Source organism: Micromonospora sp. C97 (assembly GCF_018070385.1).
Taxonomy (GTDB): domain Bacteria; phylum Actinomycetota; class Actinomycetes; order Mycobacteriales; family Micromonosporaceae; genus Micromonospora; species Micromonospora parva.
Window position 1 is genome coordinate 228,972 of record NZ_JAGPXU010000003.1, and the last position, 57,002, is coordinate 285,973.

The window sequence follows — 57,002 nt, forward strand, 5'->3', positions numbered from 1 at the left end:
CCGACTCCGGTGGCGGCCGCTGGGGGATCATCGACGGTCTACCCAAGTCGATCACCTCGCAGGGCCCGGTCAGCATCAAGAACGGTTGGACCCCGATCTACGGCGACGGCAACTGGCACGTCAACTGCCTCGCCGTCACCAGCAAGTGGAGCCTGGCGGTGATGCTGCGCTACCCGATCAGGACCGGCCTGGACTACGGCGCGAAGGTCTGCGCCAGCGTGGCCACCCAACTGGTCACCCCGCAGCCGGGTGCCGCGCTCAAGGTGCCGCAGCAGCCGGTCGGGAAGCTCTGATGGCCGGCACCCGTCGGGGAGACCGGCGTGGCGACGGCGACGCCTCCCCGATGCGGCTGATCGCCATCGCGGTCATCCTCATCGGCCTGGTGCTGGTGTCGCTGCGGTTGCTGCCCGGGTCGCCGTTCGAGTCGTCCGCCGCCGCCAAGTGGGGCGACGCCGGCACCAGCGACCGGCCCACCGGCTCCGGCACCGACCGCAGTGCCCGCCAGCCGTCCGCGCCGTCACCGAGCCCCAGCCCGTCGCTGGAGCCGCTGCCCTTCGCGGCCAAGAATCTCGACCTCGACATCGAGGGCTGGTACGCCTGGAGCGTCCTGGACCGCCGAACCGGAAAAATCATCGGTTCGAAGAACATGGACGAGACCAGCACGACCGCCTCCATGATCAAGGCGTGGATCGTCGCTGACTACCTGCGCCGCGCGGCCGACGCCGGCCAGACCCCGAGCGACGCGAAGCTCGCCGACGCGACCCGGATCATCCGGGACAGCGACAACACCCGGGCCGAGCAGTTCTACAACCTGGTCGGCCGAGACGCCTCGATCAAGCGCCTGATCTCCATGTGCGAGCTGACCGACAGCAGCGTCGCCCCCGACAAGGGCTGGAGCCGGACGGCGCTCTCACCCCGGGACACCGCCCGGATGGGCAACTGCATCGCCACCGGCACCGCCGCCGGGCCGAAGTGGACCAAGTGGCTTCTCAACGAGATGAAGCTGGTTCGTGGCGGCGGCGACTTCGGTATCCGCAAGGCCTTCCCGGCCGCCGAGCAGAAGAAGATCGCCATCAAGAACGGGTGGATCGACCGGACCAGGGAGCAGGAGATGCACATCAACTGCCTGGCCATCGGCGACACCTGGACGATGGGCGTGATGGTCAAGTACCCGATCAACATGGGCTACGACTACGGCATGAAGAACTGCGAGAAGATCACCGAGGCGCTGCTCCGCACCGGCACCTGAGCCGTCCACGCTGACGCCGGCCCGGGCCGCTGCCGACCCGGGCCATTGGTGCGCCGTCGGCAGGGGTCAGCCGGCGAAGAACTCCGGACCGCCCTCCGGCAGCGCCGGGGCCTCCCCGATCGCGGCGGCCCGTCGGGCCCACTCGCGCAGCCCGGCGACCTGCCGGTCGCCGAGGGAGAAGTCGAGGGTCCGGAAGTACGTGGCGAGCGTCTGCGCGTCGAACGTCTCCCAGCGCGCCGCCGCCTCGGCCACCTGGTCCAGCTCCGCCAGGCAGAGGTCCCGGGAGCGCAGGAAAGCCTCGTGCACCTCCTTGACCAGGCCCGGGTGGGCGGCGGCGAAGTCACGGCGGACCGCCCAGACGGCGAAGACCATCGGCAGCCCGGTCCAGTCCCGCCACGCCTGCCCGAGGTCGGTGACAGTGAGGCCCTTCTGCGGCGCCTCGTAGTACGCCCGCAGCGCCACGTCCCCGATCAGCACGGCCGCGTCGGCCTCCAGCAGCATCTGGGTCAGGTCCGGCGGGCACCGGAAGTACTCGGGCCGCACGTTGTACTGCTCGGCGAGCAGCAGTTGCGCCGTCATCACCCCGGTCCGCGAGGTCGAGCCGAGCGCCACCCGGGCGCCGTCCAACTGGTCGAGGGGTCGGGTGGAGACCATGTTGACCGACAGCACCGGACCGTCGCTGCCGACCGCCAGGTCCGGGAGGAGCAGCAGCTCGTCGGCGTGCTTCAGGTACTCCAGCAGCGTGATCGGGCCGATGTCGAGGTCGCCGGCGACCAGCGCCGCACTCAACCGGTCCGGCGAGTCCTTGTGCAGGTCCACGTCGAGCAGGGCACCGGAGCGCATCAGACCCCAGTAGATCGGCAGGCAGTTCAGGAACTGGATGTGCCCGACTCGCGGGCGTGCGATGCGCTCAGCCATGGCCCGACCGTATCCCCGGCGGCGGGCGCCGGCTCGGCGGGCCGGCCCGAAGTGGCCAACCCCGCACTTGACCGGGCAGCTCGGCCGCCTTCCGGGGCGTTGGCCGCTTGTCGACCGCCTGCCGGCGCGTCGGCCGCTCGTCGACCGTCTGCCGGGGCGTCGGCCAGCGACGACCGTCGTACCGCCCGGGTCACGACCGGCACGAAGCCCAGCACCACCAACAACCCGAGCACCCCGGCGCCGGCGATCAGCGGTCGGGGCGGAACGACGGCGAGCAACGCCCCGCCGATCAGGAAGCCCGCCATCGAGCCACCCTGCACCGCCGCGCCGTAGCTGGCGTACGCCCGGGCGCGCATCGCCTCCGGCACCCGCCGAGCGGTGAGCAGGTTGGCGAAGACGTTGTCGCCACCGTTGGCCGCGCCTCCCACCAGCCAGAGCGGCACCAACACACCCGCCGCCGGCACCGTCGCCGCGAGCAACACCATCAAACTGCACACGGCCAGGGTGGCCAGCACCCCGCGTACCAACGCGCCGTCGTCGTCGAGCCGCCGAGCGAGTCGTACGGCGAGCCAGGTCCCCGGCAGCATGCCGGCCATCCATGCGGCGCTGACCAGGCCGTACGTGGTCGCCGAGCCCTCCAGGGTCTCCCGGATGAAGAAGACCTCGATCACGTTGATGCCGCCGATCGCCGCGATCACCACGGCGGTGCTCACCACCATCACGAGCATCAGCGGGTCGCGGCGCAGCCGCCAGCCGATCTCCGTACCCCCCGGGGTTGTCACGCCGCCCGAGGCGGCCTGGCTGCCCCCGGCGGCGGCCTCGCTGCTCGCGGCGGCGGCGGTCTGGCTGGCGGCGGTCTGGCTGGCGGCGGACCGCCGGCCGCCGCGTCGGGTCCGCAGCAGCAGGCCCGCGACCACCAACGCCAGGTAGGTCGCGGCATCGAGAAGCAGCGGTACGCGGGTGCCGAACTGTCCCACCAGTAGACCGGCCAGCACCGGGCCGCCGAGCGCACCAAGCGAGACGGCGGTCTGACTGATCGCGCTGGCGCGCGGCAGGTCGGCCGGGCGGACCATCGCCGGCAGCAGCGCCGCGAGGCAGGGTTGGGTCACCGCGAGCCCGCAGGCCAGCAGTGCGACGAGCCCGACCACCAGTGCCGGTTGCTCGACGACGGCGAGGAGCGCGCAGACGCCGGCCTGCCCCAAACCGACTGTCACCAGCAGGGTGCGGCTGTCCATCCGGTCGGCGAGTCGGCCCGCGAGCGGGGCGAGCACCACCAGGGGCAGGGTGGCGGCGAGCAGCAGGCCCGACACGGCCAGTCCACCGGCACCGGCACCCTGCAGGGCCAGTGCCAGCGCGGTCGCCGCGAGGAAGTCGCCGCAGATGGTGGTGCCCCGGGCGGCGGCGGCGAGCCAGACGTCCGCCCAGCGCGACTCGTCAGTTGTGAAGGACATACTTCGAAAATAATCCTTCACAACTGATTCATGCAACCCCGCCTATGCCAACGGCACCGTCCGGTACTGCACGGCGACAGTGCGCGCCCCCGGCGGCGGCTCACCCTGCCGCCGTCGCGGGTGGTACGGCCGGAGCAGCGCCAGCACCGCCTCGTTCAACTCGGCCAACTCCTCAGCGGTGAGCAGCACCAGCGTGTCGGTGAACAGCGCCGTGTCGTACCACTCGGCGGGCTCGTCCCCGGCGCGCCGCAACCAGTCCCGGGTCCGCTCCATGGCCCGGACCGCATGCGCCTCCACCAGCGCCTGCTCGGCCGCCCGCGCCTCGGGCCCGGCATCACGGCCCGCCTCGACCAGCACACTCCCACTCGGCACGCGCCACAACCGCTCACGCGCGTCCCCCCGACTCGGCGCCTGCTCGACCAGCCCGAACTTCGCCAGCGCCCGCAGGTGGTAACTGGTGGCGCTCGGCGACAGCCCGACGATCTCGGCACACTCGGTGGCGGTCCCGCCGGCCTCGCGGCTGTTCAGGTACTCCATGATCGCGATCCGCGCCGGATGGGCCATCGCCCGCATCACCTGCGGGTCGCTGATCGTCATCCGGCGCGAATCGGAGCGGGCCTCGGTCATAGGCCCATGATCCCGGCAGACCTCCCAACCTGCCATCACCACCACGTCCCGCTCGGGTCACATGGCGTCTGTCCTTTGCTAGTGAGCAGGCGGATTCGACGGCACGCGCGGCGTGGATCGCTTGGTTCCCCTCATTGATCGACACCGACCCGGAAGTGATCGGCCGCCGAGGTGGTGCGACGGCCACCACATCCGACACTGGGCCGACGGTGGGGTGACGGCGCTGGGCAATGCGGTGCTGCTCTGCGGCTACCACCACCGGCTCATCCACCGCGGCGATTGGACGGTCCGTATCGCGGCGGACGGTCGCCCTGACTTCCTCCCGCCCAGTTGGCTCGACCCGCTGCACACTCCACGTCGCAACCACTACCACCTGCGCTGCTGACGCTGCCGAGCACGCCCACGCCGCCCATGACCGCGACCAGGAAACGCGAACCGCGGCAAGCGGCCCGTGACCCACGACCCGCGACCCGCGGCCGGTGACCCACGGCCAGCGGCCAGCGGCCCGAGACCCACGGCCCGAGACCCACGGCCCGAGACCCACGGCCCGAGACCCACGGTCAGCGGCCAGCGGCCACGACGATCCGCTAGTCCCCGCCGCCCAAGCCGCGTCTCCTGTTGATCGACTCGGTTTCCTGAAAGTCGGGGCGTCGCACCGGCTTGGACACCGCGACTTCATGAAAACCGAGTCGATCACGGCACCCACGGCGGTCGCGGTGTGCGAGAGCACGGCGCGCAGCGCGAGGCGCGAGTACAGCGCGAGGCGCGAGTACAGCGCGAGGCGCGAGTACAGCGCGAGGCGCGAGTACAGCCCGTAGCGCGAGGCGCGAGTACAGCCCGCAGCGCGAGGCGCGACGCGGGACAGGGCGGGGGCGCACGGCGCGGGACCTGATGATCAGTCGGCATCCGACCTCGGCATCACGTCCATCTCGATGCGGTGCTACCCGTCAACGCGTCACTTCGGCGACGTCCGGCGCTGCAACACGCCGTCTCGGATGGGTGGTCGCGTCGGTAATTCGCTGGCTGCGGCGGGCTGGGGAGCGTAGGGTTGCAGGCCGCTTGACGGCCGAGGTGAGCTGCACCGGAACGGGCGTCGTCGCGCCGGGCGGCCGGCCATCCGCCCCCGGACACGCGAGCGCGCAGCAGATGTGAACGATGGGACGTCAGCATGCCCGCACTTGACCTCGACACCCAGCCTGACACCGACCTCGACGCGGACCTGGCCGCCGAACGCGCACACCTGTCCACCTCGCGGGCGGCGTTGGCTCGGATGCGGGCGAGGGCCGAGTCTCTCTTCGCCACCGGTGACCAGGTGGCCGGCGACGCCTACGCGGCCGAGACCCTCGGTCGCACCCTCGCTCGCCGGGTCGCCGAGCTGGCCGACGACCCGACCACACCACTCTTCTTCGGCCGCCTCGACTTCGCCGAGGCCCCAACCGACGCGACCCCAACCAGCGGGACTCCGACCAGCGCGGCAACGACCAGCCCGGCAACGACCAGCCCGGCGCCAACCAGCGCTGCCCCAACCAGCACGGCCCCAACCAGCACGACCCCAACCAGCGCGGCCACCCACGACCGGCCCACGGACAGCACTGCCACCGGCAGCCCGACCACGAGCGACCCGACCGCACCCGACACCAGCGGTGATCATGAGGGGCGGCGCTATCACGTGGGGCGGCGGCATGTCACCGACGAGCGCGGCGAGCCGCTGGTGCTGGACTGGCGGGCACCGGTCTCCCGCTCGTTCTACCGGGCCAGTGTGCGCGATCCACAGGGGGTGGCGGTCCGGCGACGGTTCGGGTTCAGCAACGGCGTCCTGACCAGCTTCGAGGATGAGCGGCTGGATCGGGGCGAAGAGCTTGGTACGACCAGTCGGATCCTCACCGCCGAGATCGAGCGTCCGCGCGTCGGGCCGATGCGGGACATCGTGGCCACGATCCAGCCGGAGCAGGACGAGCTGGTGCGGGCCGACCTCGCCGACTCGATCTGTGTGCAGGGCGCGCCGGGCACCGGAAAGACGGCGGTGGGTCTGCACCGGGCCGCGTACCTGCTCTATCTGCACCGGGAGCGGTTGCGGCGGGCGGGTGTGTTGATCGTCGGGCCGAACCGGGCGTTCCTGTCGTACATCGCGGCGGTGCTGCCGGCGCTCGGTGAGGTCGAGGTCGAGCAGGCCACGGTGGAGGAGTTGATCTCCCGGGTGCCGGTCCGGGCGGTCGAGGCGCCGGCGGTGGCCGCGCTCAAACACGACGTACGGATGGCCGACGTGCTGCGGCGCGCGGTGCAGGCGCAGATCGGCACCCCGACCGAGTCGATCACCGTGTCGGACGGTTCGTTCCGCTGGCGGATCGGGCTGGAGCCGTTGCACCGGATCGTCGAGGAGACCCGCCGGGAGGGGCTGCCGTACGGCACTGGTCGGGAACGCGTTCAGGCACGGGTGGTGAGCCTGCTGCAACGGCAGGCCGAGGCGCGGCGGGCGGAGTCGCCCAGCGATGCCTGGCTGCGCCGGATGAGCCGCTGCCGGCCGGTGCTCGACTTCCTGGACGCGGTCTGGCCGGCGCTCACCCCGGAAGGGCTGGTGCACGGCCTGTTCGCCGACCCGGCGCGGCTCGCCGCCGCGGCGGACGGGCTGCTCAGCGACGCCGAGCAGGCGCAGCTCGTCTGGGCCAAGCCGGCCCGCACCCCGAAGGCGACCCGTTGGACCGCCGCCGACGCGGTGTTGATCGACGAGGCGACCGGGCTGCTGGAACGGCTCTCCGGGTTCGGGCACGTGGTGGTGGATGAGGCGCAGGACCTCTCCCCGATGCAGTGCCGGGCCATCGCTCGGCGCAGCGAGCACGGCTCGGTCACGCTCCTGGGTGACCTCGCTCAGGGCACCGCGCCGTGGGCGGCGACGGACTGGCGGGAGTCCCTTGCCCATCTGGGCAAGCCGGACGCGGTGGTGGTGCCGTTGACCGTCGGCTTCCGGGTGCCCGCGGCGGTGGTCGCGTTCGCGAACCTGCTGCTCCCGGCGCTCGCTGTGGACGTACCGCCGGCCGAGTCGCTGCGCCGCGACGGCGGCCTGGACGTGCGTACGGTGACCGACCTGACGTCGGCGACGGTGGCCGAGGTGCGGGCGGCGCTCACGCACGACGGCTCGGTCGGTGTGATCGCCGCGGACGACGCTGTCGACGGCCTGCGCGCGGCGCTGGCCGAGGCGGGTGTCGAGACCGCGACCGCCGACGATGTGGCGGCCGCGGAGCGGGTCACGGTGGTGCCGGCGACACTGGTCAAGGGCCTTGAGTACGACCATGTGGTGGTGGTCGAGCCGGCGGCGATCGTCGCGGCCGAGCCACGCGGGCTGCACCGGTTGTACGTGGTGCTCACCCGGGCGGTGTCCCGGCTGGCGGTGCTGCACGTTGCGCCGCTGCCCGCCCCGCTCGTCGGCGGGTCAGCCGGCTGACAGGACCGCCGCGATCTCCCGCAGCGGGCGGCCGGATTCGGCCATCGGCACGTGGAACGACAGCCACGACCCGTCGGCGAAGTCGAGCCGCAGCCGCTTCCAGTTCAACCGGTACCTGCCGAACCGGGCGGTGACGGAGGTGCGCGGCACCGACCCGAGCAGTTCGATGTCGGCCTGCGCCCGTTCGTCCGCCGACGAGCGGGAGAGCAGGCCGACGGATGCTGTCGCACCGAGCAGCAGCCGTTGGTCGGTGACCCCCAGCACGAGGTGACGGATGCCGAAGCCCTTCGTCGCCACGGTCACTGCATGGTGCAGCTCGGATGCCCGGGAGTCGGGTTGGCCTCGACCTCCGACACCGAAGAAGAGCCAGTCGACGGCGCTGTCCGCCCGACCGAAGGTGATGTTCGGTGAGAGCACGGTGAGCAGGACACCCAGAAAACTCGGCCGACCAGCGGCGGGTGGCGCCGACGGCAGTGCCGGCGGAGCCGGGGTCAGCCCACCGCCCGCTCGGACCTTGGCCACCGCGCGCACCCGCTCGTCGGCCGGTAGCAGTCGGCTGAACCCCTCGGCGTACCGCGCCTGACTTTCGTCGTCAGTCACCAGGGCCCCCTCGTGCTCGACGATGTCCGCCGCAGTGTCCGGCTCAACGCTCGGGCTTGCCACGGACCCTCCCCTGTGGCCTGTGCGACGGATCAGCCTGTCGCCGCGACTCCTCACCATAGGCACTGCTCGCCGCGACCGAAGTCCCCATCTGTCGTGATGGGGACATCCGGCCTCGACTTTGTGCCGTAAAGTAGTTTGCGTGGACCGAGACGATGATTCACCACCCACCGACGCCGCAGCGGCGCTGCGGCTGATCCAGGACCAACGGTCGGCGACGGCACGCCGGCTCGATCCCGATGCCCGCCTGCTCTACTGGCCGTGGGGTGTCGCCTGGCTGGTTGGCTTCGGGCTGTTCTTCCTGCGGTTCACCCCCGGCGACCGTGCGCTTGTCGACCTGCCGAGCTGGCTGCCGCTGACCGTCCTCTTCGTGCTGCTCGCGGCCGCCGGAACGATCCAGGCGGTGGTCAGCGTGCGGGCCTACGGCCAGGTGAGCGGCGACTCCGCCCGGCGTGGGAAGTGGTACGGCTACGCGTGGGCCCTCGGATCGGTGAGCATCTACGCGGGGCTCGGCCGGATCTCCGAGCACCTGCCACACGACCTGGCGGCACTGCTCTGGTCGGCGACCGCCGTCGGGCTGACCGGCGCGCTGCACATGGCCGGCGGGGCGGTCTGGCTGGACCAGGACCTGTTCCGGCTGGGCGTCTGGATCAGCGTGATCAACCTGGTCGGGGCGTTCGCCGGGCCGGGCTGGCACCCGCTCATCGTTGCGGTGGCCGGCGGCGGCGGAATGCTGGTGGCCGGCGCGATCGCCCGGCGGCGACAGCAACAGCGACAGCAGCCGTGACCGAGCTGGATCCGGTCATCCACGCGCAGGCCCGACTGCGGGTGGTCGCCAGCCTCTCGACTCTCAACGTCGGCGACAAGATCGCTTTCCCCCGCCTGCAGGAGCTGCTCGCGATGACCGCCGGCAACCTCTCGGTGCACCTGCGCAAGCTCGAGGAGGCCGGCTACGTGGAGATCAGCAAGACCCACCGTGGACGCACCCCGGCGACCCTGGTCGGGCTCAGCCGACGCGGCCGGCTGGCGTTCGAGGAGTACACCGAAACCATCCGCGCCCTGCTCGACCCCACCTCGTCGAAGGAGCAGCCATGACCCTCGCCCGCGCCGAACAGGCCAGCCGCCGGTACGGCGACGTCCTCGCCCTCGATCGCGTCGACCTGGAAGTCCGGGCCGGTGAGCTGGTCGGCCTGCTCGGGCCGAACGGCGCCGGCAAGAGCACCCTGATCAACCTGCTGGTGGGCCTGCGCCGCCCCAGCTCGGGACGGGTCGAACTGAACGGCCGCGACCCCCGCGACCCGGCCAGCCGACGGCAGATCGGAGTCACCCCGCAGGAGACCGGCCTGCCCGGCACGCTGCGCGTCGGCGAGGTCGTCGACTTCGTCTCCGCGCACTACCCCGACCCGGTGCCCCGCGGTGAACTGCTCGACCAGTTCGGTTTGGGCGACCTCGCCCGACGACAGACCGGTGGGCTCTCCGGTGGGCAGCGCCGCCGGTTGGCGGTGGCGTTGGCGTTCGTCGGCCGGCCGCGGTTGGTGCTGCTCGACGAACCGACCACCGGCCTGGACGTGGCCGCCCGGCACACCCTGTGGGACGCGATCCGGGCCTTCCACGCCGACGGTGGCACCGTGCTGTTGAGCAGCCACTACCTGGAGGAGGTGGAGGCGCTCGCGCACCGGGTGGTGGTCATCGGGCAGGGCCGGGTGCTCGCCGACGACACGGTGGACGCGGTGCGCGGCATCGTGGGCGTACGCCGGGTCAGCCTGGTCGCCGACGACCTGCCCGACCTGCCCGGGGTGGTTCGCACCGAACGGGTCGACGGTCGGCTGCACCTGCTCACCACCGACGCCGACGAGCTGGTCCGAGCGCTGGTCACGGCCCGGGTTCCGTTCACCGACCTGGAGGTACGGCCGACGTCACTGGAGGAGGCGTTCCTCGCCATCACCACCGGCGACACGCCCAGCGGGGACGCGCCGACCAGCACCGGCCGACCCATCACCGCCGCTGCCGGCGGCCGACCCACCACCGTCTGAGGAGGCGACAGTGCAGCTCGCCCTGGTCCACGCCCGCTACCAACTTCTGGAGATCATCCGGATTCCGGTGGCCGTTTTCGGCAGCGCCTTCTTCCCGGCCGCCGCCATGATCTTCTTCGTGGTGCCCTTCGCCGGTGACGACCCGGTCGGTGCCACCTACGCCACCGCGTCGATGGTCACCTTCTCGGTGATGAGCGCCAACATCTTCCAGTACGGCGTCGGTGTCGCCGAGGACCGCGACCAGCCCTGGAATCCGTACACCCGGACCCTGCCGACCGGGCCGGCACCGCGGTTCGCCGGCCGGGTGCTGGCCGGCCTGGCGCTCACCTACCTCTCGCTGATCCCGGTCGTGGTGATCGGCGCGACGCTGACCGCGGCCCAGGCCACCCCGGCGGCGTTCCTGCTGGCTCTCGGCACCGTGGCGGTGATCTCGGTGCCGTTCACGCTGATGGGGCTCGCCATCGGCTACTCGCTGCCCAGCAAGGCGGCGATCGTGGTGGCGCAGCTGATCTTCCTGCCGCTGGCGTTCGGCGGCGGCCTGCTCTCCGCGCCGGGCGAGGCGCCCGGGTTCATCGAGACGATCGCGCCCTACCTGCCCACCCGGGGCGCTGCCGAGTTGATGTGGGCGGCGGTCGGCGACTACGACGTGGAGCCGCTGGCGCTGATCATGCTCGGAGTCTGGGTGGTGCTGCTCGCCGCGCTCGCCGGCTGGGCGTACCGACGGGACGAGGGTCGCCGGTTCAGCTAAAGATTCGTCCGTTTCCTCCCCGGGGCGCGGCGGGACGGTGCCAGGATTCCGACAGGGGGCCGCCGTGGCCGCCCCGGCCGAGAGGGGTCTTGACGTGAGCACCGTCCCGCCGGGTACGCCCTGCTGGGCCGACCTGGCCACCCCGGACCTGACCGACGCCCGGCGGTTCTATCCGGAGCTGTTCGGTTGGACCGGCCAGGTCACCCCGGAGCCTGAGGCGGGCGGCTACACGGTCTTCCTGCTCAACGGCAGGCCGGTGGCCGGCGTGGGCCCGCCCGCGATCCCGGACCAGGTTCCGATCTGGTCGACGTACCTCGCCACCGACGACGCGGAGCTGGTCGCCGGCCGGGTCGAACGGGCCGGCGGGCAGGTCGTCGTCCCACCGTTCGAGGTCTTCGACAGGGGCTGGATGGCGGTCTTCGCCGACCCGGCCGGTGCCACGTTCAGCGTCTGGCAGCCGCTGACCATGGCCGGTGCCGAGGTGTTCAACGTGCCGGGCGCGATGAGCTGGAACGAGCTGGTCACCCCCGACCCCGAGGGCGCGAAGGTCTTCTACGAGCTGGTGTTCGGTTGGCAGCCGGACGACCAGGCGGTGGGCGACATGACGTACACCGGGTGGCGGCTGGGGACGCAGATCGTCGCCGGGATGATGCCGCCACTGGCCGAGGACTTCCCGGCCGACCTGCCCGCGTACTGGACGGTGTACTTCGCGGTGGCCGACGCGGACGCCGCCGCGGCCCGCGCCGCCGAGCTGGGCGGAACGATCCTGGTCCCGCCCCGGGACATCCCGGCGGGCCGGTTCGCCGCCCTGCGCGACCCCCAGGGGGCCCTCTTCTCCGTCATCGACCTGGGCCCCTGACCCCGCGCGGAACTGTTCGCCAGCGCGCCGACGACGGCGCCTCCCGCCAAGATCGTGCTCGAACCTGGATGTCGTGGTGTTCTGACGCTCGGATACCACTCTTTCCAGGTTCGAGCACGATCTTGCGGTGCAATTCGGCACCGAGGGCCGCAGCCGGGCGGCTACCGGCGGGTGGGACGGACGGGCACCACCAGGGGGCCGTGCGCACCGGGCACCACCCGGACGCTGGCCCGGTAGTGGGCGGCGAGCAGCTCCTCGGTCAGCACCTCGGACGGGGTCCCGGCGGCCACCACCCGACCGCCGGCGAGCATCACCATCCGGTCGGCGTACTCACCGGCCAGGGAGAGGTCGTGCATCGTGGCCAGGACGGTCAGGCCATGCTCGCGGCGCAGCTGGTCGACGACTTCGAGCACGTCCTGCTGGTGCCCGATGTCGAGCGCGCTGGTCGGTTCGTCGAGCAGCAGCAGCGTCGCGCCCTGGGCGAGCGCCCGGGCGAGGAACACCCGCTGCCGTTCGCCGCCGGAGAGGGTGGCCAGTTCGCGATGGTGGAAGCCGGTGAGGTCCAACTGCCCCAGCACCTCGTGCACGGCGTCGACGTCGGCGGTCGACTCCCGGCCCAGAGTCGGGATGTACGGGGTGCGGCCGAGCAGCACGTAGTCCAGCACCGACATGCCCGACGGCACCACCGGGGACTGGGCCACCGTGGCCACCACCCGGGCCCGGTCCCGACGGCGCAGCGCGGCACTCGGCGTACCGAAGAGGGTGATCGCTCCCGGCGCGGAGAGCAGGCCGCCGACGGCGCGCAACAGTGTCGACTTGCCGGCGCCGTTCGGGCCGATCACGGTGACCCACTCGCCGGCGGTGACGGTGAGGTCGACGCCGGTCAGGATCGGCGTGCCACCGAGGTCGACGTGCAGCCCGCGCACCGCGACGGCCGGCGCGCCGGCGGTGGGCTCGCGGCTCACGTGAGCACCCGCCGGGCGGTCCGCAGCACGAGGACGAAGAACGGGCCGCCCAGCAGGGCGGTCACCACACCGATCGGCACCTCGGACGGAGCGGCGGCGGTCCGGGCCACCACGTCGGTCAGCGCCAGGAACGCGCCGCCGAACAGCAGTGACATCGGCAGGATCACCCGGTAGCTGGAGCCGGCGAGCAGTCGGACGGTGTGCGGCACGATGATGCCGACGAAGCCGATCAGCCCGGTCGCGGAGACCGCCGCCGCGGTGCCTAGCGAGGCGGCGGCGATCAACAGGTAGCGGGTGCGTTGCGGGTGCAGGCCGAGACTGCGCGCCTCGTCGTCGCCGACCGCGAGGACGTCCAGCTCGCGGCGGTGCAGCAGCACCACCACTGTGGTCAGCGCGGCGTACGGCAGCACTAGGAGCACGTCGTGCCAGCCGGCGGTGGCCAGCCGGCCGAGCAGCCAGGAGTAGACCGGCTGGATGCTGTCCGCGTTTCGTTGCAGCAGGTACGTCTGCCCGGCGGAGAGGAACGCGGAGACCGCCACCCCGGCCAGGATCAGCATCGCCGGTGACCCGCGTCGCCCGCCGGCCGCACCGAGCACGTAGGTCATCGTGACGGCGAGCAGGGAACCGGCGAACGCGGCCAACGGAATGGTCATCGGCAGCCCGGAGAGCGTGCCCTGCCGGCCGCCGCCGCCGAGCGCGATCGCCGCGGTGACCGCCAGGCCCGCGCCGGCGGCCACCCCGAGCAGGTACGGGTCGGCCAGCGGGTTGCGGAACACGCCCTGGTAGCAACCACCGGCGAGGGCGAGCAGACCGCCGACGAGCAGACCCAGCACCACTCGGGGCAGGCGCAGCTCGGTGACGATCGCGATCTCCCGCTCGGTCAGCCCGCTGTCGAGGTGCACCCCGGGAACGAGGTTGAGCAGCTCGGCGGCGACGCTGCCCGGGGGCAGGCTCACCGGGCCGAGCGACACCCCGGCGACGAGCGCGACGAGCACCGCGAACAACCCCGCGACCAGCCAACGCTTGCGCAGCCCGGCCGGCCGGGCGACGGGCAGCGGCCCGGAGGGCCGGGCCACCGCGAGCGGCCCGGCCGGCCGGGGCGCGGGCAGTGGCCCGGTCACCGACTGACGACTGTCACGCGGGCACCTTGGCGACCGCGTCGACGATCACCCGGAGCAGGTCCACGACCCGCGGGCCCCAGCGCGAGGCGATGTCGTCGTCCAGGGCCACGACCTGGTTGTTCTTGACCGCGGTGAGGCCGGCCCAGCCGCTGCGCGCCTTGACCGTGTCGGCGTTCTGCTGGCAGCACTTGGCGTCGGCCAGGAAGACGAAGTCCGGGTCGGCCTTGACGACGAACTCCTGGGACAGCTGGGGGTAGCCGAAGTTCTTGCCGTCCGCGTCGGCCGGGTCGGCGATGTTGGTCAGGCCGACCTGGCTGTAGAGCGAGCCGATGAAGGTCTTGCTGGTGGCGCTGTACAGCTCCGGGCCCAGCTCGTGGAAGTAGGTGAGCTTCTCGGCGCGCTGCGGCAGGTCCTTGACCAGCTTGGTGATGTCGTCCTTCATCCGGGTGACCACGTCGGTGGCCTGGTCGGCGTGCCCGGTCAGCGTGCCCAGCTCGGTGATCTGCCGGTACGAGTCGTCGAGCGTGGTCGCGGCCGGGGTCTGGTACACCGGGATCTTGAGCTTGCCGAGCTGGTCGACGATCTTGTTGCGGTCGTCGGAGAGCACCACCAGGTCGGGGTTCTTACCGGCGATCGCCTCGGCGTTCGGCTGGAACGCGGAGAGGTCGGTCTTGGGCGCGTCGGCCGGGTAGTTCGACTGGTCGTCGACGGCGGTCACCTGCGGGCCGGCACCGATCGCGAAGAGCATCTCGGTGGCGGTGGGCGACAGCACGACGATCTTCTCGGGCCGCTTGTCGAGGGTGAGCGCCCCGACCGTCACCGGGTAGGCGGCGGCCGCGGTGCCGGTGCTCGGTGTGTCGTCGGCCTTCTCGGCGCAGGCGCCGAGGGTGAGCGCGGCGACCGCGAGGGTCGCCGCGAAGAGCCGAGGGGTACGTCTGTTCATGGGGCCTCCTGTCGGTCGAGGAGTGTGGTGCTTCGCCGACAGGGACTTTCGTACGCCCGCCCACGAGGCGCCCTTCCTCGAGAGCGCGTATCGCGACCGGTCCGCAGGCGACCTGGCTCGTCCCCACCGGTCGGTGGGGCATCACAGTTGCGGGACAGCGCCGGTTTCGCACCGGCTTCGCTGCGGGCTGGTCGGTAAGACGGTAGCGCACCGCCGGGACGTGCCGGATCGATCAAGGATCGATCGGCGCGCGACGATCGGTTGGACCGCCGCAGGGTGAGGGGTATGTCCCGGATCAGGAGGATCGGGAGCGGGTGGTGGGGCCCCGCCGGGGGGCGGGACGGGGCCCCACCCGATCAGGAGGATGTGATGGTGACGTTGTCCACAGCCGCCTCGACCAGACTCGCCCCGGAGGCGTCAGCCGCTTCGACGAGGATGCGGACCGACTGGCCGGCGTACGGGGTGAGGTTGAGGTTCGCGACCGCCCAGCTTCCGTTGCGGTTGCTGGCCGCGCCGGCCTGGGTGAGCAGCGCTGTCGTTCCGCCGTTGTGCACCACGCTCACCCGCAGGTAGTCCGCCGACGAGGCGTTCGAGCCGTGCGCCAGGTACCAGGCGAGCGACAGGGTCAGCGTGCCGGACGACGGCAGGGTCACCGCCGGCGACCGGGCGCTGGTCACGCCGCCGTCGACGTCGTAGTCACCGGCCGCCGAGCCGGCCAGCCGGCCGGTGACCAGGTCGTTGGAGCCGGCGTACGGGGTGAGCTGCTTGGCCCCGGAGGACGTGGTCGCCTGGGCGGCACCCCGCTCGAACGCGCCAGCCGTGGCGGTGTCGGTGCCGGACGGGTTGATGGTCCAGCCGGTGGCGGTCTCGAAGGTGTCCGACCAGACAGTGGTGCCGCCACCACCGCCGCAGTACTGCGCCTGCTTGCCGATGGCCCGGTACGGGCAGTCGGCGTACTCGCTGAGGATCAGCACCGCCTCCCGGTTGCGCGAGGTCTGTGCGGGGATCACCTCGTCGGGCGGGTAGAAGCCGCCGCCGCTGGCGGAGCCCGGGTACATCTCGAAGGTGTACGCCCAGATGTTGTGGGTGGCCCACATCCAGTCGAGGCTGTCGCCGTCGGTGATGTAGAGGTCGCTGGACTGTTCCGGGGTGTAGTTGTTGGTGGCCGCCATCTGCTGGCCGATCGTGGCGAAGGTGTTGTACTGGTCCGCGTTCATCCCGGTCGCGGTGTTGGCGGTGGTGTAGCCGTACGGCCAGAGCACCAGCTGCGAGTACGTGTGGAAGTCGATGTTGGCCTTGATCTGCTGCACGCCGCCGACCACCCGGCTGTTGACGAAGTTGCGCAGCGCCTGCGTCTCGGGTGCGGAGAACGCCGACGGCCCCCGGTAGGTCTCCGACGAGGTGGAGCCGGACGAGCCGCCGCAGCAACCCCAGTTGTAGCCCCAGTTGCGGTTCAGGTCGGTGCCCACGTTGGACGAGCCGCTGTTGGGCTGGCGGTTCTTGCGCCAGGACCGGTACGACCCGGTGGCGATGTCGTACTCGCTGCCGTCCGGGTTGACGGTGGGCACGATCCAGATCTCCCGGCCGTTGACGATGTTGGTGATCCGGGAGTCGCTGCCGTAGCTGTCGGTGAAGAGGTTGAGCAGATAGATCGCCATCTCGACGGTCAGGTGCTCACGGGCGTGCTGTTGGGAGTTGAACAGGATCTCCGGCTCGTTCTCGTCGGTGCCGACGTTGTCGGAGATCTTCACCGCCATCAGGTCGCGGCCCTCGTACGACGAACCGATGCTGATCTTGCGAGCGATCGCTGGATGGTCGGCGACCACCTGGTTCACGACGGCGGTCAGCTCCGCGTAGTCGTGGTAGTTGGAGTCGGCCGGCGGGAAGGCCAGGGTGCCGATCTCGCCGGCGCCGCGCTCCGCGTTCGGCGGCGGGGCGAGCGGTTCGAGCCGGAAGCCGAGCTTGCCGATCGCGGCGGCCTCGCTCGCGGTGGCCGAGATGTGCAGCACGCCGTGTTCGGAGTAGTCGATGGCGGCTCCGGTGCGGGCCACCGCGTTGCGGTCGGCGAGGGTCCGGGGCCCGAGGACCCGGTAGCTGGCGGCGGCCGACTCTGCGGTGCGGTCCGGTGCCGGTCGGGCGGCGACCGGGCCGGCGGCGACGGTGACGATGCCCAGCCCGGTGACGACAGCGAGCACCAGGACACGGCGGAAGGGGATGGGCGTGCGGAGGGCCATGGACTACCTCCTCGAAGGGCGGGAGATCCCGCTGGGTGAAGGACACTTCACCACCTGTCACATGGTCATATCAATATCGATCGCTGCCTTATGCATCCCAGGAGGATCATCACGGCGGCAATGATTTTCCACCTATCAACGTCTGGCGAAACTTCCCTCCAAGCGGAAAACTGACCAGCGACGATGCCCCCTCGACACCGCGGAGCACCCATGGCCAGATCCCGCCTGCGCGCGGCCGCCCTCGCCGGCGTCACCACGCTCACCCTGCTCGCCACCACCGCGCCCGCGATGGCGGCACACCCGCCCACCCCCGCCCACGACGAGCAGATCACCTACCAGGACTGGTCCGGGCCCGCCGACTGGCACCGGGGCAGCCGGGCCGGCACCCGCGTCGTGCCCGGCGCCCGCGCGGGCGTCACCCTGGCCCGCCCCGCCGGCACCATCGAGTACGCGGACCCGCACACCGGCGCCACCCGCACCTGGGAGTACGGCACCTGGACCTCACCGGTGACCCGGATCGGGTTCGACGCCACCGAACTGATCGCCTCCTGGAACGCGGAAACCCCGGCCGGCACCTGGATCCAGGTGGAGATGCAGGGCAACTACACCAGCGGCGACCAGACCCCGTGGTACGTGCTGGGCCGCTGGGCGTCCGGCGACACCGACATCAAGCGGACCACCGTCAACCGACAGGGCGACCCCTGGTCGACGATCTGGACCGACACGTTCAGCATCGACGACGCCGCGGCCGGGGTGCTGCTGCGGTCGTACCAGCTCAAACTGACCCTCTACCGCGCGCCCGGGCAGAGCGCCGCGCCGGTGGTCCGGATGCTGGGCGCGATGAGCTCGACAGTGCCGGACCGGTTCACAGTGCCGCCGAGCGCCGGGCACATCGCCTGGGGCGTCGAACTGCCGGTGCCGCGCTACTCGCAGAACGTGCACAGCGGGCACTACCCCGAGTACGACGGCGGCGGCGAGGCGTGGTGCTCGCCCACCTCGACCGAGATGGTGGTCGAGTACTGGGGCCGCGGACCGTCGGCGGCCGACACCTCCTGGGTCGACCCCACCTACCCCGATCCGACGGTCAACCACGCCGCGCGGATGACCTACGACTACGCGTACGACGGCGCGGGCAACTGGCCGTTCAACACCGCGTACGCGGCCAGCTTCCCCGGGCTGGAGGGTCGGGTGACCCGGCTGCACTCGCTGGACGAGCTGGAGCGTTTCATCGCCGCCGGCATCCCCGTGGTGACCAGCCAGTCCTTCCTCGCCAGCGAACTGGACGGCGCCAACTACGGCACCTCCGGGCACCTGTTCGTGGTGGTCGGCTTCACCGCCGACGGCGACGTCATCGTCAACGACCCCGCCTCGTCCAGCAACGACGTGGTGCGCAACGTCTACAAGCGGGCGCAGTTCGAGCAGATCTGGCTGCGGACCAAGCGCACCAACGCCAGCGGCGGCGTCTCCGGCGGCTCCGGCGGCATCGCCTACCTGATCAAGCCCACCGCAAAGCCCTGGCCCAAGGTCCAAGGCTCCACCAACTGGTAACCCCCACCCACCTCTTCGGAGTTGATCATGAGGTTAGCGGCCGCCACTCGGTGTGTCGTAGCCGCTAACCTCATGATCAACGCGGGGAATCGGTGGGCGGGTCGGTGGGATTGGGGTTTGGGGGGTTTTCGCCGGCCAGGGCGGAGCGGAGGCGTTCCTTCTCCGCCTTGCGGCGCTCGGCCGATTCGGCGATCTCCCCGGCCATCTCGTCCCGCCAACCGCGCAGCAGAAAGAAGGAGAGCGCGGCGGAGAACGCCAACGCCAGCATCAGCTTCAGGAACACGTTCATGTCGATCAGCCAGAGGCCCGCCAGCACGGCGACGAACAGCCCGATCCGGCCCAGCGTGTACTTGAGCGCGGCGCTCACCTGCACCACTCCGTTCTCTCCGTCGCCCGCCACTGCCGGCGGAAGGTTCGAGCCGCCCGGCGGGCGGTAGTGCTCAGCCGGTCCGCCGGGCCAGCCAGCGGACGCCCGGGAACCAGACGATCGCGTACGCCACTGTGAACGCGGCCGCCCCCAACGCACCGGAGAGCAGCGGCGGCAATCCGGAGCCCAGACCGGCGACCAGGAGCCCGGCGAACACCCCGACGGCAGCCGCGACCACCGCCGCCACCACGCGGGCCGCGCCGAACTCCCAGGCCCGGAAGTCGTCCCAGAACAGCCAGGCCGGCAGGATCACCGCCAGCCAGCCGTTCGTGTGCCCGAACTCGCCACTGCCGAGCGACGCGAAGCCCCACTCGAACAGCACCAACGCGAGCACGCCGATGACCAGGCCGGCCAGGCACACCCCGAGCAGGTCGCCCAGGGTACTGATGCGGCCCTGGTCGTCCCGGCGGGGAAAGCCGCCCTGCTGCTCAGATCCTCGTTGCTCGGTCATCGACTGCGAGGGTACGTGGCGACTCAGGCCCAGACCTGCTGCGGCTCGGCGCGCCGCTCGGCCAGCGACGGGGCCTTGTCGTACTCCCGGACCACGTTGTAGCGGGTGTCCCGCTCGACCGGCTGGAAGCCGGCGTCCCAGATCAGGTGCAGCAGGTCGTCGCGGTGCATGGTGTTCGGGGTGCCGTACGAGTCGGCGTCGTGAGTGATCTTGTATTCGACGACGGAACCGTCCAGGTCGTCCACGCCGAAGTTCAACGACAGCTGAGCCACCGACAGCCCGTGCATCACCCAGAAGTTCTTCAGGTGCGGCACGTTGTCGAAGAGCAGCCGGGAGACGGCGAACGTCTTCAGCGACTCGGCCGGCGAGGCCATCGTGGTGCGGGCCTGGATCCGGTTACGGATCTTGCCGTCCGCCGAGTCGACGAAGTCGTGCTGGTAGCGCAGCGGGATGAAGACCGCGAACCCGCCGGTCTCGTCCTGCAACTCGCGCAGCCGCAGCACGTGGTCGACGCGGTGGCGGGGCTCCTCGATGTGGCCGTACAGCATCGTCGCCGGGGTCTTCATGCCCTTGCTGTGCGCCAGGGCGTGGATCCGCGACCAGTCTTCCCAGTGGCAGGCGTGGTCGACGATGTGTTGGCGGACCTCCCAGTCGAAGATCTCCGCGCCACCACCGGTCAGCGACTCCAGGCCGGCGTCCATCAGCTCGTCGAGGATCTCGTCGGCGCTCAGGCCGCTGATCTTCTCGAACCACTGCACCTCGGTCGCCGTGAAGCACTTGAGCTTGACGGTCGGCAGCGCCGCCTTCAGCTCACGCAGCACCTTCGGGTAGTAACGCCAGGGCAACGTGGGGTGCAGACCGTTGACGATGTGCAGCTCGGTGAGCTGCTCGTCCTCCATCTCCTTGGCCTTGCGGACCGCCTCGTCGATGCGCATCGTGTACGCGTCCTTCTCGCCCGGCTTGCGCTGGAACGAGCAGTACGCACACGACGCCGAACAGACGTTGGTCAGGTTGAGGTGCCGGTTGACGTTGAACATCACCCGGTCGCCGTTCAGCTCGGTGCGCTTGTGGTGCGCCAGCCGCCCCAGCCAGGTCAGGTCGTCGCTCTCGTAGAGGGCGACCCCGTCCTCCCGGGTCAGCCGCTCACCGGCGTACACCTTCGCTTCGAGCTCACGCTTGAGTCCGGCGTCCATGGCACGTCCCTTCCACCTGCGGTCCGGATCGAGCGTACGTCGCGGCGCCGACGGGCCCGGCGGCACGGTCGGCGGCAGCGACCCACTTCACCAGACTCTCAGCCTCCCGTAACCCGACAACGCATCGACATGAGTGGCGAGGTGCGGTAGTAACAAGGTGGGGCGGAACACACACACTGGTACCGTCCCGGCGGTCGCGCCCACCGAGCGCGACGACGAGCGGTTGGACGGGGAGCGGCATGGTCTACAGCGGGCGCGGGCGACGGCAGCGACGACGGAGCCCGGTGATCTCGCCGGTCCTGCGTCCGAAGCTCTGGGCCGCCCTGCTCGGTGCCATCGCCGCAGCGGTGCTGGCCACCCCCGCATACGCGGAGCCCGGCGTGCCGACCACCGTGCCGGACACCGGCTCCCGCCCGGCGGTCACCGGCTCGCTCCAGCTGCCCGGCGCCGCACCGGTCGCCGGCGTGCCCGTCCCGCCGGTGGTCAACATCGGCAGCGGCCCGCTGGCCACCGCGATCGCCGCCGGCGAGGTTCAGGTCGGCACGCTCGGCGAGGCGTTGCTGGTCAGCCGACAGAAACGCGTCGACGCGCAGGCCCAGCTCGACGCGGCCGGCAAGGCGCTGGCGACCGCACAGGACGCCCTGCTGCGGGCCCAGCAGACCGCCGACACCGCCGCCGCCGAGGCCATCAAGCAGGCCGCCGCGCTCCCGCCGGGCGACCTCGCCCAGGACATCCGTGGGCTGAGCCGCCTGCAGGCGATCACCCGTGGCGAGAAGGTCGACGGCGGCACCACCGGGGTGGCCGGGGAGCTGTCCCGGGCCCGCGCCGGTGAGCAGGCCGCGTACCAGAAGCACAGCGAGGCCAAGGACCTGCTCGCCGCCGCCGAGCTGGAGTTCACCACTGGCGAGACGGCGCTGCGCGCCGCCGAGGCGAGCCTGCTCAAGCTGCGCAAGGACAACGCCGCCGCGCTGATCGAGATCGAACGCCAGCAGGAGGCCACCGAGCAGCAGATCGGCGCCGGCTACGTCTCCAACCAGAGCATCAGCGGCATGGCCGCGCACCCCCGGGCACTGGCCGCGGTCCGGTACGCGCTCGCCCAGCTCGGCGACCCGTACAAGTGGTCCGAGGAGGGGCCGAACCAGTTCGACTGCTCCGGCCTGATGTGGGCGGCGTACCGCTCCCCCGGTGCCGACTACTTCGACCTGCCCCGGGTCTCCCGCGACCAGTACGCGGCCACCCGGGGACGCACGGTTCCGCAGAGCGCGCTGCTCCCCGGCGACCTGCTCTTCTTCGCCTCGGGCAGCAGCTGGACGACGATCCACCACGTCGGCATGTACATCGGCAACGGCAAGATGGTGCAGGCACCCACCACCGGCGACGTCGTCAAGATCTCGGTCGTCCGTTGGTCCCGGCTGTACGCCGCCACCCGGGTGATCGGCGCGGTGCCGGCACCGGCCGTGACCAATCCGACCCCGCCCGTCACGACCCCGCCCGTCTCGCCCCCGAAGCCGACGCCGCCGAAGCCCACGCCCACGCCGACGAAGACCACCAAGCCGACGCCCACGCCGACGCCGACGAAGACCACCAAGCCGACGCCGACCCCGACGCCGACCTTGACGACCACCCCGACGCCCACGCCGACCGGCAGCACCACGCCGAAGCCGTCGAACACCCCGAGCAACACTCCGACGACCCTGCCGCCGGCACCGCCCAGCGCACCGAACAGCGCGTCTCCGACGACCACGCCGAAGGCCAGCACGAGCGCGACCGGCACCCGCAGCGCGACGGCCACCCCCAGCGACGCGGGCTGATCCGCCACGACCCGCTCCGGCTGTCCGCTCGGGGAGATCTGTGGCACCGTGACAACCAGGCACATCCGACCCGACGTCACGGGTCCGGGTGCGAGCATGGCGCGGAGGGCGGAAATGGCCGAGCAGAAAGATCCGGCGGAGACTGTCGACCCCGTGGTCGACCAGGCCGACCCACCAGGGCCGGACACCGCCGACCCGGTGACCGCCGCCAGCCCGGCAGGCACCAGCCCGGCAGACAGCGACGCCAGCCCGGCCGACCGCTCCGCTGACAGTGATGCCGAGGCGGCCGACAGCGGCCCCGCCGACAGCGACATCAGCTCAACCGCCAGCGATGCCAAGGCGGCCGACAGCAGCACGGCACCGGTCGTCGCGGACGCCTCGACCGACGCCGATGACGATGCGCCCGCCGCCGAGGTACCCGCCGGTGCCGCCCCCGGCGGAACGGACGCCGCCGTGGACAGCGGCGGGACCGACGCCGCCACGGACAGCAGCGGGACCGACGCCGGGGAGCCGGCAGTGGTCGACGCGCCCCCTGCTCAGGCCACCGCACCGGTACGCGCCCGCGCCAGCGTCGTGACCGCCACGGCGCGCCGGGCCGACATGCCGGCCAGTGCTCCGAGCACGGCGACCACCTACCGGGCGACCGGCTCGGCCAGCCCGGCCGGCTCGGCCGACGTGTCATTGCCGGGTCAGCGGCACGGCTCCCCCGCGCCCGCCCGGGCCAGCGCCACGGTTCCGAGCGGCAGCCGGGGCACGGCCGGCACCCTGGGCAGCCCGGATCCTCGGGAGAGCACGCCCGGCGTCTACCGGTCCGCGCCGGTGGGCACCGAGCCGGAGCCGGCCCCGACGCCCTCGACTCCGGAGCCGGAGCCCGCCCCACCCGGCCCCGGGCCGACGCAGCCGCCGCCACCCGAGCCGGAGCCCGCACCGGCCCCGGGTCCGTACCCGCCCGGGCCGACGCCGACGCCGAACCCCCGCCCAACGCCGCCGCCCGGTCCGGTTCCGCCCGTTCCGGGCCCGCCCATCCCGCCGCCCTCGCCGGTGCCGCCCATTCCCGGCCCGCCGTCGCCGCCCGTCCCGAGCCCGCCGCTGCCGCCACCCGGTCCGCCGGTGCCGGCACCGCCAGCCCCGCCCGGCCCGATGCCGGCACCGCCGTTTCCGCCGCCACCGGCGATGACCGACACGCCCGGCGTACGGGCCACCGCGTCGGTCTCCGCACCGCCATCCGGGTGGTCACCCACCGGTGGGGCGACCCGCCCGATGTCCGCCGGCGGATGGGCCCCGCCAGCCGCCTCCGCACCGCCGGTGGTTCCCGCGCCAGCGCTGCCGAGCTGGCCGCCGTCGACCACCGGGGCTCCGTCGTCGACCCGGAACAGCACCATGAACTCCCGGACGACCGCGCCGCCGAGCGGCCCTCCGGCCGGTTCCGCCGGACGGGTTACGGCCGGCACCCGTGGTGTGCGGCACGACGGCGGCTCCGACCTGGCCGGCACCGTCTACGGCAACGGCGAGGGGGCCGGATTCACCACTGTCGCGATACCCGCCAACGCGGTGGAGACCTCCGGCTCGTTGACCGGGCACATCCTGGCCCAGGGCTGGTCCGACACGCCGACCGAACGGTCCAGCAACGCCCGGGTGATGATCGTCCTGGCCGCCGCTCTGGGGCTGCTGGTGGCGATCAGCGTCGCGGTCGTCCTGCTCGCCGGCGACGCCCTGGACGGTCTGGTGGGCAGCGTGCTCAACGGGTGAGCCAGCGAGCGCCAGCGATGGTGAGTCCGCCCACTACGGTCGGACAACCGGCTGGCGGCTTCGCCGGACCGCCGTACACTGGATGAGATCACTGACCCGGCGCGCGTGGTGTGCGCCCCTGGGCGATCTTGCGGGCGATCCGGCGGCACAGCCGCGGCAGGCCATCGCGAAGATGCGCCCCGCTCGAAAGGTTTTTGTTGACCACCTCTGCTGACCCCAGCACCGTTACGTCCGTTTTCAACTCAGTCCCGGCGGCCGACACCGCACGGGAGCAGCTCGACGTCGCTCCGGGCGAGGCCGCCACCCCGCAGGCCGAGCCCGTGCCGACGGAGACCGCCGACCCGATCAGTTTCACTACCCTCGGCCTGCCCGACCCGCTGGTCCGCGCACTGGCGCAGCAGGGCATCACCAGCCCGTTCGAGATCCAGCGGGCCACCCTTCCGGACGCGCTCGCCGGCCGCGACGTGCTGGGTCGGGGGCAGACCGGTTCCGGCAAGACGCTCGCCTTCGGCCTGCCGATGATCGCTCGGCTGGCCGACCGCAACCGGGCCCGGCCGATGCGCCCGCGCGCCCTGGTGCTGGTGCCCACCCGAGAGCTGGCCATGCAGGTCAACGACGCTCTGGTGCCGCTGGGCAAGGCCGTCGGCATCTTCCTCAAGACCGCCGTCGGCGGCGTTCCGTACGACCGTCAGATCGACGCGCTGCGTCGCGGTGTGGAGATCATCGTGGCCACCCCGGGGCGGCTCGGCGACCTCATCGAGCGGGGCATCTGCCAGCTCGACGACGTCGAGGTCACGGTGCTCGACGAGGCCGACCAGATGGCCGACATGGGCTTCCTGCCCGAGGTGACCGAGCTGCTGGCGAAGACGCCGGCGAACGGTCAGCGGCTGCTCTTCTCGGCCACCCTGGACGGTGACGTCGACGCGTTGGTCAAGCGGTTCATGACCGACCCGGTCACCCACTCCACCGCGCCGTCCACCGCCTCGGTGTCCACCATGGACCACCACATGCTGTTGATCCCGCCGCACGAGAAGTTCCCGGTGGCGGCCTCGATCGCCGCCCGGGACGGCCGGACGATGGTCTTCGCCCGTACCCAGCTCGGGGTGGACCGGCTGGTCGAGCAGCTCGCGGCCGTCGGCGTACGCGCCGGTGGGCTGCACGGCGGCAAGACCCAGCGGATGCGCACCAAGACGCTTGCCGAGTTCCGCGAGGGCCGGATGAACGTGCTGGTCGCCACGGACGTGGCGGCGCGGGGCATCCACGTCGACGGAGTCACCCTGGTGCTGCACGTCGACCCGCCGAAGGACCCGAAGGACTACCTGCACCGTGCGGGTCGTACCGCCCGGGCCGGCGAGTCTGGTGCGGTCGCCACGTTGGTGCTGCCGAAGCAGCGCCGTACCACCCTGGCGATGATGGAGAAGGCCGGCGTCGCGCCGGCCGAGACCCGGGTCCGGGTCGGTGACGCGGCGTTGGCCGAGCTGGTCGGCGCCCGCGAGCCCAGTGGCGTCCCGGTCCGCGTCGAGGCGGAGCCCCGGGGCTACGGCGACCGCTCCGGCGGCTCGCGCCGGTTCGACGACCGGGCCGGCGGCCCGCGTCGGTTCGGTGACCGCTCAGGCGGCGAGCGTCGCTACGGCGACCGCCCGCAGGGCGACCGGCGCTTCGGCGACCGGCCCACCGGCGAGCGCCGCTTCGGCGACCGGGCCCAGGGCGACCGCCCGCAGGGCGACCGGGGCTACGGCGATCGGCCGCAGGGCGACCGCCGCTACGGCGACCGGCCCACCAGCGAGCGCCGCTTCGGCGACCGCCCGCAGGGTGACCGTGGCTACGGCGACCGCCCGCAGGGTGACCGACGCTTCGGCGACCGGCCCACCGGCGAGCGTCGCTTCGGCGACCGGGCCCAGGGCGACCGCCCGCAGGGCGACCGTGGCTACGGCGACCGCCCGCAGGGCGAGCGGCGTTACGCCGATCGGGACACCCGGGGGTACGGCGACCGGCCGCAGGGCGAGCGTCGGTTCGGGGACCGGCCGCAGTTCGGTGACCGGGACGGTCGGGGCGATCGGCCGACCGGCGAGCGGCGCTTCGGCGACCGGCCGCAGGGTGAGCGGCGCTTCGGCGACCGGGACGCTCGCGGTGGTTTCCGCCCGGAGAGCCGGGTCCGCGACGACCGGCCCCGTGACGACCGGCAGCGCGATGACCGGCCGCGCGACGACCGGCGCGGTTTCGGCGGGCGACCGCCAGCGCGTACCCACTGATTGATCCACCGAACGCCGTCGCGAAGCCCAGGCTTCGCGGCGGCGTTCGCGCATGCCCTGCCGATGCCGACCGGGTCGCGTAACGTCCGGCTCATGCCGACCATGCCGAAGTCAATCTTCTGGTCCCGGACGGACACCGCCGGCAGCGAGCAGGTCCTGCTCGACGACGGCCACGGGTTGGCGGCCAGGGGCACGCTGCTCGCCGTGGACCCGGTCCCGTGGACCGCCCGCTACCAGCTGACCACCACGCCGGACTGGGCCACCGCGCGGGTCGAGGTCGAGGCCGAGGGTCCCGGCTGGCTGCGCCGGGTGACGCTGGAGCGGGCCGTGGGCCGGTGGCGGGTCACCACCGCCGAGCAGGGCGACCTGGACGCGGCCCTCGTCGTGGCCGGTCATCCCCGGGCCGGGCTGCCCGGCACCGACGACCCGGACCGACTGGCCGACGCGCTCGACGTCGACCTGAGCGGCTCGCCGCTGTTCAACGCCCTGCCGTATCACCGGCTCAGGATGGCGGCCGAGCCCGCCGACGTGGCCCACCGGATCACCGTCGCCTGGGTGCTGCTGCCCGGCCTGGAGGTGGTGCCGGCCGAGCAGATCTACACCGGGCTCGGGCCGGGGCGGATGCGCTTCGCCAGCGGCACCTTCACCGCCGACATCGATCTGGACGACAGCGGCTATGTGGTGCGCTACCCCGGGCTGGCCGAACGGATCGACCCCCGCTGACCGACACCGAGCCCGGCCACGGCCCGCTTGGCGGTTCAGCCGGGCCAGACTCCGGTGGCCAGGAAGCGGTCGATCGTGGCCAGGTGCGGGGTCAGGTCGAGGCCCTGGGCGCTCACCCAGTCGTCGGCGTAGTACGTGTCGGCGTACCGGTCGCCGGGGTCGCAGATCAGGGTGACCACCGAACCGGTCCGACCCTCGGCGAGCATCGCGGCGATCAGGCCGAACGCGCCCCACAGGTTGGTGCCGGTGGAGCCGCCCACCCGACGGCCCAGCAGCGCCGATCCGGCGCGCATCGCGGCCAGCGACGCCGCGTCCGGCACCTGGACCATCCGGTCCACCACCGAGGGCAGGAACGACGCCTCCACGGTGGGCCGGCCGATCCCCTCGATGCGGGAGCCCTTCCCGGTCCGTACCGACCAGTCGGCGGCCAGCCAGGCCGGGTAGAACGCCGAGTTCTCCGGGTCGACCACGCAGAGCTTGGTGGCGAGCCGGCGGTACCGGGCGTACCGGCCGATTGTCGCGCTGGTGCCCCCGGTGCCGGCACCCACCACCACCCAGGCGGGGATCGGGTGCCGCTCCAGCTCCAGCTGCGCGTAGATCGACTCGGCGATGTTGTTGTTGCCCCGCCAGTCGGTCGCCCGCTCGGCGTAGGTGAACTGGTCCATGAAGTGCCCGCCGGAGTCCTCGGCGAGCCACCGGGCCTCGACCACCACACTCGCCGGGTCGTCCACCAGGTGGCACCGGCCGCCCTGGAACTCGATCTGCGCGATCTTCTCCGGTGAGGTGGAGGCGGGCATCACCGCGATGAACGGCAGGCCCAGCATCCGGGCGAAGTACGCCTCGGAGACCGCAGTGGAACCCGACGACGCTTCGACGATCGTGGTGCGCGGCCCGATCCAGCCGTTGCAGAGCCCGTACAGGAACAACGAGCGGGCCAGCCGGTGCTTCAGGGAGCCGGTGGGGTGTGACGACTCGTCCTTCAGATAGAGGTCGATCCCCCATTCGCGGGGCAGCGGGAACGGCAGCAGGTGGGTGTCGGCCGAGCGGTTCGCGTCCGCCTCGACGGTGGCGATCGCCTCGGTCACCCAGGTCCGGCTGGATTCGTCGCACCTGTCGAGATGAGTCACGCTCGGAAACGTAGCAAGCTGACCAGGGGTGGTCAGCGCCGGTCCGGCGATGCCGACCGGCGGCGTTGGCGGCGCTGACCTGCGCGGCCCGCGGCGCGGACCAGTGGGGTCAGTGTGACGGCCAACCTGGGCAGCGCGTCCAACAGACGCACCTGCGCACCCCGCCAGCGGGGCAGGCTGACCACCGGGCGTGGTCGGCGGGCCAGCCGGACCACCCGGGCCGCCACCCGCTGCGCGGTCAGCATCGACCCGGTGAACGAGGCCACCGCCCCCGGGTCGTCCAGCCGGTCGTGCAGCATCGGGGTCCAGATGCCGTCCGGGCAGAGGCAGGAGACGTGCACCCGCCGGTAGCCGGCCATCCGCAGGTCGGACAGGGTGCCGAGGCTGAACGCCAGCAGTGCGTGCTTGCTGGCCGCGTACACCGTCTCGCCGGGCGCGGCGATCAGCCCGGCCAGCGAGACGACGTTGAGCACGTGCCCGTGGCCCTGCGCGCGCATCACGGTCAGCGCGGCGAGGGTGCCGTTCATGGCGCCGTGGGCGTTCACGTCGAGCACTCGGCGGCGAGTCGGGGCGTCGTGCTCCCACGACGCCCCGGTGACCAGGATTCCGGCGTTGTTCACCCAGAGTGCGAGGTCACCCCGGCTCGCCGCGTTCGCGGCGATGGCGCGGCAGGCGTCCTCGTCCCGGACGTCCAGGGCTGCCGACCAGCCGCCGAGCGGTGCCGCGGCGGCCCGCACCGCCGCCGGGTCGAGGTCGGTGAGCAGCACCGACCAGCCGTCGGCGTGCAGCGCGGTGGCGATGGCGCGGCCCAGGCCCCCGGCGGCGCCGGTCACCACGGCCACGGGACGCGCCGGAGGGGTCATCGGCGCACGCTACCGCCGGTCGACCGGGCGACACCAGGGGTACGGGATGGTCAGGTCGCGGTCGGGCCGACCGGCTGCGGGCGGTTCTCCCACTTCGTGGAGAGCGCGATGGCGGTACGGGTGGAGGCGACCCCCGGTGTCCGGTTCAACCGCACGATCAACTGCTCCAGTTCGGCGATCGTGCCGACCCGCGCCTTGAGCAGGAACGACTCCACGCCGGCCATGAAGTAGCAGGACTCGATCTCGGGCAGCACCCGCAGCGACTCGAGCATGTCGTCGGTGTCGGCACCGGAGTCCTCGACGATGCCGATCAGCGCGGTGACACCCAGCCCGATCGACTCCGGGGCCACGTCCGCGCGGTAGCCCCGAACAACCCCGCTGCTCTCCAGTTTGCCGACCCGTTCGTGCACGGCCGGGGCGGAGAGGCCCACCTGTCGGGCCAGCTCGGCGTACGAGAGGCGCGCGTTGCCGCGCAGCAGGTCGACGAGGCTCAGGTCGATGGCATCCACAGAGAGTGACCCTAACCGTTGCCACGTAACGTGCGGCCTTCGGCACCCGTTGGACTGAGCGGTGAGTCACTGTTCAAAAACCGGCGGTCAGGGCAGAGGTAGCACCAGTAACATTACTAACTCCCCACTCAGTGCATTTTTCGCGTTTGGGCGGACAGGCCATGTCCCTGGTGCTGTAATTGCCATACGTCCCTCATGACGGCTCTGGGCTACGCACCAGCCGGGGGCAGTGTGTTCAGCCGGGGGCTTCGTCGACGCGAGGAGGGGGCTGTGGACACTGGAGATCGCCTGCTGACACCGGGTGAGGTCGCCGCGCTGTTTCGGGTAGACCCGAAAACTGTGACGAGATGGGCGGCGGCCGGCCGGATAGGAAGCATCCGGACTCCAGGCGGGCATCGCCGGTTTCGGGAATCCGAGGTGCGGGCCCTGCTTGAGGGGGAGGGCATGCTGGACGAGGTGGATGAGGTCGGAAAGCCACGCAATGTGGGGCCGGCCGCTTCCACGGGGCCGGGTCCGGCCAACGCCGGCATGTACTGAACTGGTGCGGACAACGCCACGCGGACCGGACACCAGTCCGGTCCGCGTCCCACTTCGGCCGACCGTCGTGCGGCAACGCTGCTCGTCCTGAGCAGCACTGTTCGGCACGAGCGGCGGCTCAGCTTCGCGCTGCGCCGAGCTGGCCGGACCACCGCCGGAACAGGGTGTGTGGGACGCCGAGGGCGTCCAGCACCTTGCCGGCCACGAAGTCGACCAGTTGCTGCGCGCTGGCCGCCGCGCCGGCACCGTAGAAGCCGGGGCTGGCCGGCAGCACCACAGCGCCCGCGTCGTGCAGCGCGATGAGGTGTTCCAGGTGACTGCGGGTCACTGGTGTCTCCCGGGGCACCAGCACCACGGGTCGGCGTTCCTTGAGGTTGACCTCGGCGGCGCGCTGCAACAGGTCCTTGGAGAGCCCGATCGCGACGCCCGCGCAGGCCGCCGTGCTGGCCGGGACGACAGCCATCCCGCGTACCCGGTAGGAGCCGCTGCTCGGCCCGGCGGCCAGGTCACCGGCCGGCCAGTGCCGGACATCCGCAGAGGTCAGGTCCCGGCCGAGCCAGGCGGCGAGGTCCTCGGCCCAGTGCCCGTCACGGAAGGGCCGGCCGGTCTCGTCGAGCACTGTGAGTCGTGCCGCCCGGGACACGATCAGGTCCACCGGCTCGCCCGCGTCGAGCAGCCCGCCGATGACGGCCGCCGCGTACGGCGTACCGGAGGCACCGGAGACCCCGACCACCCATGGTTCCCGCATACCCCCAGCCTGCCTGGTCCGGCTGGTCCGCCGGTGGGCACCCCCGGGGTCGGTACGGTCCGACATGTCGGGCGGGGCACCTGTGCCTCCCGCCGACCTGACATGCTGCGGCTGGCGATTCGCACCGGAACCATCTCGCAGAGGAGGCATCGGTGACGACCGGCGAGATCCTCCGGGCGCTGCGTGCCGAATGTCCGATCCCGTCCCAGCTGCCCGCACACGCCGACCGGGTGCAGGGCTGGCTGCTCGATCTGCTGCCCGAGCTTGGCCTGCCACTGGACGACGCCGCGCTGCGCCGGCTGTCCCGGGGGGCCTTCGCCCGGTACGCCGGGCGGCTCTACCCCGGGGCGACCGAAGCCGACCTGCGGGTGCTGACCGCGCTGTTCACCTGGTTCTTCCTGGTCGACGACGCCTGCGACGGGCCGAACCGGTTGACCCCGGGGCAGATCCGGGCGTTGCGCAACGGCACCCTGGCACTGCTGCACGACGGCGCCCGGCTGCGGCAGACCGGGCTGAGCGGGCCGCTGCGGCGACTGCTGGTGCTGGCGTGGCGGGAGCCGCGCCGCCGGATGCCGGCCCGGTGGCGGCTGCGCTTCGCCGACGCGGTGGCCCGACACCTCGACGGCACCTGGCAGGAGGCGGTCAACAAGGAGACCGGCCGCCGCCCGAGCGTCGACGAGTACGTCGAGCTGCGTCGGGCGACGTCGGCGGCGGAGGTGTCGTACCCGCTCGTGGAGTTCGTCAGCGGCCGACCGTTGCCCGACCCGGTCTACCACCACCCGCTGCTGCGCCAGATCGCCCGCACCGGCAACGACCTGCTCTCCTGGTACAACGACCTGGCCTCGCTGGACCGGGACCGGACGACCGCCGGCGGGCACAACCTGGTCCTCGCCCTGCAGGCCGAGCTCGACCTGCCGGAGGCGGAGGCGGTCGAACGCGCGGCCGAGCACTGGCGGGAGGCGATGCGGCGTTTCGTCGCGCTGCGCGCCGCGGTGCCGTCGTTCGGTCCGGCGTTGGACAGGGCGGTCGCCGACCATCTCGACGGGGTCGCGTACGCCGTGCGCGGGACCATCGACTGGACCTTCGAGAGCGCCCGCTACCCCGTCAGCGCCGCACCACCAGCCCCGGAGCCGTAGGCCGGGCCGGATCACCCAGCCCCAGGGCCGTCGGCCGGGCCGGATCACCCGACCTCAGGGCCGCAGGCCGAGCCGGATCACCAGGTCGAGTAGGGCGAAGAGGAACAGCGCGATGCCGACGAACCCGTTGGCGGTGAAGAACGCCCGGTTGACCTTGCTGAGGTCGGTCGGGGTGACCACCAGGTGCTGGTAACCGAACGCCACAGCGGTCAACGCCAGCCCGATCCACCAGAGCCAGCCGAGGCCGATCAACGCGCCGAACCAGATGAACAGCGCGAACGTCACCACGTGCGCGACCGTGGAGGCGTGCAGCGCGAAACGCCGACCGTAGCGGGCGGGCACGCTGTGCACGCCGATCTCCCGGTCGATCTCCGAGTCCTGGCAGGCGTAGATCAGGTCGAAGCCGCCGATCCACAGGCCCACGGCCGCGCCGAGCAGCCAGGCCGGCCCGGAGCCGTCCAGGGTGCCGGTGACCGCCAGCCAGGCGCCGACCGGGCCGACCGCCTGGGCGATCCCGAGGATGGCGTGCGGCCAGTTGGTGAACCGCTTGGCGTACGGGTAGACGACCAGCGGCACCACGGCGAGCGGCGCGAGCACCAGGCAGAGCGGGTTGAGCAGGGCGGCAGCGACGAGGAAGACCACCAGTGCGACGGCCGCGCCGGTCCAGGCCGTCCGCACGCTCACCGCTCCGGTGACCAGTTCCCGTCCGGCGGTACGCGGGTTCCGCGCGTCGATCTTGCGGTCGAGGATCCGGTTGGCGGCCATCGCGAACGTCCGCGCCCCGACCATCGCCACGGTGATCAGCAGCAGGTCGAGCCACCGTACCCGCCCGCCGTTGATCTGCATGGCGGTCAGCGCGGAGAGGAACGCGAACGGCAGCGCGAACACGGAGTGCTCGACGGCGACGAGCTTCAGGAAGGACTTGGTCCGGCCCGGCTTCGCCGCCGGTGCGTCGAGGACGGCCATCAGATCCCGTACTCCTTCCAGCGCTTGTCGACCAGGGCCGTGACCTCGGGCGCCATGCTCATCTCCTCGGGCCAACCACGGGTGTAGCCCTCGGTGGGCAGCTTGCGGGTCGCGTCGACGCCAGCCTTGCCGCCCCAGAACTGCTGGTACGACGAGTGGTCGAGGTGGTCCACCGGACCCTCGGTGAGCAACAGGTCGCGGGCGTAGTCGACGTTGCCGAAGGCCCGGAAGGCGACCTCGTTGTAGTCGTGCACGTCGCAGTCCTCGTCGACGATCACGATCAGCTTGGTCAACGACATCAGGTGCGCGCCCCAGATCGCGTTCATCACCTTCTGCGCGTGCTTCGGGTAGCGCTTGCGGATGGAGACGATCGCGCAGTTGTGGAAGACGCCGGCGGCCGGCAGGTCGTAGTCGACGATGTCCGGGATCATCAGCTTGAGCAGCGGCTGGAAGATCCGCTCGGTGGCCTTGCCGAGGCCGTGGTCCTCCTGCGGCGGCTTCGAGGTGACGATCGAGTGGTAGACCGGCTTCCGCTGCATGGTCATCGCCTCGATGTGCAGCACGGGGAACGGCTCGACCGGCGTGTAGAAGCCGGTGTGGTCGCCGAACGGCCCCTCGGGCAGCCGCTCACCGGGCTCCAGGTAGCCCTCCAGCACGATCTGCGCGTGCGCCGGCACCTGCAACGGCACGGTGAGGCAGTCGACCATCTCCACCCGCTCGCCGCGCAGGAACCCAGCGAACAGGTACTCGTCGATGTCACTGGGCAGAGGCGCGCTGGCCGCGTACGAGACGACCGGGTCGCAGCCGATCGCGACCGCGACCGGCAGGCGCTGCCCGAGCCGCTCGGCGACCGCGTGGTGTGCCGTCGAGTCCTTGTGGATCTGCCAGTGCATGCCCAGGGTGTTGCGGCCGTGCTGCTGGAGCCGGTAGAGGCCCAGGTTGCGCTTGCCGGTCTCCGGGTGCTTGGTGTGGGTCAGCCCGTAGTTGTGGAAGATCCCGCCGTCGTCCGGCCAGACCTGCAACCCCGGCAGTCGGTTGAGGTCGACATCGTCGCCCCGGTAGACGACCTCCTGGCAGGGCGCGGTCTTCACCTTGCGCGGCGGCAACGACTTGAGCTGCATGACCTTGCCGAGGCCCTCGCGGATGCCGGACCAGCCAACCGGCAACTCCGGCTTGATCATCGCGCCGATCCGGGCACCGATCTCGTCCAGCGTGTCGACGCCGAGCGCCATCGCCATCCGCTTCTCGGTGCCGAAGAGGTTGATCGCCACCGGCATCTCGCCCCGGGTCGGACGCTCGAAGAGCAGCGCCGGGCCGCCGGCCCGCACCGTGCGGGTGACCACCTCGCTGATCTCCAGGGTCGGATCAACCGGGACGTCGATCCGGCGCAACTCCCCCGCGCGCTCCAGCGCCGCGATGAAGTCCTTGAGATCGGTGTACGGGAAGCCACGAGCCGCCATGTCGCCCAGTCTCCCGCACCGGCTCCCACCCGGCCCAAGCCGGGTGCTGTGACGCGCGCGATGGCCGCCACGGCGAGCCCGGTGCGGACGGCGCGGCGTGCCTAGATCCACTCGGCTTTCAGGAAGTCGGGGTGTCCTGCGCCTGGAGATAGGCCGACTTTCTGAAAGCCGAGTGGATCAAGACCCGGCGCATGTGCGGGCTGCCGGCGCCCAGGCGTGGGCGGCCAGCGGCGGGTCGAGCGGTGCCCGGGTGAGTCGGTTGGCGAAGGTGGACATGGTGTACGCGCCGACGCCGAGCACCACGTCCAGCGCGTGCCGGGGCTGGTATCCGGCGGTCAGGAAGTCGTCCAGCTCGTGGTCGGGCACCGCGCCCCGGTGGTCGAGCACGGCCAGCGTGAACCGGCGCAGCGCCTCCAGGCGCGGCTCGGGCAGCACCGAGCCGGCCCGCAGCGCGGCGATCAGCTCGGGAGTCGCGCCGAGCTGGGTGAGCTTGCCGGTGTGCAGGGCGACGCAGAAGTGGCATTCGTGACTGGTGGAGACCGTCAGGATGACCACCTCCCGGTCCAGCGGGGCGAGGTCGGTCTGCTCGAAGCCCGCGCTGGCGGCGAGGAAGCCGGTGAGCAACTGTGGCGAATCGGCCATCAGTGCCACCGGGGTGGGCAGCCAGCCGAACCGGCCGCTTACTCCCTCGATGGACCGGCGGGCGGCGGCGGGGGCGGTCTCAGCGGTGTGGGCGGTGAAGACGGACATGGTTACCTGCTTTCCAGGGCTTGGTTCGGGGACGGTACGATAGTCAACGTGGTTGACGAAATAGTAAACGTGGTTGTCGAACATGGCAACCCCTGATCCCGCGCGGCCCGGCTTCGCGCTACCGCTGTTGCTGCTGGCCGGCTTCCGGACGCTGATCGACGACCTGCACGCCGAACTGGCCCGGGAGGGGCATCCGGAGCTACGACCGCTGCACGGGTTCGTGCTCCAGGCCGTCGGTGCGGACGGCACCACCGCCACCGAGTTGGGCCAACGGCTGGGCATCTCCAAACAGGCGGCGGGCAAGACCGTCGACCGGCTGGTCGCCGTGGGATACCTGGAGCGGGCCGACGACCCCGCCGACGCCCGACGCCGACTGGTGCGGGTGACGCCGCGCGGCGCCGACGGGCTACGCCGCTCGGCCGAGATCTTCGACCGGCTGCGGGCACAGTGGGCCGACACCCTCGGCCCTCAACGGGTCACCGCGATGGAGGACGACCTCACCACGATGGCCGCGGCCAACTGGTTCCGGCTCGACGTGCCCGGCTGGTTCGGCGGCTGATCGCCCGCTGCCGTGCGGGGCTGCCCGCCAACGGTGGGCGGGCGAACTGACCGGAGGCCTCCGCCCAGGTGGAGGGGCCGTTGCGGTGTTGCTGACCGGGTGCCGCGGGCACCCGACCATGTCCTGTTTCGACGGAGATCACGACCCGCTCGGCCGATCAGAAACTGTCACAGGCGATCCCTAAGATCATGGATGCCGGTCGGGTCCGGGGTGTTGCAGACCTGACGTCTTCCGATCGGCTCACCCCTCAGCAAGGAGATCAATGAGATCTGTGCGCGTTGCCCGTGGTCGGCTTCTGCGTGGCGTGACAGCGCTGCTCGTCGGCACCGCAGCAGTCGGTGTGGCGGCTGGCCCGGCTGCGGCCGAGGACGACCCCGGCTGGGTCAGCGGATGGCTTGATGACGTCACCGTCGGCGGCCCCGACGCTCCCGGCCGCACAATGCCGCTGACCCTGACCAGCACCGGGGCCAGCCAGCCCCGGGTGACCATCGACCTGACCGGCCTGGCGGGCGTGGCCACCGCCGCCTTCCCCGACTTCTGCGTCACCGAGGGCACCTCGGTGACCTGCCCGATGCCGCCGACGGCCGTCGACGAGTTCGGCACGCTCACCGGCACCGTGCCGGTGGTGTTCCGGCCCGCGCCCGGCGCCCTCGACGGCGCGAGCGGCACCCTCGACTACACGCCGCTCGGCGAGCAGACCGAGGCGTACACCCAGCAGGCGACCGTCACCGTGCGATCCGGGCCCAACCTGCTCGACCTGGTCGACGAGACCGTGACCGGCGTGCAGGTGGGCGACACCCTTCCCGTCCCGGTGGCCGTGGTCAACGCCGGCGACCAGCCGGCCGTGGACCTGCGGCTCACCATGCGCTTCCCGGTGGGCCTGGTGCCGGCCAGCTACCGCAACTGCCGGTACGGCACCAACCAGGTGCTCGCCACCGTGGTCGTCTGCACCGTGCGCGGCACGTTCGCGCCCGGCCAGCGGCACGAGCTGCGGGACGGGTTCGCCACCACTGTCGGCCCGGCGACCCTCGGCAGCAAGCGGATCACCCAGGCCGTGCAACCGCTGGCCAGCGCCGGCCCGCTCCCCAGTGGAGTGAAGCTCCGGAGCCGCGACGCCGACCAGGCGCTACGGCTACGGGCGGTGGGTGCACCGCTCGACGTGCTGCCGGCCGAGGCGACCCGGGCCGAAGGCCAGACCTACCTGCGGGGCGTGCACGGCGCCTTCGACATCGTCGCGAAGGGCGCGGCCGTCACCGGAGCCGTCGGTGACACCGTGCGGGTCACCGTGGGCCTGCGCAACAAGGGTCCGGGCGTGCCGGACGGCAGCCTCTCCGGCGAGGGCGTCGGGGCCTTCCTCTTCGTCCCGCCCGCCGGGGTCACCGTGCTCGCCGCCCCGTCCGACTGCTGGCTGAACGGCGACGAGGAAGAGCCCGAGACCGTCCCGGCAACCTGGTACTGCAACGGACCGGGGTCGGTCTTCCCGGCCGGCACGACTCACAAGGTCGGGTTCGACCTGCGGATCGACACCCTCTCCGGGGCCCCCGGCAAGGTTGAGCCGTTCCAGCGCTACCCCCGGGTGGACGACAACCCGAACAACGACGTCGCCCCCGTGACGGTGAGCTGAGCACCGCACCAGAACGACGCGGGCCGGTCACGGATGATCCGTGACCGGCCCGCATCGCGTAGGCAGGTCAGTGATGACCCGGCGGACGGTCGGCGGGTACGGCGGTCACGAGGATCCGGCGGATGGTCAGTGGGTGCGGGCCAGCTCGACGAAGGCCCGCCACGCGGCCGGGGTGAAGGTCAGCAGGCCGCCGTCGCGGTCCTTGGAATCGCGGACGTGCACCCGGCCGGGCAGGTTGTCGGCGACCTCGACACATGCGCCACTGTTGTTGCCGCTCCGGGTGGACTTGTGCCAACGGGCTCCGGTCAGATCCATGGCTTCACGATCTCCTCGAGCAGGTCGATCGACTGCTGCCGGGGCAGCGCGTCACTGCGCAGACTCTCCCACCTTCCGAGTAGGGTCGCCACCTCGTTGATGTCGTCCACGGCAGTGCCACCGGTCTGATTGTCGAGGAAGCCGAGCCAGCTGCCGTCGGCGGTGCGGCCGAGGATGAACGGCCCGAAGAGACCCGCGTGCAGCCCCACCCCCTGCGGCAGCACGTGCACCCTGATGTGCGGACGGCGGGCGCACGCCACCAGGTGTCGGAGCTGCCCGGCCAGCACCCCGGCGCAGCCCTCCGCGAAACGCTGGAGCGCCGCCTCGTCAATCACGGCGGTGAGCTGCGGCGGGTGCTCCCGGTCGAGGATCGTCTGCCGCTCCAACCGGGCCGCCACCAACTCCTCGATGCGATCGGCGGTGAGGCCCAGGTCGAGCCGGAACACCGCCCGGGCGTAGTCGGCGGTCTGCAACAGCCCGGGAATCATCGTCGCCTCGAAGCAGCGCAGCTGGGTGGCGACCCGTTCGACCTCCAGCCAGGGGCGGAACCAGACCGGTTCGCCGTCGCGCCGGCCCAGCTCGCGCAGCGAGACCAGCAGGCCGCCGGTGTCGAGCACCTCGTCGGCCCGGGTCAGGTACGCCTCGTTGGGCGCCGCCTGCCCCAGCTCGACCGCCGACACCATCGACGGCGAGTAGTGCGCCCGTTTGCCGTACTCCTCCTGAGTCAGCCCAGCCGCGAGCCGGGACCGTCGAAGCTGCTCCCGGATCAGCGCCGCCGTGGACACCACTGAGGTCACTGCGTCCCACCTTCCGCCGCGAACGTTGGGTAACCGGACCCACCTGCGCACGGTAGCGATCCCTCAACACTGCGTCATCCCCTGACACTCATATCGGGGTGACGACCGCCTGGCTCGACGGCAGTCCGGGGCTCGACGGCGGCCATCGCGTGATCCACTCGGGCTTCAGGAAAGTGCGGTATCCCCGGCGGCAGGACGCCCCGACCTCATGAAAGTCGAGTGGATCAACGGCGACCGGGGGGCTGGACATCCGTCAAGACCGGCGGGGACATCTCACCGTGCCTGGCCGAACGGCGGGACGCGGGAGCAGAGTGGATCCATGTCGGATGCGTACGTCGTCGGCGACCCGGACGGGTTCTCGCCCCTCCAGGTCGAGCTTCGCGACGCCATCGCCCGGGAGCTGCACGCCCAACTGGCGTTGCGCGGCGAGCGGATCGAGCTGGCCGACCTACCCGAGGTGTCCTACCAGGTGACGATCCAGGTCGAGCGGACCATCCGGGCCTCGCTACCCACCCGGTAGACGCGCGGTCCCGACAAGGCCCCGGATGGCCGACCACCCGAGCAACGCGACCTGACCCCGGCGACCGGGACCGGGACCGCGACCGGCGACCGTGGGCGGGACCGGCGACCGCGAGCGGGGCCGGCGACCGTGGGCGGGACCGGCGACCGCGAGCGGGGCCGGTGGAACGACGCGGGCCGGTCACGGATGTTCCGTGACCGGCCCGCACCGCGTTGCGGCTGTCAGTCAAGCCCGCCGTAGGAGTGCAGGCCGGTGAAGAAGATGTTCACGCCGAAGAGGTTCATCAGCACGGTGAGGAAGCCGAGCACCGCGATCCAGGTGGCCACGTTGCGCTTCACGCTGGGCGTGGCGCGGGCGTGCAGGTAGCCGGCGTACACCACCCAGGAGATGAACGCCCAGGTCTCCTTCGGGTCCCAACCCCACGGCCGGCCCCAGGCCGCCTCGGCCCAGATGGCCCCGGCGATCACCGCGAAGGTGAAGATCGGAAACGCGAAGGCGTGCAGCGTGAAGGTCAGCCGCTCCAGGCCGGCCGCGCCGGGCAGCCGCTTGGCCAGGGTGTACGGGAAGCTCCGCTTGCCCTGCTCGTACCCGCTGCGCATCAGGAAACCGACCGCCGGCACCACACCGAACAGGAAGATGCCGGACGCGAAGACGATCGTCGAGACGTGGATGACGAACCAGTACGAGTTCAGCGCCGGCACCAGCGGCACGATCGGCACGTACAGCACCAGCTCGGCGGTGGCGACCAGCAGCACCATCACCAGGGTGAGGAAGAGCCCGAGCTTGCGCAGCGACGGCCGCTTCCAGAGCACCACCAGCCAGGCGGCGACCCCGATGAACGTCACCGTGAGCACGAACTCGTACATGTTGCCCCAGGGCATCCGGTCGGCGGCGAGCCCCCGGGTGACCAGCGCGGCCAGGTGCAGCGCGGCGGCGATAGCGGTGGCACCCACCCCGACCAGGCCCGCGAGCCGGGCCTGCCGGGCGGAACGGTCGGCCGGGGGCGACGACGGGACCGGCGCGGGCGGCGTCGGGAGGACACCACCGCCGGCACCGACCAACTCGCGCACCGGAGCCGCCGTGGCGACCCGGGTACGGGCGTTGCCCAGCGCGTACTCGACGGCATGGCCGATCATCGCGACCAGGTAGGCCAGGATCGCGAAGGTCACCAGATTGTCGGAGAGTGCGGACATCACTCGGCTCCTTCTCGCACGCCGGCCCGTTCGGCCGCTGGGTCAGCATCACCCTTGACCGCAGCGATGAGCTGGGTGAACTCGTCGGCGAACCCCGGATAGTCGGTACGCGGCAACCCGCCGACCTCCACCAAGCTACTACCGCTCGTCGGAGATCCTTCCCCGGGGTCGGCCGGCACCACCCGGAAGAACACCCGGCGGCGCTTGCCGAACAGCGAACCCATCAGCCCGACCAGCAGGACACCGCAGCTGACCAGCAGCATCGTCGAACCGGGGTCGTGCCGGATGGAGAGGGTGACGTACCGCTCGGTGCCCAGGAACTCGACTGTCGTGCCGTCGTCCAGCGTCCACTTCTCGCCCTTGCGGAGCAGTTTGGTGCCGACCTCCTTGACCTTCCCGGTCCGCACCTGCCGCTGGTCGAGTTCGTAGACCGAGCCGGGGATGCCGGCGTCCAGGCCGAGGTTGCCCCGGTAGGCGACCAGGTTCAGCGCCGGGTTGCGCTCGGTCGGGTACTGCGAGCGGACGAACGGCGCCTGCTCGGGTGCCGTGGGCAGGTAGATGCCGGTGAACGCCATCTGCTGGTCCGGTGCCCGCTGGCCGGTCGCCGGGTCGACGTTGGCGTCCGGGAAGGCGGCCAACCCTTCGCTGGTCAGGCCCATGTCACCGGTGGTCAGGAACGGCTCGTCACTGATCTGGCTGTTGCCGAACCGGTCGGTGTAGCGGATCACCGGGGCGTACCCGTGGCCGAGCAGGTAGACGTTCGCGTCGTTCAACCGCAGCGGCGAGTTCACCGAGAAGTCGGCGCTGCGGGTCGGCTCGTCCGGGCCGTCAACCGTCACCGTGGCGTTGAAGAACTCCGGCTGACCGCTGTCCAGGAAGCGGGCCTGGAAGTCGTCCAGCCGCAGACAGAAGCGGGGCAGGTCGGCGCTGTCCACCCGGGGGCCGAGCTTCGCTTCGGCGTACTGCTGGCGGGTGTTGCAGAACGCGTTGTCCGCGCCGGCCACCAGCAGCCGGTTGCCGCTCCAGCCGTACCAGGAGCCCAGCGCCACGCCGATCAGCACCGCGATCAGCGAGGTGTGGAACAGCAGGTTGCCGGTCTCCTTGAGGTAGCCCTTCTCGGCGGAGACCTCGTCGCCGCGCACCTCGACGCGCCAGCGGCGCTTGCGCAGCACCTCGGCGATCGCCGCCGTGCCACCGGGCGGGGCGGGCAGCACTGTGTGCTGCGGCAGCCGGGCCATCCGCTTCGGCGCGGCCGGCGGCCGGGACCGCAGGGCGCGGATGTGGTCCCGCAGGCGGGGCGTGATGCAGCCGATCAGGGAGGTGAACAGCAGCAGGTAGATCGCGGAGAACCAGACCGAGCCGAAGACCTCGAACGCGCCGATCCGGTTCAGCCGGGGAGCCCAGTCGGGGTGGTCGACGAAGTACTGGTTGACCTTCTCCGGGCTGATCCCGCGCTGCGGCAGCACCGAGCCGGGGATGGCGGCGATCGCGAGCAGGAAGAGCAGGATCAGGGCCGTACGCATGCTGGTCAGCTGCCGCCACGAGTTGCGCAGCAGGGCCAGCAGCCGGTTCGGCCGGCGGCGCGGCGCGGGCGCCACGGTCTCCGGTCGGTCGTCGACGACCGTCATCAGATGCTCACCTCGCCCACCCCGACGGTGGTCTGCAACCAGATCACGAAGCTCTGCCATCCGCCGGTGACCAGGGCCAGGCCGATCAGGATGAGCAGGGCGCCGCCGACCCGGGTGACCCAGCGGCTGTTGCGCCGGACGGCGCGGAAGACCCCGAGCAGACGTTCGAAGCCCAGCCCGAAGACGATGAACGGTATCCCCAACCCGAGGCAGTACGCCACGGCGAGCACCACCGCGCGGTCGCTCTGCCCGCTGGTGGCGGCCATGCCCATCACCGCGCCGAGGGTGGGGCCGGTGCAGGGCACCCAGCTCAGCGCGAAGACCGCACCGAAGACCGGTGCGCCGAGCAGGCCGGCCGACGGCAGCCGGGAGATCCGGAACTCGCGTTGCAGCGCCGGGATCATCCCGAGGTAGCCCAGGCCGAGCACGATGATCAGGGCGCCGACGACGATCTCCAGCTGCCGCTCGTACTCGAAGAAGACCCGGCCGATGCCGGCGAACAGGATCGCGGTGGCGACGAAGACGACGGTGAAGCCGGCGATGAACAGCAGCGTCCCGGCGAGCACCCGGCCCTTGACCGCGCCGACCCGCGCGACCCGTTCCTTGACGGCGACACCCCCGCCGGTCGGCGCCGGGTCCGCCGCCGGTCGGCGGCCCTCCAGGTCGGCACCGGCCAGGCCGGTCACGTACGACAGGTAGCCGGGGACGAGCGGAAGCACACACGGGGACAGGAAGCTGACCAGACCGGCGAGCGCCGCCGCGGCCATGGCGAGCAGCAGCGGCCCGTCCAGCGCGAGTTGCCGGAACGTCTCGCCCATCAGTTCGGCGCCGGCTTCTCGGCGGCGATCCGCTCGACGATCGGTTGCAGGCCCTCCTGCTTGACGGCGGCCCGGATCACCGCGGCGATCCGGCCGTCCCGGTCGAGCACCACCGTCGCCGGGACGGTGTTCGGCGGGATGTCCAGGTCGAGCGCCAACCGGCTGGACGGGTCGAAGAGGCTCGGGTAGGTGACCCGCCCCTTCTCGAACGCCTTGGCCTTGTCCCGCGAGTCCTGGACGTTGACGCCGAGGAAGTCCACCCCGGAACCCTTGGTGGCCTGGTAGACGGCTTCCAGGTCGTCGGCCTCGGCGCGGCACGGCGCGCACCAGGAACCCCAGAAGTTGACCACCACCACCTGCCCGCGAGCGTCGCTGACGTCATAGCTGCCACCGAGAAGCAGCTCACCGGCGAGCTTCGGGGGCGCGGAGCGCTGGTCCGGTGCGCACTCGAAGATCCCGTCGGTGGTGGTGGTGCAGGTCTTCTCCTGCGCCTTCGACGACGTGCAGCCGACCAGCGCCACCGCGGCGACGCTGGCGAGCAGACCCGCGGTCCACCTCCGGGCGTTCATCAGGCCCCCTTGGCCGTCCGGGCGGTCGCGGAGAGAGCGATCAGGTGCGCGGCCGGCTCGCTGTAGCCGATGCCCACCACCTTCGCGCCGTCGAAGTGGAACGAGGTGAGACTCGCCAGCCCGCACTGCCGCTTACGCGGGTCGTGCCAGAGCCGCTTGCGCTCGACGTAACGGCGCAGCGTCCAGATCGGGAGCTGGTGCGACACCAGCACCGCCTCGCGGCCCTCGGCGGCGACCCGGGCGGCGTGCACGGCGGCGAACATCCGCTCGGCGATCACCCGGTACGCCTCACCCCAGGACGGGGTCACCGGGTCGCGCAACACCCACCAGTTACGCGGGTCGCGGAACGACCCGTCACCCGGGGAGACCTTCTTGCCCTCGAACCAGTTGGCGCTCTCGATCAGCCGCTCGTCCACCCCGACCGGCAGCCCGAACTGGGCGGCGATCGGCTCGGCGGTCTGCTGGGCGCGTTCCAGCGGGCTGGCCACCACGTGCACGATCTCCCGCTCGGCCAGGCCCTGCGCGGCGGCCTTGGCCATCTGCACGCCCAGCTCGGAGAGGCGGAAACCGGGCAGCCGGCCGTAGAGGATCTGGTCGGGGTTGTGCACCTCGCCGTGCCGGAGCACGTGAACCACCGTCTTACTCACCGTTGACTACCCCCCGTGACCGGCCGCTGCCGCCGCGTTCGCCGCCGTCGGCAGCGCGTCGGCGATGTGCTCCAGAGCGGCGTCGTCGATCGCCGCCGACACGAACCACGATTCGAACGCGCTGGGCGGCAGGTAGACCCCGGCGGCGAGCATCGCGTGGAAGAACGCCTTGAACGCCGGCACCTGCTGGGTGCGCGCGCTGTCGTAGTCGACCACGTCGGCGTCGGTGAAGAAGATCGAGAACATGCTGCCCGCGTACGACAGGCGGTGCGCGACCCCGGCGGCGGCCAACGCGTCGGACGCCAGCTTGCCCACGACGGTCGCCGTCTCGTCGAGGCGCTGGTACAGCGCGTCGTCGGCGAGCCGCAGGGTGGCCAGACCGGCGGCGCAGGCCAACGGGTTACCGGACAGGGTGCCGGCCTGGTAGACCGGGCCGGCCGGCGCGAGCCGCGCCATGATGTCCGCCCGCCCGCCGAACGCCGCGGCCGGCAGGCCACCACCCATGACCTTGCCGTACGTCCACAGGTCGGCGTCGGACGCGTCGAGGCCGTGCCACCCGGCGCGGGAGACCCGGAACCCCGTCATCACCTCGTCCACCACGAGCAGGGCGCCGTGGGCGTGCGCGATCCGGGCGAGCTGCTGGTTGAAGCCGTCGCGGGGGGCCACCACGCCCATGTTGCCGGCGGCGGCCTCGGTGATCACCGCGGCGATGTGCTGGCCCTCGGCGGCGAACGCCTCCTCGACGGCCCGGATGTCGTTGTACGGCAGCACGATCGTCTCGCTGGCCGCCGCGCCGGTCACGCCGGGCGAGTCGGGCAGGCCCAGCGTGGCCACGCCGGAGCCGGCGGCGGCGAGCAGGGCGTCGACGTGACCGTGGTAGCAGCCGGCGAACTTGACGATCTTCGAGCGGCCGGTGAAGCCGCGCGCCAGCCGGATCGCCGACATGGTCGCCTCGGTGCCGGAGTTGACCAGACGGACCTGCTCGACCGGGGTGCGGGCGACGATCTCGGCCGCCAACTCCACCTCACCGGGAGTGGGCGTGCCGAAGCTGGTGCCCCGGGCCGCGGCGGCCTGGACGGCTTCCACCACCTCCGGGTGGGCGTGCCCGAGGATCAGCGGACCCCACGAGCAGACCAGGTCGACGTAGCGGCGACCGTCGGCGTCGTACAGCCACGGGCCCTCACCACGGACCATGAAGCGGGGGGTGCCGCCAACCGCCTGGAAGGCGCGCACAGGGGAGTTGACCCCGCCCGGCACGATGGCGCGGGCGCGGTCGAACAGGGCCTCGGAGGCCGGCGCGTCGGCTGGGTAGCGGCCTGGTCCGGCGGGAAAGATGTCGGTCACGATGCGGTCATTGTGACAGCGCCAGACGGCCCACCAGCAGCCACCCCGTTGTCGGGTTACCCGGCTCACCCATGACCCGCGCCCCTCGGCAGCGCCGAGAAGGGGACCCTCGTGGCCTCGACGACCATGCTCACGGCCTCGACAGGCCAGGTCGGTCGGATCGCGCTAGGCTGATCGGGTGGATCGTGCCGAACTGTCCATCACGCTACACCGGACGGGCGACGAAGCAGTGCTGCGCCTGGCCGGTGAGATCGACATGCTCACGGCGGCGCAGCTCTCCACCGTCGTCAACGAGGTGCTGGCCGACCCACCCCCGCGGATCGTGCTCGATCTCGGTGGTGTCACCTTCTGCGACTCGCAGGGTCTGGGCACCCTCGTCGTGCTCAGCCGCAAGGCCAGCCACGCGCAGAGCCTGCTGATGCTGACCCACGTGGGCGACTTCCTGATCCGCGTACTGGACATCACCGGCCTGCGCAGCGCCCTGATGATCCGCAACGACCAGCCCACCGGCTGAGCCGCCCGCCGCCTCAGGCGGTGTTGCCCCAGCGGGCCTGTTCGAGCAGCCGCACCGCCCGGTCGCGGACCTCCGGGTCGTCCGAGCGGAGCAGGGCCGTCGCCTCGTCGACGGCGTCGGTGAGCCGCCGCCACTGCGTGTCGCGCTCCCGGACCAGGTCCGACTGGGTGGCCAGCTGCCGGGTCTTCACCCACAGCTCGACGAAGACCGACACCTTGGCCCGCAGCACCCACGGGTCGAACGGCTTGGTGAGATAGTCCACCGCACCCACCTGGTAACCCCGCAGAGCGAGCTGGGCGTCCCGGTCGGCGGCGGTGAGGAAGATGATCGGCACGTGCCGGGTCCGTTCGCGGCGCTTGATGTGGCTCGCCGTCTCGAAGCCGTCCATGTCCGGCATCTGCGCGTCCAACAGGATGACCGCGAAGTCGTCCACCAGCAGCTGCTTGAGCGCCGCCTCGCCGCTCTCCACCGCCACGGACTGGACCGGCAGCCCCTGGAGGATCGCCTCCAGGGCCGTCAGATTCTGCCGCCGGTCGTCCACGAGCAGCGCTTTGGCCATCTGGGTCACGAAGTCTCCTCGGTGCGGCTGCCGTTGATCCAGGACGACATCAGCTCGATCAGGTCGTCCAGGTCGACCGGCTTGGTGATGTAGTCGCTGCCCCCGGCAGCGAGCGCCGACTCACGGTCGCCGGGCATCGCCTTCGCGGTCAGGAAGACCACCGGAAGGTCCGCGAACCGGTGGTTGCGGCGAATCTGACGGGTGGTCTCGTAACCGTCCTGGTCAGGCATCATGGCGTCCATCAGCACGATGTCCACCTCCGGGTGCTCGGCCAGCAGGCGGACACCGTCCGCCCCGTTGTCCGAGTACAGCACGGTCATCCCGTGCAGCTCCAACGCACTGGTCAGGGCGAAGACGTTGCGGACGTCGTCGTCAACGATCAGCACGGTGGCGCCGTCCAGTTGCCGGGTGGCCGGTGCCTCCGGCCGATCCGGCAACAGCTCCAGCGGCGGCATCAGCAGCGACGACGGCAGGCCGGCCCGCTGCGGGGACGGGGTCTGCGGCGCGACCACGGCGTCCGGGGCCAGCACCTGCGGCACGAACAGGGTGAACGTCGACCCCTGACCGGGCGCGGACGAGACGGTGATGGTGCCGCCGATCAGTCGGGCCAGATCGCGGCTGATCGACAGACCCAGGCCGGTGCCGCCGTACCGGCGACTTGTCGTGCCGTCGGCCTGCTGGAACGCCTCGAAGATGATCGACAACTTGTCGTCGGAGATGCCGATCCCGGTGTCGATCACGGTGAACGCGATCACCTGCTGGGCGTTCGTCAGCGCCGGGACGTCGAAGACCGCGTTCTCCGCGGCCGGGGCGATCCGCAGCGTCACCGCACCGTTGTCGGTGAACTTCACCGCGTTGGAGAGCAGGTTGCGCAGGATCTGCTGCAACCGCTGCGGGTCGGTCACCAACGCCGGCGGCAGATCCTTGCTCACCCGTACCTGGAAGTCCAGGTTCTTCTCCTCGGCCTGCGGCGCGAACGCCTGCTCGACGTAGCCGCGCAGCTCGGTGAAGCGGATCTCGGTCGGCTCGACGTCCATCCGACCCGCCTCGATCTTCGACAGGTCGAGGATGTCGTCGATCAGACGGAGCAGGTCGGAGCCGGACCCGTGGATGGTCCGGGCGAACTCGATCTGCTTCGGGCTGAGGTTCTGCTCCGAGTTCTCGGCCAGCAGACGGGCCAGCAGCAGCAACGAGTTCAGCGGGGTCCGCAGCTCGTGGCTCATGTTGGCCAGGAACTCCGACTTGTACGCCGACGCCCGGGTCAGCTGCTGCGCCTTCTCCTCCAGGCCCAGCCGGGCCAGCTCGATCTCCCGGTTCTTCGTCTCGATGTTGCCCTTCTGCTCGGACAGCAGCGTGGCCTTCTCCTCCAGCTCGGCGTTGGTGCGCTGCAACTCCGCCGACTGCTCCTGCATCTCGTGCGCCAGCCGCTGCGACTGGGCCAGCAGTTCCTCCGTACGCCGGTTGGCCTGGATGGTGTTGACGGCGATGCCGATGGTGAGCACCAGCCGCTCCAGGAACGACAGGTGCAGCTCGGAGAAGGCCGACACGCTGGCGAACTCGATCACCCCGAGCAGCTCACCCTCGAACAGGACGGGCAGCACCACCAGATCGGTCGGGGGCGTCTCGGCCAGGCCGGAGCGCAGGGTGAGGCGACTGTTCGGCGGGGCGCTGACCCGGATCGTGCGACGGGAGAGCGCCGTCTGACCGACCAGCCCTTCACCCGGCCCGAAGGTGACGTCGTGCCCGCGCGCCACGTACCCGTACGAGGAGGTCAGCCGCAGCCGCATGCTGCCGTCGGCGTCGTCGGCCAGGAAGAAGGCACCGAGCTGGGCGTCGACCAGCGGGGTCACCTCCGTCATGATCATGCGGCAGACCTCACCGAGGTCGCGCTGGCCCTGCAACAGGCCGCCGATCCGGGCGAGGTTGGAGTCCAGCCAGCCCTGCTCGGCGTTCTTCTTGGTCGTCTCCCGGAGGGTGACGATCATCTGGTTGATGTTGTCCTTCAGCTCGGCGACCTCGCCCTGCGCCTTGACCGCGATCCGCTGGGTCAGGTCGCCGCGGGTCACCGACGTGGACACCTGGGCGATGGCGCGCAACTGCGTGGTCAGCGTCGAGGCGAGCTGGTTGACGTTCTCGGTGAGGTCCCGCCAGGTGCCGGAAACCCCCTTCACCTGCGCCTGCCCGCCGAGCTTGCCCTCGATACCGACCTCGCGGGCAACCCGGGTCACCTCGTCGGCGAACGACGACAGCTGGTCGACCATGGTGTTGACAGTCGACTTCAGCTCCAGGATCTCGCCCTGGGCGTCCACCGTGATCTTCTGCGACAGGTCACCCTTCGCCACGGCGGTCGTCACCGACGCGATGTTGCGGACCTGGCTGGTCAGGTTCGACGCCATCGAGTTGACGTTGTCAGTCAGATCCCGCCAGGTGCCGGAAACGCCCTTCACCTGCGCCTGACCACCCAGGTTGCCCTCGGTGCCCACCTCACGCGCGACCCGGGTCACCTCGTCGGCGAACGACGACAACTGGTCGACCATCGTGTTGACGGTGTTCTTCAGCTCCAGGATCTCGCCCTGGGCGTCCACCGTGATCTTCTGCGACAGGTCACCCTTGGCCACGGCCGTGGAGACCTGGGAGATGTTGCGGACCTGGCTGGTCAGGTTGCCGGCCAGCTGGTTGACGTTCTCGGTGAGGTCACGCCAGGTGCCGGAGACGCCGCGTACCTGGGCCTGGCCGCCCAGCTTGCCCTCGATGCCCACCTCACGCGCGACCCGGGTCACCTCGTCGGCGAACGACGACAACTGGTCCACCATCGTGTTGACGGTGTCCTTCAGCTCCAGGATCTCGCCCTGCGCCGCCACGGTGATCTTCTGCGACAGGTCACCGCGCGCCACCGCGGTGGAGACCTGCGCGATGTTACGGACCTGGGCGGTCAGGTTCGACGCCATCGAGTTGACGCTGTCGGTCAGGTCCTTCCAGGTGCCCGCCACGTTCGGCACCTCGGCCTGGCCACCCAACTTGCCCTCGGTGCCCACCTCACGGGCCACCCGGGTCACCTGCTCGGCGAAGAGCCGCAGGGTGTCGGTGAGGTAGTTCATCGTGGCGGCCAGCTCGGCGACCTCACCCCGCGCGCCGACAGTGATCTTCTGCGACAGGTCACCCTTCGCCACCGCCGTCGCCACCTGCGAGATCGACCGCACCTGGCCGGTCAGGTTCGACGCCATGGTGTTGACCGAGTCGGTGAGGTCCTTCCAGGTGCCGGCGACGCCCCGCACGTCGGCCTGGCCGCCCAGCTTGCCCTCGGTGCCCACCTCACGGGCCACCCGGGTCACCTCGTCGGCGAACGACGACAACTGGTCCACCATCGTGTTCACCGTGCGCCCGATGCGCAGGTACTCACCGCGCAGCGGCCGACCGTCGATCTCCAACGCCATGTGCTGGGACAGGTCACCGTCGGCCACCGCCACGATCACCCGGGCGATCTCGGTGGTGGGTCGACCCAGGTCGTCGATCAGCGAGTTGATCGCCCGCTGCCCCTCCGCCCAGGAGCCGTCCAGCCCCTCGTCGTCGAGCCGCTCGGTGAGCCGGCCGTCGCGGCCGACGATCCGGCTGATCCGCCGCAGGTCCAGGTACTGCCGTTCCTGGAGCGAGACCACCTCGTTGAAGGCGTCCGCCACCTCGCCCGCCTTGCCGGCGCGGCGGGGAAGCCGGACCTTCAGGTCGCCGCGACCGATCCGTCGCAGGGCCTCGGTCAACTCGCCGAGGAGCGCCTCGTGGTCGGGCGCGGACGGATCCGCGAACGACTGCTTCGCCGTGGTCATCATTCCTCGCTCAACTTGGGGGCGCCGGTCCGTGCGGACACGCCGGCACCCCATATTGTGCCCGCGCACGCCGTGGTGCCAGGGTGCGCGACCCGCCAGATCGCATCGATCGCCCCGCCGAGCCGCCCGATCGGCGCCGAGCCGGCACGGCGCGCCGCAAACCTCGCCCGGCGCCCGCGCCGGCCCTTTCGACGCGTCAGCGGCGTGCCCCGCCGCAGGTGGGACTGACCGACGCGACAGTCCCGATTGATGATCCGCTTGGCACCCGGCAGGGGAACGGTGGAGGATACGGGGGTGTCAGCCGAGGCGGGGCCCGCGACGGCCGGGGCCCGGGACGGGGCCGTCCGGCGTGTCCGGCTGCCCGCCGACCGCCGTACGCCGGCCGCCGCCCGCGCCGTGGTCCGCTCGGTGTTGACCGAGTCACACCTGGACGAGCTGGCCAACGAGGCACTGCTGCTCACCACCGAGCTGACCACCAACGCCGTCGAACACGCCGGCACCGAGCTGGACATCGAGGTCGTCGCCGACGAGGTCGGGCTGACCGTCACCGTCTCCGACTTCGCCCCCGGCTCGGGCGACGAGCTGACAGTCGGCGACCGCAACGACGCCACCGAGATCAACGAGGTCTCCGTGCGGGGCCGAGGTCTGCTGCTCGTCGACCACTTCGCCAGCCGCTGGGGCACCACGTACCTGCCCACCGGGAAGGGCGTCTGGTTCCGGCTGGACCGCCCCGGCGTCGACCCGCCCGCCGCGGGCACCGTCGGCGAGTCGACACCGGCCAGCGCCGGCCCACCGACGGGCGCCGACCCGTCCGCGCCGAGCGCCAGCGCGATGAGCGAACTCATGCAGACCGCCCCCGACCTGTACGGGGACGACCCGCTGCCCGACTTCGCCACCAGCCTGCTGAGCCGGGTCGCCGAGATGGTGGGCGCGGCCGGCGGCACGATCCGACTGGACCGGGGCGACGGGCAGGGCAGTCAGGTGCTGGCCCGCTTCGGTCGGCCGCCCCGCCCCGGCAGTGAGCTGCTCCGGGTGCCGCTGACGGTGCACCGCCCGTACGCCGGCGAGTTGGAGCTGGACGCGGCGCCGTCGGCGTACGCCCAACCGTTGGCGGTGCTCACCGCCGAGCGGCTGTCGCTGCACCTGGAGAACGACCGGCTGCGCCGGGCCGACATCCGCCGGCAGGTGTGGCTGACCTTCCTGGCCGAGGCGAGTGAACTGCTGGCCCAGTCGTTGGACGTCGACCTGACCATGGCGCTGGTGCCGCAGTTGGTGGTGCCGCGACTCGGTCAGTGGTGCGCTGTGCACACCACCGACGAGTGGGGTCGGCTGCGGTTGGCGGCGGCCAGCCACGCCGACGAGTCGATGCTGCCGCAGTTGCACAAGGTGCTGGCCGAGACCGGGCCGGACTCGGTCCAGGCCCGCCTGCGCGAGGCGTCCCGCAGCGCGGCGCAGATCCCGCTGGGCGGGCCGATGGAGGGTTTCGCGGTCCCGCTGATCGCCCGCGGGCAGCGGCTCGGCACCCTGGCGGTGGGGCGGCACCAGCGGCACCGGCACGACCCGGACGAGGTGGCCGTGTTGGAGGACGTGGCCCGGCGGGCCGCGCTGGCCATCGAGAACGCCCGGATCCACGCCGAGCGCCGTCGCGTGGCGCAGACGCTGCAGCAGTCGCTGCTGCCCCCGGTGCTGCCGGTGGTGGACGGGATCGGGTTCGCCGCCGAGTACGTCCCGACCGGCGACGACGCCGAGGTGGGGGGCGACTTCTACGACGTGGTGCCGCTGCCGGACGGACGCTGGCTGGTGGTGATCGGTGATGTCTCGGGCAAGGGTGTCCAGGCCGCCGCGGTGACCGGGCTGGTCCGCGACGTGATCAGGGTGCTGGTCGGCGACGGCAAACCGTTGCCGGAGGCGCTGGCCCGGCTCAACGACACGCTTGTCGAGCGCGGTGGCGGCCGTTACTGCACGTTGGCGCTGGCGGCGGTCGGGCCGGGCCAGGGCGACCAGTTGGCGGTGTCGCTGCACCTCGCCGGGCACGACCGGCCGGTGCTGCTGGCCGGGACGGGCGGCGCTGAGTTCGTCGGCACCGGCGGCACCGCGCTCGGCCTGCTCGACACGATCACCTCGCCAACGGCGGAGATCACGCTCGCCCCGGGCGATTCACTGATCTTCTACACCGACGGGGTCACCGAGCGGCGGCGCGGCCGGGAGCTGTTCGGCACCGACCGGCTGCGGGACGCCGCCGCGCCGCTGGCCGGTTACTCGGCCGACGTGGTGGCCGCCCGGCTGCGCGCCGCGGCGATCAACTTCTCGGTGGAGCCGCCCCGGGACGACATCGCCGTCCTGGTGCTGCGCAACGACGCGACCTGACCGTCGCGCCGTCTCCGGGTCTCGGGTCGCAGCTCCGATGCCCTGCCCCGACCTCACAGGCCGCCGGGGAGCCGGCCGGGGGCGAGTCGGTGCTCCGGATCCAGGTGACGCTTCGCGGCGCGCAACTGGGCCAGGCCGGCCAGCTCACCCCAGAGGTCGACCGCCTGACGGACCGCCGCCGGAGCGGAGATCACCACGCAGCGACCCTGCCGGGCCAGCAGCACCCCGCGGACGGCGGCCAGGATGGACGCCACCCGGTCGGGTGCCAGCGCCCCGGGCAGTGCCGCGTGCACCATGCCCAGCCCGGCGGACCCGCGCACCGGGACGGGCGTGCCGGCCGCGTCGCGGAGCGCGTACACGGCGGCGTGCAGATCGCCGATCGGCACCTCCAGGCGCAGTGCCGTGTCACCGGGCGCGAACGGATAGCGGCGCCACCACGTCGGCGCCGAGTGGGCGATGGTGGCCTCGCCGTGCAACAGGCCGACCAGCCGCTCGGCCCGCTCGGTGACGTCGGCGGGGCCGCCCTCCAGCAGCACCACCAGGCTGCCGGCCCGGGACGGGGCACCGGCCCGGCCGGACATCGACGGGTGGCGCTCCCGGGCGGTGGCCGCCGGGTGACCGGGCGGGTACGGCGTACGCGGGCGGGGGGTGCCCCCGGGCAGATCCAGTTCGATGGCCGACGGCTCCAGTCGGGCGGCGAGGATCGTCCGGACCAGGTCGTGCACCTCCAACGGCGTCCACACCGGGCGGGACACCCAGAGCCTGCTGGCCGGCAGCGGCTGCACCCGCAGGCTCGCCGAGACCAGCACGCCGAGCGCGCCCTGGGAGCCGCAGAGCAGGTGGGCCAGGTCGAGGCCGGGCGCCCCGCCACCGATGCTGATCAGCTCGCCGTCGGCGGCGAGGTAGCGCACACCGAGCAGTTGGTCGCAGGGGCTGCCGTGGCGGTGCCGGAGCGGACCGGCCTCGCCGGCGGCGAGCACGCCACCCAGAGTCGCGCCGGGTGACGGGGCGTCCATCGCGAGCCGTTGCCCGGTGCGCTCCAGGGTGGCCTGCACCGCCCGCAGTGGAGTGCCGGCTCCCACGTCGGTGACCAGCGAATCGGCCTGCTCGTGACCGATGCCGGCGAGCCGGCCGGTGTCGAGCAGGATGTCGACCTGAACGGGCGTGGCACCCCAGTCGATCTTCGTGCCCGCGCCTCGGGGCACCACCGTCAGATCGTGTCTGGCGGCCAGCCGCAGCACCTCGGCGGCGGCGTGCGGGCCGCCGGGAACGGCCACCCAGCGTGCCGGCCGCCCCGCCACCTCGTCGGCGGGCCCGGCCAGCCGGGAGAAGGGCGGGCCGCAGATCGCCGCCAACCGCCGGGTGATCTCAAGGGCTCCGGACCGGCCGAGGGAACTCGCTGCTGCCGCCATGCCGGCCATCGTACATGTGTTCGAATGCAGTGGTAGCGGGTATCGGGATGCCGCTGGTCCGGCGCACTGCCGCTGCCGGCCGGTAACGTGGCCGCCGTGACCACCGAGACTGCCCCGCCCGCGGCGAAGCGGGTGCCCAGCGAGCGCACCCACCACGGCGACACCGTCGTCGACGAGTACGCCTGGCTCGCCGCCAAGGACGACCCGGAGACGATCGCCTACCTGACCGCCGAGAACGAGTACACCGACGCGCGGACGGCACACCTGGCCGACCTGCGCGCCGACCTGTTCGAGGAGACTCGCCGACGCACCCAGGAGACCGACCTGTCCGTGCCGACCCGCAAGGGCGGTCACTGGTACTACACCCGGACGGTCGAGGGGCAGCAGTACGGAGTGCAGTGCCGACGGGCGGTCCGCGACGGTGAGACCGACCCGCCGGTCAGCGTGGACGGCGCCCCACTCGACGGCGAGGAGGTGCTGCTCGACGGAAACCTGCTGGCCGAGGGGCACGACTTCTTCTCGCTCGGCGCGTTCGACGTCAGCCCCGACGGTCGCTGGCTGGCCTACTCCACCGACTTCTCCGGCGACGAACGGTTCACCCTGCGGGTGAAGGACCTGACCACCGGTGAGCTGCTGCCCGACGAGGTGCCGGACACGTTCTACGGCACCGCCTGGTCGACCGACGCCTCGGTGCTGTTCTACGTGACGGTGGACGACGCCTGGCGACCGAACCGGGTCTGGCGGCACACCATCGGCTCCCCCGCCGCCGACGACGTGGTGGTCCACCAGGAGGACGACGAGCGGTTCTGGGTGGGCGTGGAGCTCACCCGGTCGGAGAAGTTCATCCTCATCGACGTGCACAGCAAGATCACCAGCGAGGTCCTGGTGATCCCCGCCGGCAACCCGACCGGCGCGCCCGCCGTGATCGCGCCCCGCCGGCAGGGCGTCGAATACACGGTGGAGCACCACGGGCACCGCTTCCTGATCCTGCACAACGACAACGCTGAGGACTTCGCACTGGCGTTCACCTCGGCGGACGTACCGGGCGACTGGGTGCCGCTGATCGAGCACACCCCCGGCACCCGGCTGGAGGCCGTGGACGCCTTCGCCAACCACCTGGTGGTGTCACTGCGCACCGACGGGCTCACCGGGCTGCGGGTGCTGCCGGTGGGCAGCGACGACGGGTACGACATCGACTTCCCCGAGCCGCTGTACAGCGTCGGGTTGGACGCCAACCCCGAGTACCGCACCGGTCGGGTCCGGCTGCGCTACTCCTCCCTCATCACCCCCGACTCGGTGTACGACTACGACCTGGTCACCCGGCAGATGGTGCTGCTCAAGCAGAAGCCGGTGCTGCCCGGGCCGGACGGGCGACCGTACGACCCGGCCGAGTACGAGCAGCACCGCGACTGGGCGCTCGCCGACGACGGCACCCGGGTGCCGATCTCGCTGGTCTGCCGGGTCGGCACCCCCCGGGACGGCTCGGCGCCCTGCGAGCTGTACGGCTACGGCTCGTACGAGGCCAGCATGGACCCGTGGTTCTCGGTGGCCCGGCTGTCCCTGTTGGACCGGGGCGTGGTCTTCGCGGTGGCGCACATCAGGGGCGGCGGTGAGCTGGGCCGACGGTGGTACGACCAGGGCAAGCTGCTGGCCAAGAAGAACACCTTCACCGACTTCGTGGCGTGCGCCCGGCACCTGGTCAAGGCCGGCTGGACGGCCAGCGACCGACTGGTCGCCCGGGGCGCCTCGGCCGGTGGCCTGCTGATGGGTGCGGTGGCCAACCTCGCGCCGGACGCGTTCACCGGGATCGTGGCGCAGGTGCCGTTCGTGGACGCGCTCACCTCGATCCTCGACCCGTCGCTGCCGCTGACAGTCACCGAGTGGGAGGAGTGGGGCAACCCCCTCGACGACCCCGAGGTGTACGCGTACATGAAGTCCTACACGCCGTACGAGAACGTCACCGCCGTGGACTATCCCGCGATCCTCGCGGTGACCAGCCTCAACGACACCCGGGTGCTCTACTCCGAGCCGGCGAAGTGGATCGCCCGGCTGCGGGCGGTCGCCCCGGGCGGCGACTACCTGCTGAAGACCGAGATGGGTGCCGGGCACGGCGGCCCGAGCGGTCGCTACGACTCCTGGCGCGAGGAGGCGTTCATCAACGCCTGGATCCTGGACCGCCTCGGTCGCGCCTGACGACGGGGCGGCGGCGATGACCGACGAGGACGAGCCGGGGTCGACGCCCCGGCGCACCTCCGCGTGGATGATCCTCGCCGTGGTCGCCGCCGCCCTGCTCGTCTGCTGCTGCTCCGCCGCCGTGGGCCTGCTGATCTCCTGGTCGGCCGGGCTCTTTCACAACCCGACCTGACCGCCGACGCGGCTTCAGCCGCGGCCGGCACCAACCAGCGCCGCCGCCTCGCCGGTACGCACCATCCGCTGCCAGCGCAACCGGTTGCCGATCAGTGCGGTGACCACCGACTGCACCACCACCAGGTACATGAGCTGCCGGTAGACCAGTTGCTGGAACGGCAGCGCCCACAGCGGCCCGTACCGCTCCCGGTCCAGTCGCAGCGCGTACCCGGCGGTGGCCGCCTGGAGCAGCAGCAACCCCGCCCAGGCCAGGGCGAGGGTCGACCAGGGCAGGAAGAGCAGGCCGTACACGGCGAACACGTCGACCGCCGGAGCGGTGAGCGGCAACACGATCTGGAACACCGTGAGGTACGGCAGGCCGCGTCGGCCCAACTTGCCGCCGGCACCCGACTCGCGCAGCGCGTGCCGGTGCTTCCACATCGCCTGCATCGTGCCGTAGCACCAGCGGTAG

The 57,002-nt window shown here is 71.8% G+C and carries 53 protein-coding genes and 1 riboswitch (2 of these 54 cut by a window edge); of the genes, 23 read left to right on the plus strand and 30 right to left on the minus strand.

The features are described from left to right. Positions 1–293: the final stretch of a hypothetical protein gene (locus KBX26_RS07395; RefSeq protein ID WP_210864998.1), read on the plus strand. It extends 697 nt beyond the left edge of the window; 293 of the gene's 990 nt are visible here — the last part of the coding sequence; the start codon falls outside the window, past its left edge; it ends in the stop codon at positions 291–293. A 50-nt stretch (positions 294–343) separates the two neighbouring features. Beyond that, complete coding sequence (locus KBX26_RS07400; protein WP_374224232.1) at positions 344–1,249, plus strand: hypothetical protein; 906 nt, start codon at positions 344–346, stop codon at positions 1,247–1,249. A 66-nt stretch (positions 1,250–1,315) separates the two neighbouring features. Here the strand turns inward: KBX26_RS07400 and KBX26_RS07405 are convergent, their stop codons facing one another. From KBX26_RS07405 to KBX26_RS07415, 3 genes are read right to left on the minus strand one after another with little or no spacing between them, the layout of a single operon-like run. Continuing rightward, positions 1,316–2,167, minus strand: a complete 852-nt coding sequence (locus tag KBX26_RS07405) for a menaquinone biosynthetic enzyme MqnA/MqnD family protein (RefSeq protein ID WP_210864999.1) — start codon at positions 2,165–2,167, stop codon at positions 1,316–1,318. Continuing rightward, a complete protein-coding gene (locus KBX26_RS07410) occupies positions 2,119–3,618 on the minus strand; it encodes an MFS transporter (RefSeq protein ID WP_210865000.1) in 1,500 nt (499 codons plus the stop codon). The genes KBX26_RS07405 and KBX26_RS07410 overlap by 49 nt, the downstream gene beginning before the upstream one ends. A 42-nt stretch (positions 3,619–3,660) precedes the next feature. Beyond that, entirely contained in the window at positions 3,661–4,245 is a 585-nt protein-coding gene (locus tag KBX26_RS07415) for a winged helix-turn-helix domain-containing protein (protein WP_030334090.1), read from the minus strand. A gap of 214 nt (positions 4,246–4,459) precedes the next feature. On the opposite strand from KBX26_RS07415, the gene KBX26_RS07420 reads away from it, so the two are divergent. Together KBX26_RS07420 and KBX26_RS07430 are read left to right on the plus strand one after the other, a co-directional pair. Continuing rightward, positions 4,460–4,630, plus strand: coding sequence for a hypothetical protein (locus KBX26_RS07420; protein ID WP_307857764.1), 171 nt, complete (start codon positions 4,460–4,462; stop codon positions 4,628–4,630). 783 nt (positions 4,631–5,413) lie between these two features. Further along, the gene (locus tag KBX26_RS07430) at positions 5,414–7,684 is read left to right on the plus strand and encodes an AAA family ATPase (protein WP_247680303.1); all 2,271 of its coding nucleotides are present in this window, start codon (positions 5,414–5,416) and stop codon (positions 7,682–7,684) included. Here KBX26_RS07430 and KBX26_RS07435 read toward each other — a convergent pair. Beyond that, positions 7,673–8,284: a hypothetical protein gene (locus KBX26_RS07435; protein ID WP_210865001.1), complete on the minus strand. Its 612-nt coding sequence runs from the start codon at positions 8,282–8,284 to the stop codon at positions 7,673–7,675. The genes KBX26_RS07430 and KBX26_RS07435 overlap by 12 nt on opposite strands. A gap of 202 nt (positions 8,285–8,486) precedes the next feature. On the opposite strand from KBX26_RS07435, the gene KBX26_RS07440 reads away from it, so the two are divergent. From KBX26_RS07440 to KBX26_RS07460, 5 genes are all read left to right on the plus strand, one after another. Next, on the plus strand, positions 8,487–9,131 hold the full coding sequence (locus KBX26_RS07440; protein WP_210865002.1) for a transporter: 645 nt from the start codon (positions 8,487–8,489) through the stop codon (positions 9,129–9,131). After that, positions 9,128–9,439 (plus strand): transcriptional regulator, encoded by a 312-nt coding sequence (locus tag KBX26_RS07445; protein WP_030334078.1) that lies wholly within the window; start codon positions 9,128–9,130, stop codon positions 9,437–9,439. The genes KBX26_RS07440 and KBX26_RS07445 overlap by 4 nt, the downstream gene beginning before the upstream one ends. Further along, a complete protein-coding gene (locus tag KBX26_RS07450) occupies positions 9,436–10,377 on the plus strand; it encodes an ABC transporter ATP-binding protein (RefSeq protein WP_030334076.1) in 942 nt (313 codons plus the stop codon). The genes KBX26_RS07445 and KBX26_RS07450 overlap by 4 nt, the downstream gene beginning before the upstream one ends. Before the next feature lie 10 nt (positions 10,378–10,387). Next, positions 10,388–11,125, plus strand: coding sequence for an ABC transporter permease (locus KBX26_RS07455; protein WP_210865003.1), 738 nt, complete (start codon positions 10,388–10,390; stop codon positions 11,123–11,125). A 94-nt stretch (positions 11,126–11,219) separates the two neighbouring features. Next, positions 11,220–11,984: a VOC family protein gene (locus KBX26_RS07460; RefSeq protein WP_030334072.1), complete on the plus strand. Its 765-nt coding sequence runs from the start codon at positions 11,220–11,222 to the stop codon at positions 11,982–11,984. 161 nt (positions 11,985–12,145) lie between these two features. On the opposite strand, the gene KBX26_RS07465 is transcribed toward KBX26_RS07460, so the two are convergent. The 4 genes from KBX26_RS07465 to KBX26_RS07480 form a co-directional block, all read right to left on the minus strand. After that, entirely contained in the window at positions 12,146–12,949 is an 804-nt protein-coding gene (locus KBX26_RS07465; RefSeq protein ID WP_210865004.1) for an ABC transporter ATP-binding protein, read from the minus strand. Continuing rightward, positions 12,946–14,025: an iron ABC transporter permease gene (locus KBX26_RS07470; protein ID WP_030334068.1), complete on the minus strand. Its 1,080-nt coding sequence runs from the start codon at positions 14,023–14,025 to the stop codon at positions 12,946–12,948. Before KBX26_RS07470 ends, KBX26_RS07465 begins: the two co-directional genes overlap by 4 nt. 58 nt (positions 14,026–14,083) lie before the next feature. Beyond that, positions 14,084–15,013 carry an ABC transporter substrate-binding protein gene (locus tag KBX26_RS07475; protein WP_030334066.1) on the minus strand — a complete coding sequence of 310 codons (930 nt, stop codon included), beginning with the start codon at positions 15,011–15,013 and terminating at the stop codon, positions 14,084–14,086. A 111-nt stretch (positions 15,014–15,124) separates the two neighbouring features. Next, a riboswitch (cobalamin riboswitch) is annotated at positions 15,125–15,189 on the minus strand. A gap of 180 nt (positions 15,190–15,369) precedes the next feature. Then, positions 15,370–17,247: a M14 family metallopeptidase gene (locus tag KBX26_RS07480; RefSeq protein ID WP_210858375.1), complete on the minus strand. Its 1,878-nt coding sequence runs from the start codon at positions 17,245–17,247 to the stop codon at positions 15,370–15,372. Between the two features lie 210 nt (positions 17,248–17,457). Between KBX26_RS07480 and KBX26_RS07485 the strand changes: the two genes are divergently transcribed. Continuing rightward, positions 17,458–18,795 (plus strand): C39 family peptidase, encoded by a 1,338-nt coding sequence (locus KBX26_RS07485; RefSeq protein ID WP_210865005.1) that lies wholly within the window; start codon positions 17,458–17,460, stop codon positions 18,793–18,795. Positions 18,796–18,871: 76 nt separating this feature from the next. Here KBX26_RS07485 and KBX26_RS07490 read toward each other — a convergent pair whose 3' ends face one another. The 3 genes from KBX26_RS07490 to mqnE all read right to left on the minus strand — a co-directional run bounded on the left by KBX26_RS07490 (position 18,872) and on the right by mqnE (position 20,866). Beyond that, positions 18,872–19,162: a DUF4229 domain-containing protein gene (locus KBX26_RS07490; protein ID WP_210865006.1), complete on the minus strand. Its 291-nt coding sequence runs from the start codon at positions 19,160–19,162 to the stop codon at positions 18,872–18,874. Between the two features lie 73 nt (positions 19,163–19,235). Continuing rightward, entirely contained in the window at positions 19,236–19,673 is a 438-nt protein-coding gene (locus KBX26_RS07495; protein WP_210865007.1) for a hypothetical protein, read from the minus strand. A gap of 23 nt (positions 19,674–19,696) precedes the next feature. After that, positions 19,697–20,866: an aminofutalosine synthase MqnE gene (gene mqnE, locus KBX26_RS07500; protein ID WP_030334058.1), complete on the minus strand. Its 1,170-nt coding sequence runs from the start codon at positions 20,864–20,866 to the stop codon at positions 19,697–19,699. A 239-nt stretch (positions 20,867–21,105) separates the two neighbouring features. Between mqnE and KBX26_RS07505 the strand changes: the two genes are divergently transcribed. The 4 genes from KBX26_RS07505 to KBX26_RS07520 all read left to right on the plus strand — a co-directional run bounded on the left by KBX26_RS07505 (position 21,106) and on the right by KBX26_RS07520 (position 27,401). Beyond that, positions 21,106–22,677, plus strand: a complete 1,572-nt coding sequence (locus tag KBX26_RS07505) for a C40 family peptidase (RefSeq protein WP_210865008.1) — start codon at positions 21,106–21,108, stop codon at positions 22,675–22,677. Between the two features lie 114 nt (positions 22,678–22,791). Continuing rightward, on the plus strand, positions 22,792–24,426 hold the full coding sequence (locus KBX26_RS32175; protein ID WP_051708639.1) for a hypothetical protein: 1,635 nt from the start codon (positions 22,792–22,794) through the stop codon (positions 24,424–24,426). 197 nt (positions 24,427–24,623) lie between these two features. Continuing rightward, a complete protein-coding gene (locus tag KBX26_RS07515) occupies positions 24,624–26,678 on the plus strand; it encodes a DEAD/DEAH box helicase (protein ID WP_374224229.1) in 2,055 nt (684 codons plus the stop codon). A 102-nt stretch (positions 26,679–26,780) separates the two neighbouring features. Next, positions 26,781–27,401 (plus strand): putative glycolipid-binding domain-containing protein, encoded by a 621-nt coding sequence (locus KBX26_RS07520; RefSeq protein ID WP_036411914.1) that lies wholly within the window; start codon positions 26,781–26,783, stop codon positions 27,399–27,401. Positions 27,402–27,436: 35 nt separating this feature from the next. On the opposite strand, the gene KBX26_RS07525 is transcribed toward KBX26_RS07520, so the two are convergent. Genes KBX26_RS07525 through KBX26_RS07535 form a run of 3 tightly spaced genes read right to left on the minus strand, consistent with a single transcriptional unit; the run spans position 27,437 to position 29,900 of the window. Continuing rightward, positions 27,437–28,528 (minus strand): PLP-dependent cysteine synthase family protein, encoded by a 1,092-nt coding sequence (locus KBX26_RS07525; RefSeq protein ID WP_030334047.1) that lies wholly within the window; start codon positions 28,526–28,528, stop codon positions 27,437–27,439. Between the two features lie 32 nt (positions 28,529–28,560). Next, a complete protein-coding gene (locus KBX26_RS07530) occupies positions 28,561–29,391 on the minus strand; it encodes an SDR family oxidoreductase (RefSeq protein WP_030334046.1) in 831 nt (276 codons plus the stop codon). Positions 29,392–29,441: 50 nt separating this feature from the next. Further along, complete coding sequence (locus tag KBX26_RS07535; protein ID WP_030334044.1) at positions 29,442–29,900, minus strand: Lrp/AsnC family transcriptional regulator; 459 nt, start codon at positions 29,898–29,900, stop codon at positions 29,442–29,444. 270 nt (positions 29,901–30,170) lie between these two features. Between KBX26_RS07535 and KBX26_RS07540 the strand changes: the two genes are divergently transcribed. Continuing rightward, on the plus strand, positions 30,171–30,437 hold the full coding sequence (locus tag KBX26_RS07540) for a BldC family transcriptional regulator (RefSeq protein WP_007454516.1): 267 nt from the start codon (positions 30,171–30,173) through the stop codon (positions 30,435–30,437). Positions 30,438–30,555: 118 nt separating this feature from the next. Here KBX26_RS07540 and KBX26_RS07545 read toward each other — a convergent pair whose 3' ends face one another. Further along, entirely contained in the window at positions 30,556–31,185 is a 630-nt protein-coding gene (locus tag KBX26_RS07545; RefSeq protein ID WP_030334042.1) for a UbiX family flavin prenyltransferase, read from the minus strand. Positions 31,186–31,337: 152 nt separating this feature from the next. Here KBX26_RS07545 and KBX26_RS07550 point away from each other — a divergent pair, with 152 nt between their 5' ends. Then, positions 31,338–32,321, plus strand: a complete 984-nt coding sequence (locus KBX26_RS07550) for a terpene synthase (RefSeq protein ID WP_210865009.1) — start codon at positions 31,338–31,340, stop codon at positions 32,319–32,321. Positions 32,322–32,375: 54 nt separating this feature from the next. Here the strand turns inward: KBX26_RS07550 and mqnP are convergent, their stop codons facing one another. The 3 genes from mqnP to KBX26_RS07565 all read right to left on the minus strand — a co-directional run bounded on the left by mqnP (position 32,376) and on the right by KBX26_RS07565 (position 35,497). After that, a complete protein-coding gene (gene mqnP / locus KBX26_RS07555) occupies positions 32,376–33,287 on the minus strand; it encodes a menaquinone biosynthesis prenyltransferase MqnP (protein WP_030334038.1) in 912 nt (303 codons plus the stop codon). Continuing rightward, a complete protein-coding gene (locus KBX26_RS07560; RefSeq protein ID WP_030334033.1) occupies positions 33,287–34,747 on the minus strand; it encodes a menaquinone biosynthesis decarboxylase in 1,461 nt (486 codons plus the stop codon). The genes mqnP and KBX26_RS07560 overlap by 1 nt, the downstream gene beginning before the upstream one ends. A 177-nt stretch (positions 34,748–34,924) precedes the next feature. Beyond that, the gene (locus KBX26_RS07565; protein WP_030334031.1) at positions 34,925–35,497 is read right to left on the minus strand and encodes a carboxymuconolactone decarboxylase family protein; all 573 of its coding nucleotides are present in this window, start codon (positions 35,495–35,497) and stop codon (positions 34,925–34,927) included. 82 nt (positions 35,498–35,579) lie between these two features. Here KBX26_RS07565 and KBX26_RS07570 point away from each other — a divergent pair, with 82 nt between their 5' ends. Further along, complete coding sequence (locus KBX26_RS07570; RefSeq protein WP_030334029.1) at positions 35,580–36,056, plus strand: MarR family winged helix-turn-helix transcriptional regulator; 477 nt, start codon at positions 35,580–35,582, stop codon at positions 36,054–36,056. 262 nt (positions 36,057–36,318) lie between these two features. Then, complete coding sequence (locus KBX26_RS07575; protein WP_210865010.1) at positions 36,319–37,680, plus strand: hypothetical protein; 1,362 nt, start codon at positions 36,319–36,321, stop codon at positions 37,678–37,680. Positions 37,681–37,806: 126 nt separating this feature from the next. On the opposite strand, the gene KBX26_RS07580 is transcribed toward KBX26_RS07575, so the two are convergent. Further along, positions 37,807–37,989 carry a DUF397 domain-containing protein gene (locus KBX26_RS07580; RefSeq protein WP_210858412.1) on the minus strand — a complete coding sequence of 61 codons (183 nt, stop codon included), beginning with the start codon at positions 37,987–37,989 and terminating at the stop codon, positions 37,807–37,809. Then, positions 37,986–38,792 carry a helix-turn-helix transcriptional regulator gene (locus tag KBX26_RS07585; protein ID WP_210858403.1) on the minus strand — a complete coding sequence of 269 codons (807 nt, stop codon included), beginning with the start codon at positions 38,790–38,792 and terminating at the stop codon, positions 37,986–37,988. Before KBX26_RS07585 ends, KBX26_RS07580 begins: the two co-directional genes overlap by 4 nt. A gap of 319 nt (positions 38,793–39,111) precedes the next feature. Between KBX26_RS07585 and KBX26_RS07590 the strand changes: the two genes are divergently transcribed. Beyond that, positions 39,112–39,312, plus strand: coding sequence for a hypothetical protein (locus KBX26_RS07590; RefSeq protein ID WP_210865011.1), 201 nt, complete (start codon positions 39,112–39,114; stop codon positions 39,310–39,312). A gap of 221 nt (positions 39,313–39,533) precedes the next feature. On the opposite strand, the gene ccsB is transcribed toward KBX26_RS07590, so the two are convergent. Genes ccsB through hemL form a run of 6 tightly spaced genes read right to left on the minus strand, consistent with a single transcriptional unit; the run spans position 39,534 to position 45,511 of the window. Continuing rightward, positions 39,534–40,505 (minus strand): c-type cytochrome biogenesis protein CcsB, encoded by a 972-nt coding sequence (gene ccsB, locus KBX26_RS07595; RefSeq protein ID WP_210865012.1) that lies wholly within the window; start codon positions 40,503–40,505, stop codon positions 39,534–39,536. Further along, positions 40,505–42,133 (minus strand): cytochrome c biogenesis protein ResB, encoded by a 1,629-nt coding sequence (locus tag KBX26_RS07600; protein ID WP_030334018.1) that lies wholly within the window; start codon positions 42,131–42,133, stop codon positions 40,505–40,507. Before KBX26_RS07600 ends, ccsB begins: the two co-directional genes overlap by 1 nt. Then, the gene (locus KBX26_RS07605; RefSeq protein ID WP_030334017.1) at positions 42,133–42,951 is read right to left on the minus strand and encodes a cytochrome c biogenesis CcdA family protein; all 819 of its coding nucleotides are present in this window, start codon (positions 42,949–42,951) and stop codon (positions 42,133–42,135) included. Before KBX26_RS07605 ends, KBX26_RS07600 begins: the two co-directional genes overlap by 1 nt. Further along, on the minus strand, positions 42,951–43,520 hold the full coding sequence (locus KBX26_RS07610) for a TlpA disulfide reductase family protein (RefSeq protein WP_030334016.1): 570 nt from the start codon (positions 43,518–43,520) through the stop codon (positions 42,951–42,953). The genes KBX26_RS07605 and KBX26_RS07610 overlap by 1 nt, the downstream gene beginning before the upstream one ends. Then, positions 43,520–44,167, minus strand: coding sequence for a histidine phosphatase family protein (locus KBX26_RS07615; protein WP_030334015.1), 648 nt, complete (start codon positions 44,165–44,167; stop codon positions 43,520–43,522). Before KBX26_RS07615 ends, KBX26_RS07610 begins: the two co-directional genes overlap by 1 nt. Positions 44,168–44,173: 6 nt before the next feature. Then, complete coding sequence (gene hemL / locus KBX26_RS07620) at positions 44,174–45,511, minus strand: glutamate-1-semialdehyde 2,1-aminomutase (RefSeq protein WP_210865013.1); 1,338 nt, start codon at positions 45,509–45,511, stop codon at positions 44,174–44,176. A gap of 178 nt (positions 45,512–45,689) precedes the next feature. On the opposite strand from hemL, the gene KBX26_RS07625 reads away from it, so the two are divergent. After that, the gene (locus KBX26_RS07625; RefSeq protein ID WP_007454492.1) at positions 45,690–46,025 is read left to right on the plus strand and encodes an STAS domain-containing protein; all 336 of its coding nucleotides are present in this window, start codon (positions 45,690–45,692) and stop codon (positions 46,023–46,025) included. A 13-nt stretch (positions 46,026–46,038) separates the two neighbouring features. Here KBX26_RS07625 and KBX26_RS07630 read toward each other — a convergent pair whose 3' ends face one another. Beyond that, a complete protein-coding gene (locus tag KBX26_RS07630) occupies positions 46,039–46,593 on the minus strand; it encodes a two-component system response regulator (RefSeq protein ID WP_030334012.1) in 555 nt (184 codons plus the stop codon). Then, positions 46,590–50,405 (minus strand): HAMP domain-containing protein, encoded by a 3,816-nt coding sequence (locus KBX26_RS07635; RefSeq protein ID WP_210865014.1) that lies wholly within the window; start codon positions 50,403–50,405, stop codon positions 46,590–46,592. Before KBX26_RS07635 ends, KBX26_RS07630 begins: the two co-directional genes overlap by 4 nt. A gap of 294 nt (positions 50,406–50,699) precedes the next feature. On the opposite strand from KBX26_RS07635, the gene KBX26_RS07640 reads away from it, so the two are divergent. Continuing rightward, positions 50,700–52,772 (plus strand): SpoIIE family protein phosphatase, encoded by a 2,073-nt coding sequence (locus KBX26_RS07640; protein ID WP_210865015.1) that lies wholly within the window; start codon positions 50,700–50,702, stop codon positions 52,770–52,772. Between the two features lie 53 nt (positions 52,773–52,825). Here the strand turns inward: KBX26_RS07640 and KBX26_RS07645 are convergent, their stop codons facing one another. Beyond that, complete coding sequence (locus KBX26_RS07645; protein ID WP_210865016.1) at positions 52,826–54,184, minus strand: FAD-binding oxidoreductase; 1,359 nt, start codon at positions 54,182–54,184, stop codon at positions 52,826–52,828. A gap of 96 nt (positions 54,185–54,280) precedes the next feature. On the opposite strand from KBX26_RS07645, the gene KBX26_RS07650 reads away from it, so the two are divergent. Together KBX26_RS07650 and KBX26_RS07655 are read left to right on the plus strand one after the other, a co-directional pair. Then, entirely contained in the window at positions 54,281–56,377 is a 2,097-nt protein-coding gene (locus KBX26_RS07650) for a S9 family peptidase (RefSeq protein WP_030334005.1), read from the plus strand. 16 nt (positions 56,378–56,393) lie between these two features. Then, positions 56,394–56,549, plus strand: coding sequence for a hypothetical protein (locus KBX26_RS07655; RefSeq protein ID WP_210865017.1), 156 nt, complete (start codon positions 56,394–56,396; stop codon positions 56,547–56,549). 14 nt (positions 56,550–56,563) lie between these two features. On the opposite strand, the gene KBX26_RS07660 is transcribed toward KBX26_RS07655, so the two are convergent. After that, positions 56,564–57,002: the end of a bifunctional polysaccharide deacetylase/glycosyltransferase family 2 protein gene (locus KBX26_RS07660; RefSeq protein ID WP_030334003.1), read on the minus strand. It continues 1,679 nt past the right edge of the window; only the last 439 of its 2,118 coding nucleotides appear in the window; its start codon lies beyond the right edge, outside the window; its stop codon occupies positions 56,564–56,566.

Excerpts from the sequence above, each read along its gene's own strand:
- KBX26_RS07400 (WP_374224232.1), top strand. The coding sequence starts at position 344 with ATGCGGCTGATCGCCATCGCGGTCATCCTCATCGGCCTGGTGCTGGTG.
- KBX26_RS07405 (WP_210864999.1), bottom strand. The coding sequence starts at position 2,167 with ATGGCTGAGCGCATCGCACGCCCGCGAGTCGGGCACATCCAGTTCCTG.
- KBX26_RS07410 (WP_210865000.1), bottom strand. The coding sequence starts at position 3,618 with ATGTCCTTCACAACTGACGAGTCGCGCTGGGCGGACGTCTGGCTCGCC.
- KBX26_RS07415 (WP_030334090.1), bottom strand. The coding sequence starts at position 4,245 with ATGACCGAGGCCCGCTCCGATTCGCGCCGGATGACGATCAGCGACCCG.
- KBX26_RS07430 (WP_247680303.1), top strand. The coding sequence starts at position 5,414 with ATGCCCGCACTTGACCTCGACACCCAGCCTGACACCGACCTCGACGCG.
- KBX26_RS07450 (WP_030334076.1), top strand. The coding sequence starts at position 9,436 with ATGACCCTCGCCCGCGCCGAACAGGCCAGCCGCCGGTACGGCGACGTC.
- KBX26_RS07475 (WP_030334066.1), bottom strand. The coding sequence starts at position 15,013 with ATGAACAGACGTACCCCTCGGCTCTTCGCGGCGACCCTCGCGGTCGCC.
- KBX26_RS07480 (WP_210858375.1), bottom strand. The coding sequence starts at position 17,247 with ATGGCCCTCCGCACGCCCATCCCCTTCCGCCGTGTCCTGGTGCTCGCT.
- KBX26_RS07485 (WP_210865005.1), top strand. The coding sequence starts at position 17,458 with ATGGCCAGATCCCGCCTGCGCGCGGCCGCCCTCGCCGGCGTCACCACG.
- KBX26_RS07495 (WP_210865007.1), bottom strand. The coding sequence starts at position 19,673 with ATGACCGAGCAACGAGGATCTGAGCAGCAGGGCGGCTTTCCCCGCCGG.
- mqnE (WP_030334058.1), bottom strand. The coding sequence starts at position 20,866 with ATGGACGCCGGACTCAAGCGTGAGCTCGAAGCGAAGGTGTACGCCGGT.
- KBX26_RS07505 (WP_210865008.1), top strand. The coding sequence starts at position 21,106 with ATGGTCTACAGCGGGCGCGGGCGACGGCAGCGACGACGGAGCCCGGTG.
- KBX26_RS32175 (WP_051708639.1), top strand. The coding sequence starts at position 22,792 with ATGGCCGAGCAGAAAGATCCGGCGGAGACTGTCGACCCCGTGGTCGAC.
- KBX26_RS07520 (WP_036411914.1), top strand. The coding sequence starts at position 26,781 with ATGCCGAAGTCAATCTTCTGGTCCCGGACGGACACCGCCGGCAGCGAG.
- KBX26_RS07530 (WP_030334046.1), bottom strand. The coding sequence starts at position 29,391 with ATGACCCCTCCGGCGCGTCCCGTGGCCGTGGTGACCGGCGCCGCCGGG.
- KBX26_RS07545 (WP_030334042.1), bottom strand. The coding sequence starts at position 31,185 with ATGCGGGAACCATGGGTGGTCGGGGTCTCCGGTGCCTCCGGTACGCCG.
- mqnP (WP_030334038.1), bottom strand. The coding sequence starts at position 33,287 with ATGGCCGTCCTCGACGCACCGGCGGCGAAGCCGGGCCGGACCAAGTCC.
- KBX26_RS07560 (WP_030334033.1), bottom strand. The coding sequence starts at position 34,747 with ATGGCGGCTCGTGGCTTCCCGTACACCGATCTCAAGGACTTCATCGCG.
- KBX26_RS07565 (WP_030334031.1), bottom strand. The coding sequence starts at position 35,497 with ATGTCCGTCTTCACCGCCCACACCGCTGAGACCGCCCCCGCCGCCGCC.
- KBX26_RS07570 (WP_030334029.1), top strand. The coding sequence starts at position 35,580 with ATGGCAACCCCTGATCCCGCGCGGCCCGGCTTCGCGCTACCGCTGTTG.
- KBX26_RS07575 (WP_210865010.1), top strand. The coding sequence starts at position 36,319 with ATGAGATCTGTGCGCGTTGCCCGTGGTCGGCTTCTGCGTGGCGTGACA.
- KBX26_RS07590 (WP_210865011.1), top strand. The coding sequence starts at position 39,112 with ATGTCGGATGCGTACGTCGTCGGCGACCCGGACGGGTTCTCGCCCCTC.
- ccsB (WP_210865012.1), bottom strand. The coding sequence starts at position 40,505 with ATGTCCGCACTCTCCGACAATCTGGTGACCTTCGCGATCCTGGCCTAC.
- KBX26_RS07600 (WP_030334018.1), bottom strand. The coding sequence starts at position 42,133 with ATGACGGTCGTCGACGACCGACCGGAGACCGTGGCGCCCGCGCCGCGC.
- KBX26_RS07605 (WP_030334017.1), bottom strand. The coding sequence starts at position 42,951 with ATGGGCGAGACGTTCCGGCAACTCGCGCTGGACGGGCCGCTGCTGCTC.
- KBX26_RS07610 (WP_030334016.1), bottom strand. The coding sequence starts at position 43,520 with ATGAACGCCCGGAGGTGGACCGCGGGTCTGCTCGCCAGCGTCGCCGCG.
- KBX26_RS07635 (WP_210865014.1), bottom strand. The coding sequence starts at position 50,405 with ATGACCACGGCGAAGCAGTCGTTCGCGGATCCGTCCGCGCCCGACCAC.
- KBX26_RS07645 (WP_210865016.1), bottom strand. The coding sequence starts at position 54,184 with ATGGCGGCAGCAGCGAGTTCCCTCGGCCGGTCCGGAGCCCTTGAGATC.
- KBX26_RS07655 (WP_210865017.1), top strand. The coding sequence starts at position 56,394 with ATGACCGACGAGGACGAGCCGGGGTCGACGCCCCGGCGCACCTCCGCG.